General features: G+C 61.9%; 41 protein-coding genes. 37 read left to right on the top strand and 4 right to left on the bottom strand.

The window, feature by feature from the left end:
• From H7B90_RS14470 to holA, 7 genes are all read left to right on the top strand, one after another.
• Positions 1–347, top strand: a 347-nt coding sequence (locus tag H7B90_RS14470) for a ComEA family DNA-binding protein (protein ID WP_185136599.1), incomplete at its 5' end; no start/stop codon positions are given.
• An 81-nt stretch (positions 348–428) separates the two neighbouring features.
• Positions 429–1,721 carry a homocysteine synthase gene (locus H7B90_RS14465; RefSeq protein WP_185136598.1) on the top strand — a complete coding sequence of 431 codons (1,293 nt, stop codon included), beginning with the start codon at positions 429–431 and terminating at the stop codon, positions 1,719–1,721.
• 71 nt (positions 1,722–1,792) lie between these two features.
• Positions 1,793–2,317, top strand: coding sequence for a deoxycytidylate deaminase (locus H7B90_RS14460; protein ID WP_185136597.1), 525 nt, complete (start codon positions 1,793–1,795; stop codon positions 2,315–2,317).
• A gap of 511 nt (positions 2,318–2,828) precedes the next feature.
• Positions 2,829–5,507 (top strand): ComEC/Rec2 family competence protein, encoded by a 2,679-nt coding sequence (locus H7B90_RS14455; RefSeq protein WP_185136596.1) that lies wholly within the window; start codon positions 2,829–2,831, stop codon positions 5,505–5,507.
• A gap of 397 nt (positions 5,508–5,904) precedes the next feature.
• The gene (locus H7B90_RS14450) at positions 5,905–6,453 is read left to right on the top strand and encodes an RNA polymerase sigma factor (protein WP_185136595.1); all 549 of its coding nucleotides are present in this window, start codon (positions 5,905–5,907) and stop codon (positions 6,451–6,453) included.
• Complete coding sequence (locus tag H7B90_RS33410; RefSeq protein ID WP_185136594.1) at positions 6,450–7,727, top strand: zf-HC2 domain-containing protein; 1,278 nt, start codon at positions 6,450–6,452, stop codon at positions 7,725–7,727. Before H7B90_RS14450 ends, H7B90_RS33410 begins: the two co-directional genes overlap by 4 nt.
• Before the next feature lie 293 nt (positions 7,728–8,020).
• Positions 8,021–9,052, top strand: coding sequence for a DNA polymerase III subunit delta (holA, locus tag H7B90_RS14440; RefSeq protein ID WP_185136593.1), 1,032 nt, complete (start codon positions 8,021–8,023; stop codon positions 9,050–9,052).
• Between the two features lie 112 nt (positions 9,053–9,164).
• Here holA and rpsT read toward each other — a convergent pair whose 3' ends face one another.
• Positions 9,165–9,437 (bottom strand): 30S ribosomal protein S20, encoded by a 273-nt coding sequence (gene rpsT / locus H7B90_RS14435; protein ID WP_185136592.1) that lies wholly within the window; start codon positions 9,435–9,437, stop codon positions 9,165–9,167.
• A gap of 170 nt (positions 9,438–9,607) precedes the next feature.
• On the opposite strand from rpsT, the gene gpr reads away from it, so the two are divergent.
• From gpr to hemW, 18 genes are all read left to right on the top strand, one after another.
• Positions 9,608–10,615 (top strand): GPR endopeptidase, encoded by a 1,008-nt coding sequence (gene gpr, locus H7B90_RS14430; RefSeq protein WP_185136591.1) that lies wholly within the window; start codon positions 9,608–9,610, stop codon positions 10,613–10,615.
• Positions 10,616–10,738: 123 nt separating this feature from the next.
• Entirely contained in the window at positions 10,739–12,601 is a 1,863-nt protein-coding gene (locus H7B90_RS14425; protein WP_185136590.1) for a sensor histidine kinase, read from the top strand.
• Positions 12,602–12,613: 12 nt separating this feature from the next.
• The gene (locus H7B90_RS14420) at positions 12,614–14,131 is read left to right on the top strand and encodes a response regulator (protein WP_185136589.1); all 1,518 of its coding nucleotides are present in this window, start codon (positions 12,614–12,616) and stop codon (positions 14,129–14,131) included.
• A 134-nt stretch (positions 14,132–14,265) separates the two neighbouring features.
• Positions 14,266–15,144 carry a carbohydrate ABC transporter permease gene (locus H7B90_RS14415; RefSeq protein ID WP_185136588.1) on the top strand — a complete coding sequence of 293 codons (879 nt, stop codon included), beginning with the start codon at positions 14,266–14,268 and terminating at the stop codon, positions 15,142–15,144.
• 1 nt (position 15,145) lies between these two features.
• Entirely contained in the window at positions 15,146–15,973 is an 828-nt protein-coding gene (locus H7B90_RS14410; protein ID WP_185136587.1) for a carbohydrate ABC transporter permease, read from the top strand.
• A 126-nt stretch (positions 15,974–16,099) separates the two neighbouring features.
• Positions 16,100–17,158 carry a LacI family DNA-binding transcriptional regulator gene (locus H7B90_RS14405; protein WP_185136586.1) on the top strand — a complete coding sequence of 353 codons (1,059 nt, stop codon included), beginning with the start codon at positions 16,100–16,102 and terminating at the stop codon, positions 17,156–17,158.
• 896 nt (positions 17,159–18,054) lie between these two features.
• The gene (locus tag H7B90_RS14400) at positions 18,055–18,975 is read left to right on the top strand and encodes a glycoside hydrolase family 113 (RefSeq protein ID WP_185136601.1); all 921 of its coding nucleotides are present in this window, start codon (positions 18,055–18,057) and stop codon (positions 18,973–18,975) included.
• A gap of 31 nt (positions 18,976–19,006) precedes the next feature.
• Positions 19,007–20,224, top strand: coding sequence for an AGE family epimerase/isomerase (locus H7B90_RS14395; protein WP_185136585.1), 1,218 nt, complete (start codon positions 19,007–19,009; stop codon positions 20,222–20,224).
• Position 20,225: 1 nt separating this feature from the next.
• A complete protein-coding gene (locus tag H7B90_RS14390; RefSeq protein WP_185136584.1) occupies positions 20,226–21,431 on the top strand; it encodes a glycoside hydrolase family 130 protein in 1,206 nt (401 codons plus the stop codon).
• 265 nt (positions 21,432–21,696) lie between these two features.
• Positions 21,697–23,016, top strand: coding sequence for an ABC transporter substrate-binding protein (locus tag H7B90_RS14385; protein ID WP_185136583.1), 1,320 nt, complete (start codon positions 21,697–21,699; stop codon positions 23,014–23,016).
• A gap of 199 nt (positions 23,017–23,215) precedes the next feature.
• Positions 23,216–24,502, top strand: coding sequence for a stage II sporulation protein P (locus H7B90_RS14380; protein ID WP_185136582.1), 1,287 nt, complete (start codon positions 23,216–23,218; stop codon positions 24,500–24,502).
• 12 nt (positions 24,503–24,514) lie between these two features.
• Entirely contained in the window at positions 24,515–24,892 is a 378-nt protein-coding gene (locus tag H7B90_RS14375) for a hypothetical protein (RefSeq protein ID WP_185136581.1), read from the top strand.
• Positions 24,893–25,029: 137 nt separating this feature from the next.
• Positions 25,030–26,046 (top strand): HD-GYP domain-containing protein, encoded by a 1,017-nt coding sequence (locus H7B90_RS14370; RefSeq protein WP_185136580.1) that lies wholly within the window; start codon positions 25,030–25,032, stop codon positions 26,044–26,046.
• A 39-nt stretch (positions 26,047–26,085) separates the two neighbouring features.
• Complete coding sequence (locus H7B90_RS14365) at positions 26,086–26,784, top strand: Crp/Fnr family transcriptional regulator (RefSeq protein WP_185136579.1); 699 nt, start codon at positions 26,086–26,088, stop codon at positions 26,782–26,784.
• Between the two features lie 471 nt (positions 26,785–27,255).
• Complete coding sequence (locus tag H7B90_RS14360; RefSeq protein WP_185136578.1) at positions 27,256–29,253, top strand: endonuclease MutS2; 1,998 nt, start codon at positions 27,256–27,258, stop codon at positions 29,251–29,253.
• 437 nt (positions 29,254–29,690) lie between these two features.
• Positions 29,691–32,768, top strand: coding sequence for a fibronectin type III domain-containing protein (locus H7B90_RS14355; RefSeq protein WP_185136577.1), 3,078 nt, complete (start codon positions 29,691–29,693; stop codon positions 32,766–32,768).
• A 173-nt stretch (positions 32,769–32,941) separates the two neighbouring features.
• Positions 32,942–34,756: a translation elongation factor 4 gene (lepA, locus tag H7B90_RS14350; protein ID WP_185136576.1), complete on the top strand. Its 1,815-nt coding sequence runs from the start codon at positions 32,942–32,944 to the stop codon at positions 34,754–34,756.
• A 298-nt stretch (positions 34,757–35,054) separates the two neighbouring features.
• Positions 35,055–36,272, top strand: a complete 1,218-nt coding sequence (gene hemW, locus H7B90_RS14345) for a radical SAM family heme chaperone HemW (RefSeq protein WP_185136575.1) — start codon at positions 35,055–35,057, stop codon at positions 36,270–36,272.
• A gap of 85 nt (positions 36,273–36,357) precedes the next feature.
• Here hemW and H7B90_RS14340 read toward each other — a convergent pair whose 3' ends face one another.
• The 3 genes from H7B90_RS14340 to H7B90_RS14330 all read right to left on the bottom strand — a co-directional run bounded on the left by H7B90_RS14340 (position 36,358) and on the right by H7B90_RS14330 (position 38,868).
• Positions 36,358–37,572, bottom strand: coding sequence for an MFS transporter (locus H7B90_RS14340; RefSeq protein ID WP_185136574.1), 1,215 nt, complete (start codon positions 37,570–37,572; stop codon positions 36,358–36,360).
• Positions 37,573–37,597: 25 nt separating this feature from the next.
• Positions 37,598–38,383 carry a TrmB family transcriptional regulator gene (locus tag H7B90_RS14335; RefSeq protein WP_185136573.1) on the bottom strand — a complete coding sequence of 262 codons (786 nt, stop codon included), beginning with the start codon at positions 38,381–38,383 and terminating at the stop codon, positions 37,598–37,600.
• A gap of 206 nt (positions 38,384–38,589) precedes the next feature.
• Complete coding sequence (locus tag H7B90_RS14330) at positions 38,590–38,868, bottom strand: hypothetical protein (protein WP_185136602.1); 279 nt, start codon at positions 38,866–38,868, stop codon at positions 38,590–38,592.
• Between the two features lie 63 nt (positions 38,869–38,931).
• Here H7B90_RS14330 and H7B90_RS14325 point away from each other — a divergent pair, with 63 nt between their 5' ends.
• The 12 genes from H7B90_RS14325 (at position 38,932) to deoC (ending at position 50,638) form a co-directional block, all read left to right on the top strand.
• A complete protein-coding gene (locus tag H7B90_RS14325) occupies positions 38,932–39,399 on the top strand; it encodes an N-acetyltransferase (RefSeq protein WP_185136572.1) in 468 nt (155 codons plus the stop codon).
• A 149-nt stretch (positions 39,400–39,548) separates the two neighbouring features.
• Positions 39,549–40,574: a heat-inducible transcriptional repressor HrcA gene (hrcA, locus tag H7B90_RS14320; protein ID WP_185136571.1), complete on the top strand. Its 1,026-nt coding sequence runs from the start codon at positions 39,549–39,551 to the stop codon at positions 40,572–40,574.
• 84 nt (positions 40,575–40,658) lie between these two features.
• Positions 40,659–41,225 carry a nucleotide exchange factor GrpE gene (gene grpE, locus H7B90_RS14315; protein WP_185136600.1) on the top strand — a complete coding sequence of 189 codons (567 nt, stop codon included), beginning with the start codon at positions 40,659–40,661 and terminating at the stop codon, positions 41,223–41,225.
• Positions 41,226–41,277: 52 nt separating this feature from the next.
• On the top strand, positions 41,278–43,122 hold the full coding sequence (gene dnaK, locus H7B90_RS14310; protein ID WP_185136570.1) for a molecular chaperone DnaK: 1,845 nt from the start codon (positions 41,278–41,280) through the stop codon (positions 43,120–43,122).
• A gap of 275 nt (positions 43,123–43,397) precedes the next feature.
• Positions 43,398–44,519 (top strand): molecular chaperone DnaJ, encoded by a 1,122-nt coding sequence (dnaJ, locus tag H7B90_RS14305; RefSeq protein WP_246578749.1) that lies wholly within the window; start codon positions 43,398–43,400, stop codon positions 44,517–44,519.
• Between the two features lie 162 nt (positions 44,520–44,681).
• Positions 44,682–44,846, top strand: a complete 165-nt coding sequence (locus H7B90_RS14300; protein ID WP_185136568.1) for a YfhD family protein — start codon at positions 44,682–44,684, stop codon at positions 44,844–44,846.
• 5 nt (positions 44,847–44,851) lie between these two features.
• A complete protein-coding gene (locus H7B90_RS14295) occupies positions 44,852–45,184 on the top strand; it encodes a hypothetical protein (RefSeq protein WP_185136567.1) in 333 nt (110 codons plus the stop codon).
• A gap of 192 nt (positions 45,185–45,376) precedes the next feature.
• Complete coding sequence (gene prmA, locus H7B90_RS14290; RefSeq protein ID WP_185136566.1) at positions 45,377–46,366, top strand: 50S ribosomal protein L11 methyltransferase; 990 nt, start codon at positions 45,377–45,379, stop codon at positions 46,364–46,366.
• Positions 46,363–47,076 carry a site-2 protease family protein gene (locus H7B90_RS14285; protein ID WP_185136565.1) on the top strand — a complete coding sequence of 238 codons (714 nt, stop codon included), beginning with the start codon at positions 46,363–46,365 and terminating at the stop codon, positions 47,074–47,076. The genes prmA and H7B90_RS14285 overlap by 4 nt, the downstream gene beginning before the upstream one ends.
• Before the next feature lie 69 nt (positions 47,077–47,145).
• On the top strand, positions 47,146–47,913 hold the full coding sequence (locus H7B90_RS14280) for an RsmE family RNA methyltransferase (protein ID WP_185136564.1): 768 nt from the start codon (positions 47,146–47,148) through the stop codon (positions 47,911–47,913).
• Between the two features lie 6 nt (positions 47,914–47,919).
• Positions 47,920–49,305, top strand: coding sequence for a tRNA (N(6)-L-threonylcarbamoyladenosine(37)-C(2))-methylthiotransferase MtaB (gene mtaB, locus H7B90_RS14275; RefSeq protein WP_185136563.1), 1,386 nt, complete (start codon positions 47,920–47,922; stop codon positions 49,303–49,305).
• Between the two features lie 187 nt (positions 49,306–49,492).
• Positions 49,493–50,638, top strand: coding sequence for a deoxyribose-phosphate aldolase (gene deoC / locus H7B90_RS33405; protein ID WP_185136562.1), 1,146 nt, complete (start codon positions 49,493–49,495; stop codon positions 50,636–50,638).
• The last annotated feature ends 125 nt before the right edge of the window (positions 50,639–50,763 follow it).

Raw genomic sequence — 50,763 nt, 5'->3', positions numbered from 1 at the left:
CGCCGACCTCGTCCGGCGCAGCAGCGGGGACGATCTCGCCGCCAGGGGCTGCCGGCCCGGTCGGCGCGGGCGCTCCAGCCGGCGCGGCGGCGAATGCGCCCTCGGGCGCCGCGTCTCCTTCCGGAGCGGCATCCGGCTCGGCGGAAGCCGGCTCGGGGCTGCTTAACCTGAACTCCGCCACCGAGGAGCAGCTGGACGCGCTGAAGGGGATCGGTCCCTCCAAGGCGAAGGCGATCGTCGAGTACCGGTCCGCCCACGGGGCGTTCCGCAGCGTCGACGATCTGCTGAAGGTGAAGGGAATCGGCGAGAAGCTGCTGGCCGGCATCCGCGATCGGGTCACGGTATAGGCCTGTCTTCCTTCTTCCGGGGAAATATGCGACAATAAGGAAGAATTGACCTATTGCATACATTTTAGGAGGAATAGACCGATGACGAAGGAACGCGCGCTCTCCTTGGAGACGCTGGCCGTTCATGCCGGGCAGCAGATCGATCCCGCCACGCTGTCCCGCGCGGTGCCGATTTATCAGACGAGCTCTTACGGCTTCCGCGACACCGAGCATGCGGCGAACTTGTTCGCCCTGAAGGAATTCGGGAATATCTACACCCGGATCATGAACCCGACGTCGGACGTGTTCGAGCAGCGGATCGCCGCCCTCGAAGGAGGCGCCGCCGCGCTCGCCGTCGCTTCCGGACAAGCCGCCATCACCTATTCGATTCTAAATATCGCGGGCGCGGGGGACGAGATCGTCTCCGCTTCGAGCCTGTACGGCGGCACGTATAACCTGTTCGCGATTACGCTGCCGAAGCTCGGCATCAACGTCAAGTTCGTCGATCCGTCGAACCCGGACAACTTCCGGGCCGCGATCACGCCGAACACCAAGGCGCTCTACGCCGAGACGATCGGCAATCCGAAGGGCGACGTCCTCGACATCTCGGCCGTGGCCGCGATCGCGCACGAGCACGGCATTCCGCTCATTATCGACAACACGTTCGCGACGCCTTACCTGTGCCGCCCGATCGACTTCGACGCGGACATCGTCGTCCACTCGGCGACGAAGTTCATCGGCGGGCACGGCACGTCGATCGGCGGCGTCGTCGTCGACGGCGGCAAGTTCGACTGGAAGGCGAGCGGGAAGTTCCCCGGCCTGACGCAGCCCGATCCGAGCTATCACGGCGTCGTCTATACCGATGCGGTCGGCCCGGTCGCCTATATTATCAAGATGCGGGTGCAGCTGCTGCGAGACATGGGCGCCGCGCTCTCCCCGTTCAACTCCTTCCTGTTCCTGCAAGGGCTGGAGACGCTGCATCTGCGCATGGAGAGACACAGCTCCAACGCGCTCGCGGTCGCGAACTTCCTGAAGGAGCATCCGGCCGTCGAATGGGTCAACTATCCGGGGCTCCCGGAGCACCCTTCCTACGAACAGGCTCGCAAGTACCTGGCCAAGGGGCAGGGGGCGATCCTGACGTTCGGCATCAAGGGCGGCGTCGAAGCCGGCAAGAAGGTCATCAACGCGGTCGCGTTGTTCTCTCACCTGGCGAACGTCGGCGACTCGAAGTCGCTTATCATTCACCCGGCCAGCACGACGCACCAGCAGCTGTCCGAGCAAGAGCAGGAGGCGGCGGGCGTCCAGCCGGGCATGATCCGGCTGTCGATCGGCACCGAAGGCATCGAAGACATTCTATACGATCTGGAGCAGGCGCTGGCGGCCAGCCAAGCTTAACGAGATCCGGAAGATCCGCGGTTTGGGCGCGGACGGGCCGCGAACAAGCATGACGGAGGGAACGAGAACGAATGGCACAAGCCCTGCGCAAGGACTGGGACACTTACTTCATGGATATCGCGTTTATGGTATCGACGCGGTCGCGCTGCCCGCGGCGTCATGTCGGCGCCGTTCTGGTGCAAGGCAAGAAGCTGCTGGGCACGGCCTACAACGGGGCGCCGATGGGCGTGCCGGATTGCTCGGAGGCGGGCTGCATGATCGTGGAGGAATACGAACCCGCCGCCGGAGACGGCGCGGGCGGGATGGTGAAGAAGCAGCGCTGCATCCGGACGATCCACGCCGAGCAGAACCTGCTGCTGTTCACCGACCGCATCGACCGCGAAGGCTCGACCGTGTACGTGACCGACCAGCCTTGCTGGACGTGCGCGAACATGCTCGCGAACAGCGGCATCCAGGAGATCGTCTATCATCGCGCTTATCCGAAGGATTACGAGAAGGTCGAGGCGCTCATGAAGCAGAGAGGCCTGCTGTTCCGCCGCATCGAAGGCTACCAGCCTCCGGCGGATACGGAAGTTCAGGACGGCTCGGCCCGATAATCGTTCGAAGAGGAAGAACCTCATCGCTGCGGCGAAGAGGTTCTTTTTTTGTCGAGGAGAGCTTCTAAATTCGCGCTTGGCTCCGGTTTCCGTTCGGGGTGGCCGCTAACGAATCGAGGAGACGCTATTCCGCTCAAAATCAGAGATTGTTCGTTTTTAACGAATCGTATAAACGCTATTTCGTGCGGGAAGCTCGTTTTTCCCCCGGGCGGCCCTAAATAAGATCGCTGGGGTTCATTAGAGTTTCAAAAATTCGCTTTTGAGTCTAAATAGCGTCTCCTGAATTCGTTGGAGAACGGGGCTTGCGAACCGGAACCGTGCGATTCGAATTGAAACCGTGAACTAGACTTCGAGTCTCCCTATTCCGAGAAGCCGGTTAGCTAAGGGGTCTTATGTCGTTCTTTGTTGCAAGGCGGGAGAGGGCGGAAGGCCAAACGGGCGGAAGACGGCTTGCCCCTGCCGATCTGCGCGACGGTATCGATAGTCCGGGATAGAAAAGGAGGAGAACGGAGTGGCGCGAAGACCGTTGGTAGCGATTGCGGCTTGCTGGGCGGCGGGAACGTCGATATGGAGTCTATGGAGCGGCCGCGAGGCTCTGCTGGCGTTCGCCGGAACGCTGCTGCTGCTCGCCGCTTGCGCGCTCCGATCCCGGGCGGACGCGGCGACGGCGGCCGCCTGCGCCTGCGCGCTGCTGCTCGCGGGAGGCGAGCGGCTGTGGGCCGACGCGCGCAACGTATCGCATCTGACGTCGCTCGTCGCGGATCCGGACGGCCGGCGCTTCTGGGCCGTCGGCCGCGTCGCTTCGCCCGTATCGGTAGACGGCGATATCGCGGCCTTCAAGCTCCGCGTCTCGGAAGCGGGGGTGCCGGATGCGGAAGAGGAAGGAAGCGCCCGGGAGGGGCGGAAGCTTAAAGAGCAACTCTGGATCCGCGTCAAGCTGACCGCCGAGCCGCAGCAGACCGTGGCGTCTTCCTGGCGGCGCGGGGACGAGGTGCGGATCGAAGGGGAGCTGCAGAAGCCCGCGACGGCGGGCAACTTCGGCGGCTTCGACTACGGGAAGTACTTGAAGAGCCGGCGCATCCATTGGGTGCTTAGCGTGAAGGGAGCCCAGGGGGTCGAGCCGCTCGATTCCCCGATTCCTTGGAGCGCCAGGCTTCTGCGCTGGACGGACGAAGCGCGGGACGGCATCGGCGGTCTGATGGACACGCTGTACGACGGGACGGACGCCGGCTACATGAAGGGGCTCGTCGCCGGCATTCAGGACGATCTCGACCCCGCGCAATTCGACTCCTTCTCGCGGCTCGGCCTCACTCACGTGATCGCGGTATCGGGCATGCACTTCGGCGTCTTCGCGTTCATCCTGCTGAAGCTGTTCGCGCTCCTGCGGCTGACGAGAGAGAGGGCCTTGGAGCTTACGATCGCGGCCATGCCCGTCTATATGCTGCTCACCGGCGCCTCCCCTTCGGCCATCCGGGCTTGCATCATGGGGATGATCGCCCTCTACATGGCGAGGCGGGACAAGCTGAAGGACGGCCTCCATCTGCTGTCCGCGTCCTTGATCGCGATGCTCGCCTGGGATCCGCTGCTGATCGAGAACGTCAGCTTCCAGCTCAGCTTCGTCGTGACGGCGGGCTTGCTTCTGTTCGCGCCGATCGCGACGCGCCTGATGCCGGTTCGCCCGCCTGCGCTGCGGGCCGCGCTGGCAGTGGCGGTCACCGCCCAGGCCGCGTCGTTCCCGCTGTCGGTCTACTACTTCCACCAATTTCACCTGCTCTCGCTTCCGGCCAATCTCGTTCTCGTCCCGTTCATCAGCTTCGTCGTTATGCCACTCGGCATGGCTTCGGCGGCGCTCGGCGCCGTCTGGCATCCTCTCGGCTCGTTCGCGGCCGAGGCGGCCTCCTGGTGCAACCGGCTCGTCGATTGGACCGTGAACCGTCTCGGCGAGGCCGGCGGCATGCAGACGTATTGGCCGCAGCCTTCGGTCCGGTGGGTCCTCCTGGCGTACGCGCTCCTTCTGGCGACGGCCGAAGGCCTCAAGCGAAGACACCGGGCCCGGGAGGAGAGGGAACGCTGGGCGGAGCGGCGGGCAGCGGCCGCGATTCCCTCCTTCGATGCCCGACGGCGGGCGGCGCGCGTCGCCGCGTACGCCGGGACGGGGCTGGCTGGCGAGGCCACGGCGCCGCTGCTTCCGGCCGAGCCGGAGAAGGACGCCCCTCCGGAACGCGGGAGGCGGATTCGGCTTCTTTTTCCCCTTGTCGCGGTCTTCGCCTGGAGCTTCTGGCTCGTCTGGGGCATTCGACCGGCGGCGTTCGACCGGGACGCGAAGGTCATGTTCCTCGACGTCGGCCAAGGGGACAGCATTCTCATTCGGACGGGCGAAGGGCGGTACGGGTTGGTGGACGCGGGAGGAACGGTCCGGTTCGGGCCGTCGGAACCGTGGAGGGAACGGAGGGATCCGTACGAGGTGGGCAAGAAGACGATCGTTCCTCTTCTCAAACAGCGGGGCGTGCGCTCGCTCGACGTGTTCGTGCTGACTCATCTGGATCAGGATCATATCGGGGGCGCCGAGGCCGTGCTGAACGCGATTCCCGTCAGACGGCTCGTCTTCAACGGCTCGGTCAAGCCGGACGGCAGCGCGGATCGGCTGTTCCGGTTAGCCGAAGAGAGGGACATTCCGATCTATTCCGCGAGCGAAGGAATGGAATGGAAGTGGGACGCCTCGAGCTCTCTGACCGTGCTCGCTCCCGAAGCCGGCCCTTCGGGCGGGTCTTCGATCCCGGCCGTAGACGAGCAGAACGACCGCAGCGTCGTGCTTCTCCTGAGCCTGTACGGGAGAACGTTCCTGCTCCCCGGCGATCTGGAGGCTCCCGGCGAGAGAAGAGTGCTGGCCTCGCCCGCGTATGCGACGGCGCCCGTCGACGTCCTCAAGGCCGGCCACCACGGCAGCAAGACGTCTTCGACCGAGGAGTGGCTTCGGGCTTGGAATCCCCGGGAGGCCGTCATCTCGGCCGGCCGGAGCAATCTGTACGGACACCCGCACCCGGCCGTGCTCGAGAGGCTGGAGACGCTGGGAATCGCGTTCTTCCGGACGGACATCCACGGAGAGATCCAGTACCGGATAGCCCCGGACGGGAAGCTGGAGAGGCGGACGATGAAGAACGCCGTTCCGGCGGAGCATGACGATACATAACGAAGATACTGGACGGCGAATAGAAGCCGCTCTCCTATGGCATTCAACCTGACGGCGTCGCGGATCGTCTATTTCGGATAGCCGCAGAGAGAAACATTTCGACCGGTCTTGCGTATGAAGGCATGGCATGAATCGGAGCCGGCCGCACGCTTCTCCGGCGACCGGGACGCATCCGCGGCCGGTGGAGATCGCCGGATCGGGTACCAGCGCATTCCTGCCCGCGTTCCGCCGAAAAGCGAGGACAAACGGAACGTTTTTTGCTAGACTGGGGTTGGCCTAGTAGAATGGTTCGATAGAAGCGACGATGGGTAAAAATACCGTTTGCTCAGAGGGACGTCGTTGCAACCTTTTGGCGAACGATTGCGTCAATGGGGATGCAGAGGAGGAGGAGTCTTCTGTGGTGGAGCCGGATTTGATCAAGGCTGCGCAAGCTGGCGATCGCGACGCCCTTGTCGCGCTGCTCCGCGAGATTGAACACCAGGTTTACCGGACCGCGTATTATCTGCTGAACAACGAGCAGGATGCGATGGACGCTTCCCAAGAAGCGCTTATCCGCATCTATACGAAGATCCATACTTATGAAGAGAAAGCGCAGTTCCGCACGTGGGTTCAACGAATCGTGACGAACATCTGCATCGACAAGTTCCGCCGGAGCCGGCCTTCCGTCTCGATCGACGAGCACGAGCTCGTCTTCCGGGCCGGAGACGACGTGGAGGGCGAGGTCATGGCCGTCTACGCGTCCGAGGAGATCCGCGAAGCGATCGACAAGCTTCCCGAGCATCACCGGACGGTCGTCGTGCTCCGCTATCTGCAGGACTTCTCGTACAACGAGATCGCCGAATCCTTGAACTTGCCGCTTAATACGGTGAAGTCCTATTTGTTCAGAGCCCGGCAACAACTGCAAGCCCTGCTTCGAGATTATCAGAAAGGTGGTGTCCGGGGATGAATTGCCAAGAGGTGATGGAACTCATGCAGCGCTCGCTTGACGGCGATCTGGATTCGCACGAGACGTCGCGCATGATGGAACATATCCGGACCTGCCCGGAATGCGCCGCCATGTACGAACGCCTTACCCGCCTGTCCAACAACCTGGCCCAGCTGCCGCGCGTCGTGCCCCGCTTCAGCATCGTGGATTCGATTCTTCCGCGGCTGGAGGAACTTCCGATCGGACCGGCAGCGGATGACGCCGCCCGCGAAGAAGCGGAGAGCGGCGTTCCGGCGGCGACGCCGTCCCGATCCTCGCGTCCGAACCGGAAGACGTACCGCCGTCTGGCCGGAGCGATCGCCGCCGGCGTCGTGGCCGGCCTGATCATCATCTCCAATCCCTTCTCGTGGATGTCCGGCTCGAGCAACGACAACGACGCCGCGTCCATGTCGGAAGCGGGCCTCCTGTCCAAGGCCGGCGAGCCGGCCTCGGCCCCGGCGGAAGAGAAGATGAGCGCCAACTCGTCCTCCAGCGCCGCCGGCGGAGACGAGAGCGCGATGAACGACCAAGCGGCCCCGTCGTCCAATCGGGCGATCGAGCCCGAGACTCCGGCGGCGAATACCGAATCCGCGGACGATAAGCAGCTGGATGTCAGGTTCATGGAGTCTCTGCGCACGGACGAGACCGTCTCCGGCGACAAGGCGAAGACGGAGTCCGCGGATGCCGGCCGGCAAGCCGCCGCCAATTCGCAGCCGCCTTCGGACGCCCCGCAGATGACGCTCCAGATCGCTCCGTCGCCCCCGGCTTCGGCAGACGGCGGCAGCGAAGCCGATATGTCGGTATCGGGCGCCCAGGCCGTGTCCAAGTCCGGGACGACGTTCCCGGCGGCGATCGCCCCCGCGTTCGTCTGGGCGTCGCCCGACGGGAAGTACAAGGCGACCGTCGAGGAAGAACGGATGAAGGTATACGAGACGTCGGAGAACAAGCTCGTGTTCCAATCGGACGTCCGCTCCGGCCATAAGATCGGGAGCGTCCGTTGGGACGAAGATTCCGCCAATCTTCATTATTCCTGGACGGACGCGGACGGGAAGACCGTCTCCTACCGCTGGGAGGCGGCGACCGGCCGGGAGAACGCCGAGGCGGTGGCCGAAGCGGTCACGAGAAGCGGCGTCGCGGACGATTCCGGGAACGCCGAAGGTACCGCCGGCGCTGGCGCCGGTGCCGGTTCCGCTACGGACGGCGGCGCCGGGTCCGGGTCCGGCGGCGGAACGCAGAGCGGCGCAACCGGACAGTAGAGGCTCCTTGGAACGTTTTCGGGGAGACTCGCGTATAGTGTAGGGATGAAGCTGGATTCGTCCCCCTCGAGGGGACCATAAGGACGAAGGTCGCGGTCGTTCGCGCACGGTTCCATGGGCCGGGCCGGCGGACGTTGACATAGATGTCCAAGGACAAAGGGATCACGACCCGTCGCCGGGCGTGATCCCTTTGTTCGCCGCGAGAAGGACAAACGCTTCTTTTTTTGTTAGACTGGATGGAGATCGAAGGACTTGATCGTTCCGCGGCATGGAACGGGAAGCGGAGGCTTGGCATGGAATACCGGATGGCTCTGAAGGAGCTTCGCGACGGGAAAATCAAACCTTATTACATATGCTTCGGAACCGAGACGTATCTGATGAACGACTTCATCGAGAGGCTCGCGGGCTCGCTCGTCGAGCCGGAGCACCGGGACATGGCGATCATTCGCTTCAGCACGTCCGAGAACGGAACGGACGAGATTCTGGAAGAGGCGCAGACGCTGCCGTTCCTCGTCCCGAGCAAGCTCATTCTCGTCCGCGACAGCGTCGTGTTCGCGGCGGGGAGGGATTCGGCCAAGGTCGAGCATCGCCCGGAGCGGCTGCTGGAGTATATGAGCGCGCCGATGGACAGCACGGTGCTTGTGTTCGTCGTGCCGCACGAGAAGCTGGACGAGCGGAAGAAGCTCGTGAAGTACGCGAAGGACAAGGACGCGGTCGTCTCGTTCGCGCCTCTGCCGGCCGAGGAGCTCATGCAATGGGTCGCCCGCCGGGCGGAGAGCCGGAACCGGCGGATCGAGCCGCCGGCCGTCGAAGAGCTGCTGCGGCGCGTCGGAAGCGACATGGGCGCCCTGGCGGCCGAGATCGACAAGCTGATCCTGTACGCGGGAGAAGCGGGGACGATCGCGGCGGACGCGGTCGTCCAGCTCGTGCCGGCCAGCACCGAGCAGAGCGTCTTCAAGCTCACCGAGGAGATCGCAGCGCTTCGCACCGACCGAGCCTTGGCGCTCTATTACGACCTGTTGAAGCAGCGGGAGGAGCCGATCAAGCTGACGGCGCTGCTCGTCCGCCAATTCCGCAACATGCTGTTCGTGAAGGAGTTGGGCAAGCAGGGCTACACTCCCCAGCAGATGGCCGGGCAGCTGGGCCTTCACCCGTACGCGGCGAAGATCATGGCGGAGCAGGCCCGGAGCTTCAGCGTCGAGAGGCTGACCGCCGTGCTGGACCGGTTGGCGGAGCTGGATTACGGAATGAAGACGGGACGCGTGGAGAAGACGCTCGGCTTGGAGATGTTCCTGCTGAAGACGGGCTCGGAGGGCGGACAATAAAGCGGAAGGGCAATCCGATAAGGGGGCGTCGCCCCCGGACGGGTCCCGATAAAAATACAAGGAGCCTCGCGCATGCGAGGCTCTTCCATATAACGCTATCGCGGTTCAAGCCTTAAGCTTGAGCGGACAAAGCGTTCAGCTTCTTGGCCAGACGGGATTTCTTGCGGGCAGCCGCATTTTTGTGAATGAGACCCTTGGTTACCGCTTTATCCAGCTTCTTCTGGGCGAGTTGAAGCGCTTCTCTCGCAGCGTTCACGTCCGTTCCGACGACGGCTTGGTCGGCTTGCTTGACGGCCGTGCGAAGAGCGGACTTCTGCGAAGCGTTGCGCAGACGACGCTTCTCGTTCGTCTTCGTCCGTTTGATGGCGGATTTGATGTTCGGCATTGATTTCACCTCCTGCAAAACAACGAGTATTTCTCCAAACAACTTGTAACATTCTATCATGCAGGGGGGCAAAACGCAAGCCATTAAAAGCGGCGGGAACCGGGCGGGAAGCGGTTGCGCAAGCCGGTCGCCCGCGGCCGATTCAACGTACGAAAGGGGAGCGCGACAAAGTGACGGATCAAGAGCTCGACTTAAGCCCATACGCCGTCCGAACCGATCTGGCGGTGGAAGCCCGGGAGATGGCCGGCCCTCCCGACACGCCGATCCCCGGGGTGTGGCAGGAGGCCAGCAAGAACGGCGGCATTACGGTCACCCGGATGCACATCCAGTCGCAGGAAGGCGCGAGGGCGATCGGCAAAATGCCGGGACACTACGTGACGCTGGAAGTGCCCGAGCTGAGGCGGGGGGACACGGATCTGCAGGACCGCGTGGCGACGACGTTCGCGAAGGAGTTCGAGGCGTTCCTCTCCCGCATCGGGGTCGGCCCGAAGGCCAGCATCTTCGTCGTCGGGCTCGGCAACTGGAACGTGACACCGGACGCTCTCGGCCCTCTCGTCGTCGAGAATATCATGGTCACCCGGCAATATTTCGAGCTGATGCCCGACCAGGTCGGACCGGGTTACCGGTCCGTTAGCGCGGTCGCTCCGGGCGTGCTCGGGACGACGGGGATCGAATCGAGCGACATTGTGCAAGGAATCGTGGAGACGGCGAAGCCCGACCTCGTCATCGCGGTGGACGCCTTGGCGGCCCGGTCCCTCGAGCGGGTGAACACGACGATCCAGATCGCGGACACGGGCATCCATCCCGGCTCGGGGATCGGCAACAAGCGCAAGGGGCTGACGAAGGACATTCTCGGCGTCCCGTGCATCGCGATCGGCGTGCCGACCGTCCTGTACGCCTCCACCATCGTGAACAATACGATGGACATGGTGTTCGAGCATATGAAGCAGCATACGCCGAATACCGACCCGCTCTTCGGGGTGTTCGGCTCGATGAAGGAGAACGAGCGGCTGCAGCTGGTCAAGGAAGTGCTCGAGCCGCTCGGCCACGACCTGCTCGTAACGCCGAAGGAGATCGACAAGTTCATCGAAGACATCGCCAACGTCATCGCGAGCGGGCTGAACGCCGCGCTGCACGAAGCGGTGGACACCGACAATGTGGCCGCCTATACGCATTGAACGGCCGCTCCCTCCCGGTTCCGCGGAGGGAGCATTCCGTTGGCCTCTTGAATATCATTTGTTAGGATAAATCGATACGAGTATAATAATAAGAACAAAACGCAAGTGGGAATGAATCCAACCATGAAGCCGACGTACCGATGGCCGAAGTCGTTCCGGCCGACCAACCGGATGGAAGGCAAGCTCCTGATCGTGTTCCTGTTCCTGATCATCCTGCCGATCGGCATCTTGAGCTACGTATCGGCGTTGCGCTATTCGAACACGATCGAGAACAACACGGTCAATTACGCGTCCCAGCTGTCGGACAAGATGATGGACAAGCTGGACGATTATTTGGAGGACATGAAGAAGATCTCGATTTTCTCTTCCTATATCGGGGGAATCAAGGACGGCCTCAAGATCTCGAATCGATTTTACCAAGCCCAGCCGAACCGGGCGAACGAGACGCCGAGCACGATCCTGCCGTCGGAGCAGCAGACGCGCATCGACGTCCAGAAGAAGATCGGCAACAGCCTTTATTTTCTCAATAATATCAAAAGCGGAACCAACTCGGTCTATCTGTTCGACCGTTACGGTCACGTCTATTACGCCGCCCAGAATCTGGGCGTCCGTTCCGACCTCGAGCAATCGTACCCGAAGTGGAAAGAGCTGGCGTATGAGGCCAACGGTTCCCCGGTGCTGGTCACCGCGCAGGAGCAATCCCAACCCGCCGTCGGCAAAAGATACGTGTTCACGGTCGTCCGGTCGATCATCGACCCGATCAATTACGAGGCGCTCGGCATGATCGCCGTCGACGCGAACGTCGGGGTCATCGAGAACATCGTCCAGGACCTGGACAAGACGACCCTCGGCACGACCGTCGTCACCGACGGGGCGGGACAGGTTATCTATAACAGCGGGGAGAAGTCGAATGCCCCGGAATACCCTCTCGAGGACTGGATGCGCGAGAGCGGGGACGGCAAGGGCAGCTTCCACGCGACGCTGAACGGGGAGCACATCTTGACCATCTACAAGCAGTCCGCCCGGACGGGCTGGAAGGTGTTGATCACGATCCCGGAGAAGCATCTGATGGCCGACGCGAACCGGACGCGGAACTTCACGATCGCCGCCGCCGTCACGATTATGAGCTTCGCCCTTCTGATCTCGCTCTTCCTCGTGTTCGCCCTGACCCGGCCGCTTCGTTCCCTCGTGCGCACGATGAAGGAAGTTCGGCGAGGCAATCTCGACGTCGTCTTCCCGGTCGTGCGGCGGGACGAGATCGGCCTCGTCGGAAGCGAGTTCAACCGGATGATCTCGCAGGTGAAGACGCTGATCCACGATATCTACGCGATCGAACAACGCAAGAAGGAAGCCGAGGTTCAATCGCTGCAGCATCAGATCAATCCGCACTTCATCTACAATACGTTGGAATCCATCCGCATGACGGCCGTGCTGAACGACGACGCCGAAGTCGGCGACATGACCCAATTGCTGGGCAAGCTGCTCCGGTACAGCATCCATGCGGAGACGGAGACGGTTCCGATCGAGCAGGAGTGGGAGCATCTGAGGATGTACGTCCTGCTCCTCAACTATCGCTTCGGCGACCGGTTCGTCTTGGAGCTGCCGCCGGAGGAGGAGACGCGGGGCATCCACGTCATGAAGCTGCTGTTCCAGCCGATCGTGGAGAACGCCGTCTATCACGGGTTCGACGAGGGCAAGCCGAGAATGACGGTGCGGATCCGATGCCGGGCCGAAGGGAACGACCTTCTGTTCGACGTGTCGGACGACGGCACGGGAATGGACCAAGAGAAGCTGAAGCGGCTCCGGGAGTCGCTGATGGAACCCGTCCCCCGTTGGGACGGAAGGGGAATCGGCCTGCGCAACGTCAACGAGCGGCTGAAGCTCGTCCATGGGGAAGCGTACGGCCTCTCCATCGACAGCGAGCCGGGCGAGGGCACGACGGTGACTGCCCGGCTTCCGCGCGCGAAGAACGACGCTTCATTATAGGAGGGGAAGGACATGATCCACATAGCGGTCGTGGACGACGAAGAGAGAATCCGCCTCGGGTTGGCCAAGCTGATCGAGAAGACCGGCGAAGAGTATAAGGTGGTCGGCTGCTTCGCCGGCGGTTCGGAGCTGCTCGAGAGCCTGAACGAGATCCAGGCGGATCTCGTCATCACCGACATCAAGATGCCGCAGATGAACGGGCTTCAGCTGATCGAGAAGGTTCAGCAGCGAAGGCCGAAGATCAAATTCGCCATCGTCAGCGGCTTCAACGACTTCGACTTCGCCCGCCAGGCGATCCGCCAGGGGGTCGAGGACTATCTGCTCAAGCCCGTCGACCAGGGCGAGCTGGCGACGCTGCTCCAGCGGATCAAGAACAACATAGAGCTGGAACGCTACCGCAAGGAAGTCGCCACCGAGGAGCACATACGGCTGCTGCTGCGGAACGACATCGATCACCTTCCGGAGCATATGAAGCAGGGGGCGAGCCGCGACCTGGCCCAGACAAGCCTGCTTAAGGACCATCTGGCGGTGCTGCTCGTCCGGACCGAGCCCGAGCTCCCTTCGGAGCGGCTGGAGCAGCTCGTGGGCTATTGGAATCGCGAGCGCCGGCTGATCGCCTGGGAGCCTCGCCATACGGCGGTCGTCGCCGCCATTCGGGAAGGCGACCACGCGGATACGGTCCGCGAGCTGGGGCACACGCTCCTCCAGCAGCTTCCCCATTCCGCGGCCGCCCGGATCGGCGTCAGCGGCATCCATCAAGGGCCGCTGAAGCTGAGGGAAGCTTACCTTCAGGCGGAGGCCGGCATGCAGTACGCCTGGTACGACGCCGGAGCGAAGGCGATGGCCGACGAATCGGTGCTGGCGAAGAAGCCGGACGAGCCCTACAACCCGCTTCGGCTGCTGGAGAAGGAGTTCCGTCCCGCGCTGCAGGTTCTCGACTTCCAGAAGGCCGAAGCCGCCGTGCGGGATTGGCTGGACGAGGCGGGCGAGCGCCGGCCGCCTTGGCGGGCGTTGGCGGAAGGGGCTGCTTATTTGTTCGGTCTCATCCGCGACGAGTGGATCGAGCGCCAATCGCAGCCGGCCGAATATCCCGACGATTCGGCCCCGCCGTCTCCCGCCGCCTACCCCGACTGGACGGCCTTCAAGGCTGCGGTGCTGGCCCTCGCGGACGGCAGGCTCGACAACCTGAAGAACGCCAAGCAGGAGAACCGGGTCGTCGAGACCGTCAAAGCGTTCATTCAGAAAAACTACGTGGAGGAATTGGAGCTTCAGAGGCTGGCCGACACCGTGTATTTGACCCCGAGCTATTTGAGCAAACTGTTCAAGACGACGACGGGGGAGACGATCACCGACTACATCATCTCCGTCCGGATCGAGCGCGCCAAGGAGCTGCTGCTGAAGAACCCGTCGTTCAAGACGTACGAGGTCGGCGAGCAGGTCGGCTACCCGGACCCCGCCTACTTCAACAAGGTGTTCAAGAAGGTGACGGGATTCACTCCCAAAGAATATCGCGAACGAGTTAGGTTGTAGTTATCTAAATTGAAGACAAGGAAAACAAACATAGAACCTTAAAAAGAATAACGGGATCGCTTATAATAGCTGTAAGCGATTTCCTGTCATTTGCAGAATGCAGGTTAAACCGAAATTCGGAAGCAGGGGTGTCTATGTTCAATTTGAGCTACAAAACGCAGCGGTACCTGATCTTGTTCGGTTTCCTCACGATTCCGATTTTGTTCTCCCTTACGTTCTCGTACTACCCGGCCTTATCCCTTATCTATTACAGCCTGACGGACTGGACGGGGCTGGGCTGGGACATGAACTGGGTCGGCTTCGCCAACTATAAAGAAATCTTCACCCGGCCGGAGATCTTCGGGGCCTTCAAGAACAACGCTTACTACTTCGTGGGCGGCCTCGTTCAGACGGCGCTCGCGCTGTTCTTCGCCGTGATCCTGACGAGCAAGCTGCGCGGCCGCAACGCGTTCCGCGCGATGCTGTTCCTGCCGTACGTCCTGCACAGCGTCGCGACCGTTATCATGTTCAAGAACGTCTACCACGGGGAATACGGTTCCTTGAACATCTTCCTTGAAGCGATCGGCCTCGGCTCCTGGCAGCAATCGTGGCTGGGCAATCCGAACCTCGTCAACTTCTCGCTCGCGTTCATCTCGCTGTGGAAATTTTTCGGCTTGAGCATGATTATTTTCATCGGGGCGCTTCAATCGATCCCGGCCGACTTGTACGAAGCCGCCAAGATCGACGGAGCTTCGTCCTGGCAATCGTTCCGCTTCATCACCGTGCCGAGCATCCGCTCCGTCATCGAGCTGATGATGATCCTGACGCTCACCGGCGCGCTCGAAGCGTTCGACATTCCGTACATCATGATGCTCGGAGCCAACGGAACGTCCACGTTCGTCTCGACGACCGTCGATATGGCCTTCAAGTTCCAGAAGGCGGGTCTCGCTTCCGCCATGGCCGTCGTCCTGCTCCTGATCGTCATCGCCTTCATCATCGTACAACGCAAACTGCTGTTCAGGGGGGATAAGTAAGATGGAACGAACGAATAAAGCGCTAACGGCCGCGAAGTACGTATTCCTTCTCGCCGCCGTGTTCGTCGTCTTCTTCCCCATCTATTCGGTGGTCGTCGGCGCGTTCAAGACGCAGGTCGAATACTATCAATCCGGGATGAGCTTGCCGCACGACTGGCTAAACTTCGATAACTTCAAGAAGGTTTACGAGGTCGGCAAGCTCGGGCTCGGCTTCAAGAACATCCTGATCATTCTCGCCATCTCGCTCGCGGGCAACGTCCTGTTCGGAACGATGGTCGCGTACGCCCTCGGCCGCTTCGACTTCAAGCTGAAGAAGCCGATCATGGGCATGTACCTGGTCGCCCAGGTCATCCCGATGATCACGACGCAGGTCGCCACGTTCAGCGTCATCAAGTACCTGGGCGCCTACAACCACATGACCGCCCCGATTCTGCTGTACGTCGGCGCGGACGTGCTCCAGATCGTCATCTACCTGCAATTCGTCAACAACATCCCGAAGGATCTGGACGAGAGCGCGATGATCGAAGGGGCGTCGCTGTTTAAGATTTACCGCTCGATCATCTTCCCGCTGCTCACGCCGGCGACCGCGACGCTCGTCATCATGAAGACGATCAGCATCTACAACGACTTCTACACTCCGTATCTGTACATGCCGAGCAAGGATCTGCGAGTCGTGTCGACGGCGATCTATTCCTTCGTCGGACCGAACGCCGCCCAGCTGAACGTCATCTCCGCGGGCATTCTGCTTATCTTTATCCCGACCGTCGTCCTGTTCCTGTTCCTGCAGCGCTACATCTTCGCGGGAGTCACGAACGGCGCCGTCAAGTAACCGAAGGCAAGGCTCGGATAGGCTAAAAAACGGACCGGCTATTTCCCTAACGTATCGAGTGTGTTATGATAACAGGTAACTTTGTTATCGGCATCATTCTATACGCGAAGGAAGGGCCGGTCTTTTATGTCCAAGAAAGTAACGATGCAGCAAATCGCCGACCACGTCGGGGTGTCCAAGTTCGCCGTGTCCAAGGCGCTGGCCGGCAAGTCCGGCGTCAGCGCCGAGACCCGGGAGAAGATCATCGGAGCCGCGACCCAGCTCGGCTACTTCGTGCAGAAGAAGACGAAGACGACCGGTTCTAAGGCGAGTTCGGGCCCGAGCGAGAAGTCGCAGGGGGACACGATCATCGTCTTGATCCCGAACGTGCGGTATCAGAACCGCCATTCCTTCTATTGGGGACGCATTATCGACGGCATCACGAACGGGCTCGAGGAGCACCGGATCGGCATCATGATCGTCACCGAGCATATCACCGACAACTTCGCCAAGCTCATCAATCCGGACGGGGTTCTCGGCTTGATCGGAGTCGGCTTGATCTCCAACCAGCTGCTGCTCGAGATCCGCAACCTGGGCATCCCGTTCGTCATGGTCGATCACGAGGATCCGCTCATCCCGTCGGACTCGCTGTTCATGAACAATTACGAGTGCGTGCGGCGCGTGACCAACTACCTCATCGGCAACGGTCACCGGAAGCTTCAGTTCGTCGGCAACATCCGCTACTCGAGAAGCTTCACGGACCGGTGGCTCGGCTACCGCTCGATTCTGGAGGAGCAGGACATTCCGCTCGGGCAGGACCCGCGCCTGCTGTCGTTCGAGGGGGAGAACCGCTCGGAGATGACCGAGGCGCTGGACGTCATCCTTCACGATCTTCAGCGCGAGCAGGGGCTTCCGACCGCGTTCGTCTGCGCGAACGATTCGATCGCGATCTGCGTCATGACCGTGCTCATGAAGATGGGGATCGATATTCCCGGGCAAGTGTCGGTCACCGGCTTCGACAACATCGAGGACGCCGCGATGTCCAAGCCGACGCTCAGCACGGTGCACGTCAACAAGGAAGCGCTGGGCCAGCGGGCGGTGGAGACGCTGCTGTGGCGGATCGCCCACGCCGACGGCCCGAAGGAACGGATTCTGCTGTCCGGGGACTTCGTCGTCCGCGAATCGACGGGTCCGGCTCGAGAGTAAGCGCGTTAAGCGTCTCCCGCATTCGCGTATTTGCGAGGTTCGCCATATATTCGCAGCGATTGATATTAACGATCGGTCCGTCTTATGACGGCCGATTTTTTTTTCTACCATTAACTGATTTACATACAGGATTCGTGATCCCTGATTGGGTTCCTATCTTGGCATAGGTTCCGCCGCAGGGAGGCAGGCAGGCGGATAAACTTGTGTGATTTTTCGAATAGCATCATCGAAATCATCCATGCAGATGAGCTTTTGTACGAGTTTTCATCCACCATTCGAGCAAGGTGCCCTATCGAAGAAGAATTTGTATGATTTTTCATCCAACCTTCAAGTAAGGTGTCATTTTCGAGAGGGATTTGTATGATTTTTCGTACACATTCAAGCCAAAGCGCCTTCTCGGGGCAGACGGGTCCAAATCAAAGTCGAATAGGACAGTTCCGTTAGCGAAAGGGCCATCCGTATTTCTCGAGATTTTTGAGGATGGCGGAGTTATTGAATAAATGGCTTCGCTTCGATTCGATTCGTTAGACTCACTTTCAACGAAATAGCGTTTGTTGGATTGGTTAGCCCCGTCCGTTCCTAACGTTCCGGCCTCCGTTCCGGTCCGATTTATATGTTGAAAAGGCAGCGGCGCGCGCAGACGCGAGGGTTAGGCGCCCATACAAAATGCCCGCTTATCTTTTCGCGTCTTGTACTCCTTTATTATTTGTGGCACTCTATCGGAATGTTTGCCCTCTATTATTGACTTCTTAGCCTTGAATGTTAAAATGCAAATGAGCATTCGTTATTATTAATCGGAAACAAAATAATAACAACATCGCAATTCAAGTTTACAAAATGGCAGAGGACCAAGAAGGAGTGAGCACGTGAACAGCTGGAACGAGAAAGTGTGCGGCATGACCTGGGGCTGGACCGGCGTGCGCGGCACCTGGAGCGGCGAAGCCGCCGACTTCTCCATGGAGGAGATGGCCAAGCTGGGCGTCAACTGGGTCGCGATCGCGCTGGCCGCCCTGCAGGAGCATCCGCAATCGACGACCATTCGCTTCCGCGAGCAACCGACCGTCACCGACGACGAAGTCCGCTGGGCGATCCGCAAGGCGAAGTCGCTCGGGCTCAAGGTGTGCCTGAAGCCGGTCGTCAACTGCGCGAACGGCACTTGGCGCGCCCACATCGGCTTCTTCGACCACGAAGTGCCGGGAGAGCCGAGCTGGCGGGAATGGTTCGCTTCCTACGGCGAATTCATCAAGCACTACGCCGCGATCGCGCAGGAAGAAGGCTGCGAGATGTTCTGCGTCGGCTGCGAGATGGTTCAGACGGACAAGCGCGAAGCCGAATGGCGCCGCTTGATCGCCGAAGTGCGCCCGATCTATTCCGGACTCGTCACCTACAACTGCGATAAATACCAGGAAGGCTACGTCGGCTGGTGGGACGCCGTCGACATCATCTCGTCCAGCGGCTACTACCCGATCGGCGAGTGGGAAGGCGAGCTCGACCGGATCGAAGGCGTGGTCCGGAAGTGGAACAAGCCGTTCTTCTTCATGGAAGCCGGCTGCCCGAGCCGAGAAGGCTCTCCCCGCCGCCCGAACGACTGGTCGCTGCCGGGCGGGCCGTCGGAAGAAGCCCAGAAGGCGTATTACGAGGATATGTTCGCGGCTTGCTCGCGCCGGGAATGGATGCGGGGCTTCATGCTCTGGGATTGGCCGGCGAAGCTCTACGACGCGTCGGAGGCGGCTTCCAACGACGATTACTGCATGTACGCCAAGCAAGCGGCCGAGACGGTCCGCTCCCACTACAAGCAGCATCTGCTGATTCCCTAACTTCATAGAGAAGAGAAAGGAGCGGAGCTTCATGAGCCTTCCATACGAACAATGGCGCGAAGAGCTGACCGCCGAGCTCAAGGACAACATCCTGGGCTACTGGATCAAGAACACCGTCGACGAGAAGCGCTTCGGCTTCGTCGGGGAGATCTCGCACGACGGCGAAGTTCGCTACGATGCGGACAAAGGGCTGGTGCTTCACGCCCGCATTCTGTGGACGTTCGCTTCCGCTTACCGCCTGTACAAGGACGAAGCGTATTTGAAGATGGCGAGACGCGCTTACGAGGCGCTGAACGAGAAGTTCCGGGACCCGGTCAACGGCGGCCTGTACTGGATGATCGACGTCTCCGGACAACCGGCCCAGGACAAGAAGCAGGTGTACGGCCAGGCGTTCGTCATCTACGCCCTCTCCGAGCTCGTCCGCGCCACCGGCGACGCCGAAGCGCTGGCGTGGGCGGGCGACCTCTACCGCTTGCTCGAGAAGCACGCGTACGACCCGGTTCATCTCGGCTACGTCGAAGCGCTAGCGCGCGATTGGACGGAGACCCCGGATCTGTCGCTGAGCGGCAAGGACCTGAACGAACGCAAATCGATGAACACGCATCTTCACGTTCTCGAGGCGTACACGAACCTGTACCGGGTCTGGAAGCCGGAAGGGCTGCGGGCGAAGCTGAAGGAACTGATCGAGGTCCATCTGGACAAAATCATCGATTCCTCCACGAACCACTTCCTTCTGTTCTTCGACGACGAGTGGAACTCGAAGTCCGACCACGTCTCGTACGGCCACGACATCGAGGGCAGCTGGCTGCTCTGGGAAGCGGCCGAGGTGCTTGGCGACGAGGATCTCCTCCCGAAGGTCAAAGAAGCGGCCCTGCGCATGGCGGAGGCGACGCTCGCCCAAGGCGTCGATGCCGACGGCGGCCTGTTCAACGAATTCGACGGCCATCATCTGGACGATTCGAAGGACTGGTGGCCGCAGGCGGAAGCGATGGTCGGCTTCCTGAACGCGTACCAGCTGTCCGGGGATTCCCGGTACCTCGAGGCCGCCCAAGGAAGCTGGAGCTTCATCTCGAAGTACGTCAGCGACCGCGAAGGCGGCGAATGGCATTGGCAAGTGACCCGCGCAGGCGAACCGGTCCGCTCCGCGAACCAGCCGAAGGTAGGCGCCTGGAAGTGCCCGTACCATAATAGCCGAGCCATCTTCGAAGCGCTGGAGAGATTGAATCTAATAGAGAAGAGGGAAGCATAATATGAGCGCATGGTTGGAACAATTGAAGCAGCTCGCCGACGCCCAGGAGCGATTGATTAACCGTCCGAACCCGCCCGTCAAGCCGGGCAACGGAATCTACTTCCGCCACGAGCATCCGGTCGTGACGAACGAGCACGCTCCTCTGTACTGGCGGTACGACCTGAACCCGGAGACGAACCCGCTCCTGCTCGAGAGGATCGGCGTCAACGCGGCGTTCAACCCCGGCGCGATCGAGCTGGACGGCAAGTTTTACCTGATGGTCCGCGTCGAAGGCGCCGACCGCAAGTCGTTCTTCGCCGTCGCGGAGAGCGACTCGCCGACGGAAGGCTTCCGCTTCTGGGATTACCCGGTGCTTCTGCCGGAGACCGAAGACCCGGACATCAACGTGTACGACATGCGCCTCGTGAAGCACGAGGACGGCTACATCTACGGCCTGTTCTGCTCGGAACGCAAGGATCCTTCCGCGCCGATGGGCGACACGTCGAGCGCCGTCGCCCAAGGCGGCATCGTCCGCACGAAGGACCTGAAGACGTGGGAGCGCCTGCCGGATCTGAAGACCCCGTCCCCGCAGCAGCGCAACGTCGTTCTCCATCCGGAATTCGTGAACGGCAAGTACGCGTTCTATACCCGTCCGCAGGACGGCTTCATCGATACCGGAGCGGGCGGCGGCATCGGCTGGGGCTTGTCGGAGAGCATGAATCCGGCCGTCATCGAAGAGGAGACGATCGTCGACGAGAAGGTGTACCACACGATCAAGGAAGTCAAGAACGGCCAAGGCCCCGCGCCGATCAAGACGGACAAGGGCTGGCTGCACATCGCGCACGGCGTCCGCAACACCGCGGCCGGGTTGCGCTACGTCGTGTACGCCTTCATGACCGACCTGAACGAGCCTAACAAAGTGATCTATTCGCCGGGCGGCCACCTGATCGCTCCGGAAGGAATCGAACGCGTGGGCGACGTCTCGAACGTCATCTTCTGCAACGGCGTCATCGCCCGCGACAACGGCGAAGTGTACATTTACTACGCGTCTTCGGATACCCGCTGCCACGTCGCCTCCACGACGATCGACCGGCTGGTCGATTACGTGACCGGCACGCCTTCGGATCCGCTTCGTTCCCGGGCTTGCGTGGAGCAGCGCTCCGAGCTGATCGCCCGCAACCTGGAGCTGATGCAGCGTCCCGAATACGCCTTCCTGAAGCGCGGCTAACCTTCGGCGGCCCAGCCGCTAACAACCGCATAACCTAACCATCGCAACCCCTCGGACGCGTCTTTTTTAGGACCTGTTCGAGGGGTTGTAAACTAAAAATATTTATTTGTTATCATAAAGCACGACAATAAAAACAAAACGATTACCTGTTCTCCGAAAATAAAAAGTTTATAATGGGGAACTGTAAGCCATGTAAGCGATGTCACCGATCCAACGAATCGGCCAGGCAAAGCTCGAAAAAACCATTTATGGGGGTATTACCGACATGAAAAAAAGCGCTTTGACCATCGTCTCCCTCCTTCTTCTGTCGTCCGCGCTGGCGGCCTGCGGAAGCAAAAACAACGATAACGGGGCGTCTCCTTCCGCTTCGGGCTCCGCTTCCCCGACGGCTTCGGCTTCCGGCTCCGCCGAAAGCCCCTCGGAACTGGGCGGCAAGATCAAAGTCCTGACGACCCGGACCGACATGGTCAACGACGGCACGATGGACCGTTACGCGGCCAAGTTCAAAGAGAAATATCCGAAGGCCGAGATCGAGTTCGAAGGGCTGACCAACTACGCCAGCGACATCAAGGTTCGCCTGACGACGGGCGAAGCGGGCGACGTCAACCTGATCGACTCCGGCATCCCGACCAGCGAGCTGTCCAAGTACTACGAGCCGCTCCCGGATTCGATGTTCGACGACGTGTATTTCCCGGACTATATGGCTTACGAAGGCAAGCGCTACGGCATCACGACGGGCGTTAACACGCAAGGGATCGTCTACAACAAGCAGGCGTTCAAGCAAGCGGGCATCGACAAGATCCCGACGACGCTGGACGAGCTGTACGCGGCCGCCCAGAAGCTGAAGGACGCCGGCATCATTCCGCTGTACATGAACTACGGCGCTCAATGGCCGGTCACCAACTGGGGCGAGAACTCCTACGGCTACGTAGCGGGCAACGCCAAGTGGACCGACACGCTGCTGACCTCCGACGCTCCGTTCACCGTCGACGGGCCTTGGGGCAAGCTGATCCAGATCGCCCGCACGTTCGTCGAGAAGGGATGGGTCGAGAAGGACCTGGCCACCAACAACTGGGAGATGTCCAAGGGCGAAGTCGCTTCGGGCAAAGCCGGCATGTACTTCCTCGGCAACTGGGTCATCCCGCAGCTCGTCACCGCAGGCGCCAAGTCCGAAGACATCGGATTCTTCCCGCTTCCGTACGACAACAGCGGCAAGTATAACGCTCCGCTCGGCGGCGACTACTACATGGGCGTCAGCAAGACCAGCCAGAACAAAGAGCTGGCGACGGCGTTCGTCGACTTCTTCGTCAAGGAGTCCGGTTACCAAGCCGATTCCGGCATGATGCCGATCCTGAAGTCCGAGAAGCCGGAGAGCCCGCAGCTGGCGGAGTTCAACTCCTTCAACCCGACTTACATCGAGAGCGAAGCGGTCGATCCGAAGTATAACGAGATCATGAACAAGGCCGAGCTCGCGATCGGCGTCGGTTCCATCGACCAGGAGCTGATCACGTCGAAGGACCTGCAGAAGGCGTTCGACGAGATGAACAAGAAGTGGGCGGAAGCGAAGAAGGCGCTCGGCTACTAATATTCGATACCGTTGGCAAGACCAAGGCCTCCCGGCGCGCCGGGAGGCTTTTTCGCTTGTCCGCGAGCGCTCTTCCTCTCTATCAACCTCTAAATCGAACGGGCCGGTTCTATCATTCCCGATCCTCTCATACATATGACTATCAACGAAAAAAAGAGAGACACTTCCCCGGCGGCAGGGTTTCTATGGGAGGAAGAACATGAAGCGGATCGTCGTCCTGCGCGCGGGCAAGCGCAGCCGTATAGGCATCAAGCGCCTGCTCGCGACCGGCAAAGCCTATCTGGCACTGAGCCTGTGCTCGATGCTCGTCTTTCTGCTGCTCGGTCTGGGCGGCATGCTCCAGAACTCGCTCGCGTCGTCGCCCGTTCAATCGATGAGAGGGTTCGCGGCCTCGGTATCCGGCACTTTTTTCGCTTCCCTATTAGGTATGGAATTGCCTCATATGGAGAAGCAAGTAGAGAAGTCGCCGTTCTCGGCCGAGCGCATGGCGGCGTTCCTCGTCCGCTTCCTGACCGACCTGAACCCGGACGATCCGAAGAGCCTGCTGGAGCTCGGCATGCCGAGCGTCGGCAGGGACAGCGCCGTGCTGCTTCGTCCCGGATCCGGCGGCGATGCCGAGGCTCCGGAGGACCGGGGGCCCGAATCCGTCGACGAGGGTTCGGACGGGGAGGAGGAGCCCGGCGCGGAGCCGTCCCCGCAAGCTTCCGACGGTGCGGGCGAAGAAGCCGATCCCGGAGACGATCCCGCCTCCGAACCGCCGCCGTCTTCTTCCGAGCCGCCGGCGGAGGAGACGCCTCCGCCGCCGGCGGACGGACGCGACGTCGTGTTCATCTATCATTCGCACAACCGCGAATCGTGGTTCCCGGAGCTGAAGGCCGGCACGAAGGATCCGAATTCGGACAAGGTGAACGTGACGCTCGTCGGCAAGAGAATGGCGGAGCAGCTGGAGCGTCTCGGCGTGGGGGCGGTTCACTCCGACAAGGATTACGCGAAGACGGTCAAGGGCTACAATTGGAATTATTCGTACAAGTATTCGCTGCAGACGATCAAGGAAGCGATGAAGAGCCACAAGGACCTGAAGTTCTTCTTCGACATCCACCGGGATTCCCAGCACCGGAAGAAGACGACGGCGACGATTGACGGCGTCTCCTACGCCCAGGTGTACTTCATCATCGGACACCGCAATCCGGACTGGGAGAAGAACGAGGCGTTCGCCAATTCGATCCATCAGGTGCTGGAGAAGGAATATCCCGGGCTGTCCCGGGGCATCTGGGGCAAGACGGCGGCGACCGGCAACGGGGAGTACAACCAGTCGGTGGCGGACGACAGCGTGCTGATCGAGATCGGCGGGGTGGACAACACGCTGGCGGAATGCTACCGGACGGCGGACGCGCTGGCCAAGGCGGTCGCCGGGATTATCCGGGAAGGGCAAGGGGCCGTCAAGGCGAACGGCGCCGCGGAAGGCGCCAAGAGCGAAGCGAAGTAAGGAGGTGCGGACATGGGCAAGGATCTGTTCCGATTGATTCTGGTCGGGGGAGCGATCGTATTCGCCATTCTCTTCGGCATGGAGCTGGCGTCCAGCGGGATCGGCGACGTGTACGGCCCGATGGAGACGCCGGCCGGCGCGGGGACGCATCCGGAAGCGGGGACGCGGCCGGATGCCGCGACGGCCGAGGCTCCTTCGGCCGAAGAGGGAAGATTCGGCAGCGAGCCGCCGGGCATCTCGGTCGGGGAGACGGAAGACGACCCGATTCCCCGGCTCGACCACACGCCGGTCATCGACCGGCTCGCGGGCAAGACGGCGGAAATTTTGCAAAATGCGTCTAAAGGCGGTATCCATTTCATCGTCAACCTGTTTAGTAAGACGACCGAATGACAGAGAGCATCGGGAAAAGTGCCGAAAGACCCGGGAAATCGCTTTTTTTGTAACATTGGTTACAGAAACGATACCTTGCTTATGGTAATATTTTCTCAGACAAAATAGGGCCATGATCAAGGATTGGAGTGGAATCCATGCGATTAGTTTCCGTTGACGAGCTCGAAGAGGGTGACTTGCTCGGCCGTGGGTTGTATGATGAAGGCGGAAGGTTGATGCTGCGCCAAGGCGTTCCGTTGACCAGCCGGTTGATCGAAGGAATCAAGAAGCGGGGACATCAATACCTGTTCGTCCAACTGAACGAGAAGCGCGCCGCCGCGAGCGGCTTCGACCTTATAAGCAATTTGCGCTTGCTGACGAAGGATCTTCTGGGGCGGGTGTTCCGGTCGGTGCGGCAGAACGGGAGCCTGCCTCTCGAGCCGCTGATGGACTGGGCCGACCACGTCTCTTATTCTATCGCGGAAGAGAAGGAGATCACGATCCGGCTGAGCGACCTGGAGCGCGATCCCGGACGGGATGAAGACCATTCCGAGCTGATCGCGCACAGCCTGAACGTCTGCTTCCTGTCCATGCTGACGGCCAAGGCGCTCGGCTACAAAGAGAAGCAGATCCACGAAGTGGCGCTGGGCAGCCTTCTTCACGACATCGGCCTCGTGCTTCCCCATGACGGAACCTTCTTCTTCCAGCATCCGCTCATCGGCCACGATCTGCTGCGCAAGCTGCCGGACTTCCCGTCCGAATCGCTGAAGATGGTCGTTCAGCATCACGAGCAGGTGGACGGGACGGGCTTCCCGTACGCGCTCCGCGGCCCGCAGGTGTCCGAAGCGGCCCAGATCGTCGGCCTCTGCAGCGAGTTCGACTACTTCATGAACGGCGGCCTGAAGTTCCGGCTTCCGGGCGAAGGCATCGACTTCGTCATGTCGAAGACCGATACCGCCTTCGGTTACGGAGTCGTTCGGGCCTTCCTGAAGGCGTTCCAGCCCTATCCCGTCGGGACGAAGGTCCGGCTGACGGGCGGGCTGCTCGGTACCGTCGTCGAGCTGAATCGAGGCCATTCGTGCCGCCCGGTCGTCCAGCTGCAGCCGTCCGGGACAAGCTTCGACCTGATGAAGCATACGACTTTTATGATCGAAGAGGTAATCCATGCCGATTGATTCAACTCCGGAAGGAGAGCGAGGGGCTGACCCGATCCTATGACCATCACCGCGGCGAAGCTTCGCTCTGCTTTTCCTTTTTTTCAAGAGATGGACCCGTCTCTGGTGGAGGCCGTTCTTCCTCATATCTCGGAGAAGAACTACCGGAAGGGCAGCCTGATCTTCCTCGAGGGCAACAAGGGGGAGGAAGTGTTCTTCATCGCCTCCGGCGCCGTCAGCCTCTTCACGCTGAACCGGACGAAGAAGGTCGTCCTCAGCGTGCTTCGCGAAGGGGACTACTTCGGGGAGATGGCCTTGATCAACCCCGAGCCGGGCCGGTCCGCGACTGCGGAGACGCTGGCGCCGACCAAGCTGTATTCCCTTCGGAAAAGCGCCTTTCTGCTGCTGTTCGACCGGGACCGCGGCTTCCTCCGGCACTTGCTCCTCAACACGATGGAGCGTCTGAACAACGCCAACCAGCAAATTTACGACATGACCTTCCTCAGCGTCCGGGCACGCATCATCAAGCGGCTTCTCAGCCTGCAGGCGCAGCAGCCGGGCTCGGCCTCGGGCCGGGAATCGCAGCTGCCCCTGCGCATTACCCACCAGCAGCTCGCCGATATGGTCGGCGCGGTTCGCGAGACCGTGTCCAAGATCATTCAGGAGCTGCAGGACGAGGGGCTTATCCGGATCGAGCGGCGGATGATCCGCCTGGCGGAGCCCGCCCGGCTCGAGAAGAAGCTCCAGGAAGAATCGTAGCAGGTCGGAAGCGGGCGGGCGATCGGAGGGCGGACGCTTGCCCGATGACGCCTTCGCCCGTTCGGGTTGACGGAACCGGCCGGGATGGCATACAATGGTATCGATTATGATTAAAGGGGCAACTTTTTATGTTGGTCTTGGTTCTGAACTGATCAATTGGATAAGTCGTTAGGTACGCAAGCGGAGAAGGCCGAATTCGTTCGGTTTGTTTCCTTATGCGTCCGAACGGCGACTAATTGCCAGTGAAGAACCGGTCAAGTTCGCCCATGCCGAGAGGCATCCGTTCAGGGGACGAAGCCGCGCTATTCAGGCGCGGCTTTTTTGCGTCCATTTCCTCCCTTAGGGGGGAGTGGGTTTCTTGCGCCCTTCGGACGGTTGCCCGACAGCCGCGCGCTTCGCCGATTTTGGCGATGCCGCGGCTTTTTACGTTTATACCGCAAATCCAGAAGTTAAACGGAGGAGATCCAACCCATGAGAGAACCATCGCTGGCCAAGCTGGAATACCGTCGCGCGATCGACACGCTGCTCTCTTACGCGACCACTTACCCGGGCAAGAAGCTGGCCGAACGGCTGCGGCCGATGACCGATCGGAGCGTCATCGAGGCGCGTCTGCGCGAGACGGAGGAGGCGAGGCGGCTTATCGCCCGAGGCTCCCAGCCTCCGCTTCCGTCGCTGGAAGGAATGGAGGAGACGATGCAGCTGCTGGGCACGGGGTACATTCTGTCCGAGCAGCAGCTCGGACACGTCGCCCGCTTCGTCCGCAGCTGCGAGCAACTGCGGAAGTTCATGGACGGCAAGGCGTACGAAGCCGCGTCGGTGGCGGGGTATTCGGCGTCGATGTACGATCTGACCGATCTCTTGAGAGAGATCGAGAACAGCGTCGACCGGGGGATGATTCTGGACGGAGCGAGCCCGGAGCTCGGCAAGATCCGCAAGCGGATCCGCGCCGCCGAGGAGAAGCTGCACAAGCGGCTGGAGGGGCTCATGGCGAAGCACGCGGACTGCCTGCAGGAGAGGCTCGTCAGCCAGAGGAACGGCCGGTACGTGCTGCCGGTCAAGAAGGAGCTGCGCAAGCGGATCCCCGGGGCGGTGCTGGACGAATCCGCGAGCGGACAGACGGTGTTCGTCGAGCCGGCGGAAGCGGTCGGCCTGCAGATGGAGCTGTCCGCGCTGCGCGCCGAGGAGAACCGCGAGGAGCTGCAGATTCTCGCCCGCCTGACCGAGGAGGCGGAGAACCGCTCGCAGGAGCTGTCCGTCAACATCGAGACGGTCGGCCATTACGACCTGCTGTTCGCCAAGGCGAAGTGGGCGCTCGCGATCGACGGCCGCCCCGTCGAGCTGAACGAAGAGGGCGTCATCGAGCTTCGCGGCGCCCGGCATCCGTTCCTCGCCGGGAAGGCGGTGCCGCTTAACGTCACGGTGGGAGACGGATACCGGACGCTGCTGATTACCGGGCCGAACACGGGCGGCAAGACGGCGACGATCAAGACGGTCGGCTTATTGACCTTGATGGCCCAGTCCGGCTTGCTCGTGCCGGCGGAGGAAGGGAGCAAGCTGTCGGTATTCCGGGCGGTGGAAGCCGACATCGGGGACGATCAGAGCCTCGACCGGTCGCTGAGCACGTTCTCCTCCCATCTGAAGAATGTCATCGACATCTTGGCGGAGGCCGACCGGAGAACGCTCGTGCTGCTCGACGAGCTGGCGACGGGGACGGATCCGGGCGAAGGGATCGGCCTGTCCATCGCCGTGCTGGAGGAGCTGCACCGTCGGGGAGCGGTCGTGCTGGCGACGACCCACTTCAACGAGATCAAGGAGTACGCGAGAGTGACGCCGGGCTATCGCAACGCCCGGATGGCGTTCGACGAGGAGACGCTCCGTCCGCTGTACCGGCTGGACATGGGCGAGGCCGGCAACAGCTACGCCTTCGTCATCGCCCGCAAGCTGGGCATCGCCGAGGGGATCGTCGAGAGGGCCCGGGCTATCGCGGAGGGGCTGCGGAGCGGTCGGCCGTCGGCCCCGATCGCGGCGGCGCCCGCGGAGGGCGGGGAGACGAAAGCCGGCGACGGCGGGCCAAGGAAGGTTGCCAAACCGGAACGAGCTGCGCCGGCGCCCGCTCCCGCTCCCGCCGCGAATTCCGCCGCCGCCCCCGGCTCCTTCTCCGAAGACGCCGCATCCGAGACGGAGCCGGAGTTGAGCGTCGGCGACGCCGTCTGGATTCCGAGTCTGGGGACGAGAGGCGTCGTCTATCGGCTCCCCGACGAGCGAGGCAATCTGACCGTGCAGATCCGCGGCGAGAAAATCAAAATCAACCGCAAGCGAGTCACTCTGGCGATCGAGGCGAAGCGGCTGTATCCGGCCGACTACGACCTAGACATCGTGTTCGAGTCGGTGGAGAACCGCAAGAAGCGCAAGCTGATGGGCAAGCGGCACGTGGAGGGGCTGAAGATCGAGAAGCCTCCGGAGGATTAACGAGATAAGGTAAGTTGTCGCCGACGGGGGAGGCTCTCTCTTGTCGGCTATTCTTCTTGCGAACGGTTCTAGAAAATATTAGATATCGGAATGGGGTGTCTACTATAATGTAGAATAGAGTCGAAACGCATCAGGAGGTCCCCATGAGAAAAAACGCCGCCATCGTTATGCTATTCACGCTTGTTATGCTTCTTATTCCGGCCGTGCCGCCGGTTGACGCCGCCGCTCCGGTCCTTACAATGACCGGCGGTACGGTCACTACGGCAAAGGACAAGCCCGGCGTTATTATCGACAGCAACGTTAAAATAACGGATTCGGACAACGCGACGCAATCCAGCGCGATAATCTACTTCGGGAGCGGCTATCAATCCGGGGATATACTTACATTTAGCAATACGGATTCGACGGTTTTCGGCAACATTGTTGGAAGCTATAATGTGGCAACGGGCGTTTTGACGCTTACTTCTTCGGGAGCCACGGCATCGAATGAGCAGTGGTCGCATGCTTTGAGCGCGGTGAAGTTCTCCTCGTCTTCGACGGTCGTAGGACCTCGTTCGCTCCTCTTTAGCGTTTACGACGGCTCCAATGGCAGCGCAGAGGCCGCCGTTACCGTAATCGTCGGGACATTGCCCGGCGCGCCGACGGATGTGACGGCGGTAGCTGGAGACGGTGAAGCGACGGTCAGCTTCACGCCTCCGGCGAGCGACGGCGGGAGCGCGATCACGGGTTATACGGTAACGTCGAGCCCGGGAGGATTTACGGCGTCGGGAACGTCCAGCCCGATTAAAGTAACGGGATTGACGAACGGAACGTCATATACGTTCGCGGTCACTGCGACGAACGGCATCGGCACAGGCGCTGCGTCTGCGCCGTCGAACAGCGTAACGCCGAAGGCTCCGGCGACGGTGCCCGGAGCGCCGACGGATGTGACGGCGGCGGCGGGAGACGGTGAAGCGACGATTAGCTTCACGCCTCCGGCGAACGACGGCGGGAGCGCGATCACGGGCTATACGGTGACGTCGAGCCCGGACGGGTTGACTGCGACGGGAACGTCTACTTCGATTAAAGTAACGAGATTGACGAACGGAACGCCTTATACGTTCACAGTGACCGCTACGAACGGCGTCGGTACGGGTCCGGCGTCCGCGGTGTCGAACAGCGTAACGCCGAAGGCACCGGCGACGGTGCCCGGCGCGCCGACGGATGTGACGGCGGCGGCGGGAGACGGTGAAGCGACCATTAGCTTCACGCCTCCGGCGAGCGACGGCGGGAGCGCGATCACGGGTTATACGGTAACGTCGAGCCCGGGAGGGTTCACTGGGACGGGAACGTCCACTTCGATTAAAGTAACGGGATTGACGAACGGAACGCCTTATACGTTCACAGTGACCGCTACGAACGGCGTCGGTACGGGTCCGGCATCCGCGGTGTCGAACAGCGTAACGCCGAAGGCACCGGCGACGGTGCCCGGAGCGCCGACGGATGTGATGGCGGTAGCTGGAGACGGTGAAGCGATGATTAGCTTCACGCCTCCGGCGAGCGACGGCGGGAGCGCGATCACGGGCTATACGGTGACGTCGAGCCCGGACGGGTTGACTGCGACGGGAACGTCCACTTCGATTAAAGTAACGGGATTGACGAATGGAACGCCTTATACGTTCACAGTGACCGCTACGAACGGCGTCGGCACAGGCGCCGCGTCTGCGCCGTCGAACAGCGTAACGCCGATGGCACCGGCGACGGTGCCCGGCGCGCCGACGGATGTGACGGCGGCGGCGGGAGACGGTGAAGCGACCATTAGCTTCACGCCTCCGGCGAGCGACGGCGGGAGAACGATTACCGGGTATACGGTGACGTCGAGCCCGGGAGGGTTCACTGGGACGGGAACGTCCAGCCCGATTAAGGTGACGGGTCTGACGAACGGGACGTCGTATACGTTCACGGTCACCGCCACGAACGGCGTCGGCACAGGCGCCGCGTCTGCGCCGTCGAATAGCGTGACGCCAAAGGCACCGGCGACGGTGCCCGGAGCGCCGACGGGCGTAAGAGCAGCGGCGGGCAACGGAAAAGCGACGATCAGCTTCACGCCGCCGGCGAGCGACGGCGGGAGCGAGATTACCGGCTATACGGTAACGTCGAGCCCGGGAGGGATTACCGCCGTCGGAACGACCAGCCCGATTACGGTAACGGGTCTGAAGAACGGTACGACCTATACCTTTACGGTCGCCGCGACGAACGGCGTCGGCACCGGACCGGCTTCGGCGGCTTCGAACGGCGTCAGGCCGACCGCGCCGCACGATCCCGATCGGACGCCGCCCAAGCCGATGATCGATCTGGGCGGAGTTCCGTTCGACCCGGATTCGATCGACACGACGAAGCCGTCCGTCACGCTGGAAGTGACGCCGTCGAACGGCACGGCGAACGTCAGCATACCGGCGACGGTTTTGAGCGGACTTGCCGGGGAGAATGCTTCCTTTTTCCTAGAGATCAAAGCTCCTTACGGCAGCTACCGGGTGCCTGTCCAGCTTGCTTCGCTCATCCCCGGGCTGACGGAGCTGCTTAAGACGAACGGCCTGAGCGCGGAAGACGTCAGCTTCAAGATCACCCTGGCCGACAAGTCGGGCGACGAATCGATCCAGGCGGCGCTCGCGAGCGGCTTGCCCAACGGCCGCGTGCTTGGAGCACCCGTCGACTTCGACATCCGAATCGTCCGCTTGCAGAACGGTCAAGCCTTGGCCAACGCGAATACCTTCGCCGAATCGATCGAGAGATTGATTCCGATGCCGAGCGGCGTGACCGCCATGCCGGAGCATTGGGGCGCGTTCCGCTATAACGATAAGACCGGCGAGTTCGAATTCGTCCCCGCCCGTTCCGTGCGCATCGATGGGGGATGGTACGCGGCAATCCGCTCCCGCACGAACAGCGTCTACGTCGCGGCGGACAACGCGATCCGATTCGCGGATGTGCCGGCTGGCCATTGGGCGCGAACGGCGGTAGAGCTGGCCGCGGCCAGAGGGCTGGTCGAAGGCGCAGGGAACGGAAAATTCGCGCCGAGCCGAATGGTGTCGAGAGCGGAATTCGCCGCGATGCTGGTGCGGGCGCTCGGACGGAGCGCGCCAAGCGGAAGCGCGGACCCGGAAGCGCCGTTCGCCGACGTGCAGCCGGGCTCCTGGTATTCTTCCGCGGTGGCAAGGGCGAAGTCGCTCGGTCTCTTGGAGTTTGCCGGCGAAGGAGCCTTCTACCCCGATCGACCGCTGACGCGCGGGGAGATGGCGAGGATGCTGGCCGCCGCGGTCGCGCTGGAGAAGCCGCTGACGGCAACGGCCGCATCCGGCGCGTACAAGGATCTGGGCGGAGTCGACTCGGATACGTTCGCGGACATTGGCCTGATGACGCGGCTCGGCATCATGACGGGAACGGGCCCGGACGTCTTCGCTCCGCAAGGGCAGACGACGCGAGCGCAGGCGGCCGTCGCGGTCGTCCGATTGCTGCAAGCGATCGATCTGATCGACTGATTCCAGCGCCGCACAAGGCCGACTCCCAAGCGACTATGCTTCGGGAGTCGGTTTTTCTTTTCCCCTTGTCCGCCCATATATACGGAAGTGATCGTTGTCGATTGATGCTCCGGCTATCCGTTGCTATAATAGATTGGATAGCCACAGGATGCGAGGAGTCGGTGGAGGTACCAATGGCAGACAATCAACGCAAACAGAGCCATATTCGGAATTTTTGCATTATCGCGCATATCGACCACGGCAAATCGACGCTGGCCGACCGCATATTGGAATATACGGGGACGCTGACGTCCCGCGAGATGCAGGATCAGATTCTCGATTCGATGGACTTGGAGCGCGAGCGGGGCATCACGATCAAGCTGCAGGCGGTCCGTCTCCAATACAAGGCGGACGACGGCGAAGTGTACACGCTGCATTTGATCGACACCCCCGGGCACGTCGACTTCACGTACGAGGTGTCCCGCAGCTTGGCGGCCTGCGAAGGCGCGCTGCTCATCGTGGACGCCGCCCAAGGGATCGAGGCGCAGACGCTGGCCAACGTCTATCTGGCGCTGGACAACAACCTGGAGATTCTGCCGGTCATCAACAAGATCGACCTGCCGAGCGCCGAGCCGGAGCGCGTGAAGCAGGAGGTCGAGGACGTCATCGGCCTCGACGCGAGCGAAGCCGTCCTGGCGTCGGCCAAGAACGGCGTCGGCATCAAGGAGATTCTGGAGCAGGTCGTCCAGAAGGTTCCGGCTCCGAAGGGCGATATCAACGCGCCGCTTAAGGCATTGATTTTCGACTCGCATTACGATGCTTACAAAGGCGTCGTCTGCTATATCCGGGTCATCGACGGGACGATTCGCGCGGGTACGCCGATCAAGTTCATGGCCACAGGGGCCACGTTCGACGTCGTCGAGGTCGGCACGTTCAAGCCGCGGGCGACCGTCGTCGACGAGCTCGGGCCGGGCGACGTCGGCTTCGTGACGGCGTCCATCAAGAACGTGAAGGACACGCGCGTGGGCGATACGGTCACGAACGCGAAGAACCCGACGCCGGAGCCGCTGCCTGGCTACAAGCGGATCAATCCGATGGTGTTCTGCGGCCTGTATCCGATCGATTCGTCGGACTACAACGATCTTCGCGACGCGCTCGAGAAGCTCGAGCTGAACGACGCCTCTCTGCGCTTCGAGCCGGAGACGTCGCAGGCGCTCGGCTTCGGCTTCCGCTGCGGCTTCCTCGGGATGCTGCACATGGAGATCATTCAGGAGCGCATCGAACGGGAATTCAACATTCCGCTTATCACGACGGCGCCGAGCGTTATCTATAAGGTGACGCTGACGAGCGGCGAGCAGATCGACATCTCGAACCCTTCCGAATATCCGGAAGCGGGCAAGCTCGACTTCGTCGAGGAACCGTTCGTGAAGGCGTCCATCATCGTTCCGAAGGATTACGTCGGAGCCATCATGGAGCTGTGCCAAGGCAAACGCGGCGAGTTCATCGACATGCAGTATCTGGATACGAACCGCGTCACGCTGAAGTACGACATCCCGCTGGCCGAGATCGTGTACGACTTCTTCGACCAGCTCAAGTCGAGCACGAAGGGCTACGCCTCGTTCGATTACGAGCTGTCCGGGTACCGCCAATCCAACCTGGTCAAAATGGACATTCTGCTCAACGGGGAACAGGTCGACGCCTTGTCGTTCATCGTTCACCGGGACCGCGCGTACCAGCGCGGCCGCGTCATCTGCGAGAAGCTGAAGGATCTGATCCCGCGCCAGATGTTCGAGGTGCCGATCCAGGCCGCCATCGGGCAGAAGATCATCTCCCGCGAGACGATCAAGGCGATGCGCAAGAACGTCCTCGCCAAGTGCTACGGCGGCGACATCTCGCGGAAGCGGAAGCTGCTCGAGAAGCAGAAGGAAGGCAAGAAGCGGATGAAGCAGGTCGGCAGCGTCGAGGTGCCGCAGGAAGCGTTCATGGCGGTGCTGAAGATCGACGAGTAGTTATCGGGCCGACGGTCGGGCCGGCAGTCCGGCCGTTCGGAGGTTCGCGCTAACGGAAGTAACTTGCCGGGCCGGTCAAGCGCTCAAGCGCCCGCCGGCCGGCGGACTCATAGACCTGTCGCGACAATGAACCGGGAGACCGGTTCATTGTTCTTCCGGCCGATAGCGCCGGAAGCTGGCGGAATTGGGGAAAGAGAGCAATCAGCATACGCATACGCGCATGGGCGGGCGGCTGGCGCATCTTAGGCGAACCGCTTCATTAATAATAGCAAGGCCATTCGGAAAGGAGGAGGCGCCGATGTCCCCAGGCTCCGCGGCCAAGCCCGCGAACGGGACTCCGGCCGTGCCGCTGCACGGCTGGACGCCTCGGGCTCTATACATTCACATTCCCTTCTGCACGAACAAATGCTTCTACTGCGACTTCAACTCCTACGTGGTCGAAGGCCAGCCGGTGGACGCGTACTTGGACGCGCTGGAGAGGGAGATGGAGCGGACGGTCCGGGATCTTCCGCCCGAGACGATCCGCAAGGTGTTCGTCGGCGGCGGCACGCCGACCGTGCTGACCCCGCCGCAGATGAAGCGGTTCCTCGATTCCGTCGCCCGCCACTTCCCGGTGGCGCCGGACGCGGAGTTCACGATGGAGGCGAACCCGGGCACGACCGACCCGGCCAAGCTCGAGGCGATGCTGGCGGGAGGCGTGAACCGGATCAGCTTCGGCGCCCAATCGTTCGACAACGGGCTGCTCGCCGCGATCGGCCGCATCCACGAGGCGGACGACGTCGTCCGGAGCATCGCCAACGCCCGCGCGGCGGGGTTCCGCAATCTGTCGATCGACCTCATGTTCGGCCTGCCGAGGCAGACGCTGAAGCAGCTGGAGGACAGCGTCGAGAAGGCGCTGGAGCTGGATCTTCCCCATTACTCGCTCTACAGCCTGAAGGTGGAGGAGAACACGCTGTTCCACCGTCTGTACGAGCGGGGAGAGCTCCCTCTCCCGGAAGAGGAAGTCGAGGTCGCCATGTTCCAGCACCTCCGAACCCGCTTGTCGGAAGCGGGATACCGGCAATACGAGATCAGCAACTTCGCGAAGCCCGGCTTCGAGAGCCGCCACAACTCGACGTATTGGCGCAACGAACCGTATTACGGCCTCGGAGCGGGAGCCCACGGCTACGCGCGCGGCGAGCGCCATATGAACGTGAAGGGCGTGCAGGCTTATATCGAAGCGTCGGGAGCGGGCCTTCCCCGCAAGGAGACGAACCCCGTGTCCGCGCGGGAAGCGATGGAGGACTTCATGATGGTCGGACTCCGGCTGCTCGAAGGGGTGCGAACCGCGGATTTCCGGCGCCAGTTCGGAGGCGCGTCTCCCGAGGACGTCTTCGGCCCGGTGCTGGCGAAGCTTCTGGAACAAGGGCTGCTCGAGAGGTTCGGAAGCGGCGCCGACGAGACCGGCGGCGCCGGGTACCGGCTCGCCGAGAAGGGCATTCCGCTCGGCAACGAAGTGTTCGGCGCTTTCCTATAAGGATAGCCCCCCAAAAAAAGAACCGGCCCTTCTCCGCTCCGTTGCGGGAAGGGCCGATTCGTTTGGCGGCTGTCGGGATGCGGCCTTAAGCGCCGCGCAGCAAGCGGTCCTTCGGAAGCAGAACGGCCGCGATGCCGATCAGCGGCAGGAAGGCGCACAGCTTCATGATGAAGGCGATGCTGGTCGCGTCGGCGATCGTGCCGAGCAGGGCCGAGCCGAGTCCGCCGAGGCCGAACGCCAGGCCGAAGAACAGGCCGGACACGAGCCCGACCTTGCCGGGGAGCAGCTCCTGCGCGTAGACGACGATGATCGAGAAGGCCGACGACAGGACGAAGCCGGCGCACACGCACAGAACGCCCGACCAGAACAGGTTCGCGTAAGGCAGCAGCAGCGAGAACGGGGCCGTGCCGATGATCGAGAGCCAGATGACGTTGCGCCGCCCGAACCGGTCGGCCATCGGACCTCCGATGAACGTGCCCGCGGCCGATGCGGCGAGGAACGCGAACAGGTACCATTGGGCCCCGCCCGTGGATACCCCGTAGTCGTCGATCAGATAGAACGAATAGAAGCTCGTGATGCTGGAGATGTAGACGTGCTTCGAGAAGACGAGCAGGACGAGGATCGAGATCGCGAACGCGATGCGGCCTCCCGACAGGCCCGGAGCTCCGGCGCCGTCCCGCCGCTTAGGGGAGGCGACGCGCGGCTGCGCGCTCCGGGCGGCGTACCATCTGGCGACGAACGTCTGGATCAAGATGCTGAGCAAGGCCGCGATGACGAACCAAATGACGCCGCGCTGCCCGAGCTTCACGAAGATCAGCGCCGTCATGATCGGCCCGAGCGACGAGCCGATGTTGCCGCCGACCTGGAAGATCGACTGGGCGAGCCCTCGGCTGCTGCCGGCCGCCAAGTAGGCGACGCGGGACGATTCGGGATGGAAGACGGCCGAACCGATGCCGATCGAGATGACGGAGAGCAGGATCGTGACGAAGTTCGGAGCCAGCGCCAGCGAGAAAACGCCGATCAAGGTGAAGCAAACCCCGATAGGAAGAATATAAGGGCGAGGCTTCGCGTCGGAGAACCAGCCGACGAGCGGTTGAAGAACGGACGCGGTCATGTTCATGACGAACGCGATCAGGCCGATCTGGCTGAAGCTGAGATGCTGGGATTCCCGAAGGATGGGAAAAAGCGCCGACACGGTCGACTGCATCGTGTCGTTCAGAAGGTGAACGACGCTGATGGCGAACAGAATGGGAAATACGGTGGCGGCGGCCGGAACCGCGACGGAGGCGGCTTTGGACATAAGATTCGAACTCCTCTCTAGCGGATCAGACGGGCTGGCTTCCGGCGATCCGGAAGCGGCCGGTGATTTTCTCGTAATGCTCGCCGTACGCCGCGGCCAGCTGCGGACCGAAGTCCTTCTCCGCTTCCATCATGATCAGGTCGTGATAGAAGGCGCTGAGCAGCATATAGGCGATCGACGGATGATCGGTCTCGAGCGCGGTGAGCTTGAGCGATTCGCCGAACGCCCCGAGAATGGCGCGGCTTCCGTCGCATAGAATGGAGAAGCTGCGGCTGGCGACGTCCGGCCATTCCATTCTTTTGTGAACGAAGACGTTCTTCAGCCGGGTGCCCGCAGGCCCCAGCGTGACGACGAGCACGGAGACGCCCCGACTCTCCGCTTCGGCCAGCGCTTCTTCGAAGAAGGGAAGGTCCTCCGCCCAGATATCGACGACGACGGAGGCTTGCGCGCTTGCGATCAGCCTTCCGGCCGCCATCCGCAGCTTGTCTTCGCCTTGCCAATTGTAGAAGGCGGGGGCGGCCTTCGGCGGCTTCAGCTCGCTGACGAGAACGTCCGCGGTCCGGTCGAATTCGCTTCGCAGGTAGCGAACGACCTGTTCGATCGGGACCGCGGCGTACAGGACGGGGTCCCCCTCGATCGTCCGGCACATGCCCTTGTCCGCCAGGGAGCGGAGCGCGGCGTAGACATTGGTGCGGGAGACGGATACCCGCTTGGCGACCTCGTAGCCGCTCATGTTGGACTCTTCGTGAAGCTCCAGGTAGCAGCGGGCTTCCAGCTCGGACAATCCGAGCTTTTTCAAGCGTTCGATCAAAAGGCATCACCTCGGCACTGTTAGTCGTATTGTTTCATACGACTACGAAGTAGTATGGAAAAATACTACTCCTTTGCGCCTCGGCTGTCAATCCTTGGACGGCAACTCTCTGGGCGGCATCTTCGGAAGTCGAGTTCTCGGTTTCGATCCGAATCACCGGGTCCGGTTCGTAGGCCCCGTTCTGTAACGAACTCCGGAATCGCTATTTAGCGCCAAAAACCTATTTTGAAAATGTAACGAATCCCAGCGATCTTATTTCGGGCCGCCTGGGGGAAAAAACGGGCTTCCGGCACGAAATAGCGTTTATACGATTCGTTAGCCGCCTTGACGACGTAGACGAGCTGATCGAGCTCCGGCATTTTTCTAGGTTCACGCTTCTCTCCTTCATCATAATGGTAAGAACGCCAATGCGCCGGACGAAATTCTCGATCGGCGCTATAAAAGAAGGTTGTCGGCGGGGGCAAAAATCTCTCTTGAGGTTTCATTCTCTCTGTTGTATATTTATTCACATCGACCGATTATCGGACTGAAGGAAGAAGGGGATTCGCGTGAACACGACGATCACTTGCCGCAAGGCGCTGCCAACGGACGTAGAAGCTCTCTACGAGCTTATTCAAGCCTACGCCCTCCAAGGAATCATGCTTCCGCGATCCCGCGAAGCGCTGCTTCGCCATATCGATTCCTTCGTCGTCGCCGAAGAAGCCGGAAGGCTCATCGGCTGCGGGTCCCTCTTCCGTCTCGGAGCCGATCTCGTGGAGATCCGCTCTCTCGGCATGGCCGACGGGTACAAAGGCAAGGGGCTCGGCACGATGATCGTGAACGCCCTGATCGAAGAAGCGCGGGCGCTGCAAGTGCCGAAGATCATGGCGCTTACGTACGCCGTCGATTTTTTCGTCAAGAACGGGTTCAGCGTCGTCGAGAAAGAGATTTTCCCGGAGAAGGTCTGGACCGATTGCGTCCATTGCAGCAAGCAGCACGCATGCGACGAGATCGCCGTCGTCAAGCTGCTGAGCTGAACCGCTTCGGCCAGCGCGGCCTATAGTCGAACAAGAGGCCAAATCGAGCCGTTCGTTCTTGACAACGACCGGAACGGTTTGGTATTTTTGTAGTAGCGATTAGCACTCGCATTAATTGAGTGCTAACGAAGAAGAAGGAGGGACCCGGAATGCTGAGCGAACGCCAGAGAATGATCCTGTCCGCCATCGTCGACGACTACATTCGTTCTGCCGAGCCGGTCGGCTCGCGCAGCATATCGAAGCGGGGGGACGTGTCCTTCAGTCCGGCTACGATCCGCAACGAGATGGCCGACCTGGAGGAGCTGGGTCTGCTGGAGCAGCCGCACACGTCCGCCGGGCGAATCCCTTCTATTAAAGGCTATCGGTATTATGTGGATCACCTGATCCGCCTCGGCGGCATCGGGGAGCAGGACATGATGAAGATCCGCGCCTTCTTCGCCGAGAAGATGAACCTGTGGGAGGAAGTAGTCGGTCATGCCGCGACGATCCTGTCGCAATTGACGAACTACACGTCGATCGTTCTCGGGCCGGAGATGTTCAATACCACTCTGAAGCATTTCCAATTGGTTCCGATCAACGAATCGTCCGCCGTCGCGATTATCGTGACGAATACCGGGCACGTCGAGCATCGGACCGTCTCCATTCCGGAAGGGATCGGGATGGACGATATCCAGAAGATCGTCAACCTGCTTAACGACAAGCTGTCCGGAGTTCCCTTCATCAAGGTGAAGTCGGTTCTCCACAGCGAGATCGGCGAGGAGCTGGGACGCTTCGTCGACCGTTGCGAGCAGATTCTCGATATGCTCGAGAAGACGCTGGCCGACGACGCGGAACCGAAGGTGTTCCTGAGCGGCGCCACGAACATCATGACCCAGCCGGAATTCAAGGACGTCGACAAGGTGAAGAGCATCCTCGACATGCTCGAAGAGACGCCGAAGCTGATGCAGCTGTTCCAGGCGGTGCCCGAAGGCATCCAGGTTCGGATCGGCACGGAGAACCCGGTGGAAGCGATCAATCAATGCAGCTTGATCACCGCCACTTATTCTTACGAGGGCCAATCGCTAGGCACGATCGGCATTCTCGGACCGACGAGAATGGATTACGGCAAAGTCATCAGCTTGTTGGATTATCTGTCGAAGGACATGGCGCTGTTTATGGCCCGATGGTACAAATGAGAAGGGTATAGCCCCCGAACCCGGGTGGCACGGTAAGGAGGTGAACCCTGCGTGAGCAGTCAAGAGACGAAGGAGCAGGAACGAATGGAAGAAGAGCAACGCGAAGCTTCGGCCGCGGCGGCGGAGCAGGCGGCGAACGAAGCCGAGACGTCAGACGCGGCAGCGGAAGAACTAGCGCAAGAAGAGCAAGCGCCAGGGGCGGACCCTCGAATCGCCGAGCTGGAGAAGCAGCTCGAGGAAGCGAACAACCGTTATTTGCGCGCGCAAGCGGACTTCGACAATTTCCGGCGGCGCACGCTTAAGGAGAAGGAAGAGCTCGCCCAATACGCGTCGCTTAAGCTGATCGGCCAATTGCTGCCGGTCGTCGACAATTTCGGCCGGGCGCTTCAGACCGGAGGGGAACAGGGCGACCTGCAATCGTACTCCAAGGGCATCGAGATGATTCATCGCCAGCTGTGGCAAGTGCTCGAGGCCGAAGGGCTGAAGCAGATGGAGCCGGTCGGCCAGCCGTTCGACCCGGAGGTGCACCAGGCCATCATGCAAGTAGAATCCGACGAGCACGAGGAAGGCATCGTCGTGGAAGTGGTGCAGCCGGGCTACTGGCTCAAGGAGAAGGTCATTCGCCCCGCGATGGTCAAAGTCAGCGGATAACGGCGCGATATACTTACCAGCGTTTTAACGAAGCGAGGAGGAACTATACAAGATGAGCAAAGTCATTGGCATCGACTTGGGAACGACCAACTCTTGCGTGGCGGTCATGGAGGGCGGCGAAGCCGTCGTCATCCCGAACCCGGAAGGCAACCGCACGACCCCTTCGGTCGTCGGCTTCAAGAAGGACGGGGAACGCACGATCGGCGAGACGGCGAAGCGCCAGGCGATCACGAACCCGGACCGCACGATTATCTCGATCAAGCGCCACATGGGCACAAATCATAAAGAGACGATCGACGGCAAGGAATATACCCCTCAAGAGATCTCCGCGATGATTCTTCAGAAGCTGAAGGCGGACGCGGAAGCGTACCTGGGCCAGCCGGTCACCCAGGCGGTTATCACCGTTCCGGCATACTTTAACGACAGCCAGCGTCAAGCGACCAAGGACGCCGGAAGCATCGCCGGCCTCGAAGTGCTGCGGATCGTCAACGAGCCGACGGCGGCCGCGCTGGCCTACGGCCTCGAGAAGCAAGAAGACCAGACGATTCTCGTCTTCGACCTTGGCGGCGGCACGTTCGACGTCTCGATCCTCGAGCTCGGCAGCGGCTTCTTCGAAGTCAAGGCGACGAGCGGCGACAACCACCTCGGCGGCGACGACTTCGACCAAGCGATCATGGAATGGCTGTCGAACGAGTTCAAGAAGGAGCACGGCGTCGACCTGCTGAAGGACAAGGCGGCCGTCCAGCGTCTGAAGGACGCGGCCGAGAAGGCGAAGAAGGAGCTGTCCGGCGTCGTCACGACGACGATCTCCCTTCCGTTCATCACGATGGTCGACGGAGTGCCGCAGCACTTGGAGCTGACGCTGTCCCGCGCCAAGTTCGACGAACTGACGGCGCCGCTCGTCGAGCGCACGATGGCTCCGACGCGCCAAGCGCTGGCCGACGCCGGCCTGAGCGCTTCCCAGATCGACAAGGTCGTTCTCGTCGGCGGCTCCACCCGGATTCCGGCCGTTCAAGAAGCGATCAAGCGCCTCATCGGCAAGGAGCCGCACAAAGGCGTTAACCCCGACGAGGTCGTCGCCCTCGGCGCGGCCGTCCAAGCGGGCGTCCTGACCGGCGAAGTCAAAGACGTCGTCCTGCTCGACGTCACTCCGCTGTCCCTCGGCATCGAGACGGCCGGCGGCGTCATGACGAAGATGATCGACCGGAACACGACGATTCCGACGAGCAAATCGCAAGTGTTCTCCACGTTCGCGGACAACCAGACGCAGGTCGAGATCCACGTTCTGCAAGGCGAGCGCGCGATGGCGCGCGACAATAAGACGCTCGGCCGCTTCATCCTGAGCGACATCCCGCCGGCTCCCCGCGGCATCCCGCAGATCGAAGTCACGTTCGATATCGACGCCAACGGCATCGTGAACGTGTCCGCTCTCGACAAGGGCACCGGCAAGAGCCAGAAGATCACGATCACCTCTTCGAGCGGCCTGAGCAAGGAAGAGATCGAACGGATGCAGAAGGAAGCCGAGCTGCACGCCGAAGAAGACGCGAAGCGCCGCGAGCTGATCGAAGCGAAGAACGCGGCCGACCAGCTCGTCTACACGGTCGAGAAGACGATCAAGGATCTCGGCGACAAGGTCGACGCGGGCGAAGTCGCGAAGGCCGAGGAAGCCAAGGAGAAGGTCAAGAAGGCTCTCGAAGGCGAGAACCTCGACGAGATCAAGTCGGCGACCGAGGAGCTGACCCAGATCGTGCAGCAGCTGTCCGTCAAGCTCTACGAGCAAGCGGCCCAGGCTCAAGGCGCTCCGGGCGCCGAAGGAGCGGCCGACGCCGGCTCCGCGCCGAAGAAGGACAACGTCGTCGACGCCGACTACGAAGTCGTGGACGAAGACAAGAAATAATCGGGTAGTTTGACGAACCGAAAGTCAAAGCATTTCCCTTTGCCGGTCTTCTGTAGAGATTTGCCTTCGTTGAACCCTTGGTAGGCTCGTATCTTCCGTAAGAGTTTACGTCCGCCTTTGCTGTACCCGTTGTTACCATCATGTTCAATCAGGACAACGGGTACAGCGACAGCGGCTGGAGGAAGATACGACCTTGAATGGGTGAGTTTCCGAAGGCGAAGCTCTACAATTCCGGCAACCGGAACGGCTTTGACTTTCCTCATGGAGGTGGAGAAGTGGCCGACAAAAGAGATTTTTACGAGGTGCTTGGCCTAAGCCGGAACGCCTCCGCGGACGAGATCAAGAAGGCTTATCGCAACCTGGCGCGCAAATACCATCCCGACGTGAACAAGGAGCCGGACGCCGAGCAGAAGTTCAAGGAAGTCAAGGAAGCGTACGACGTCCTGAGCGACGATCAGAAGCGCGCCCGCTACGACCAATACGGGCACGAGGATCCGATGGCCGGCTTCGGCGGCGGGGGAGCGGCGGACTTCGGAGGCGGCTTCGGGGATATCTTCGACATGTTCTTCGGAGGAGGAGGCGGCCGCCGCGACCCGAACGCTCCGCAGCGCGGCAACGACCTGCAATACACGATGACGATCGAGTTCAAGGAAGCGGTGTTCGGCAAAGAGACGGACATTACGATTCCCCGGACGGAGACTTGCGATACGTGTCACGGCAACGGCGCGAAGCCGGGCTCCAAGATCGACACGTGCTCGGTCTGCCGCGGCACGGGCCAGCAGGAAGTGGCCCAGAACACGCCGTTCGGCCGCATCGTCAACCGCCGGGCCTGCTCGGCTTGCGGCGGCCGGGGCAAGATCATCCGCGAGCGCTGCACGACGTGCGGCGGGAACGGCCAGGTGAAGCGCAACCGGAAGATTCACGTGAAGATTCCGGCCGGCGTCGACGACGGCTCCCAGCTGCGCGTCAGCGGGGAAGGCGAAGCGGGCCTGCGCGGGGGGCCTCCGGGCGACCTGTACCTCGTCCTGCGCGTGAAGTCGCATGATTTCTTCGAGCGGGAAGGGGACGACATCTACTGCGAGGTGCCGCTGACGTTCGCCCAGGCCGCGCTCGGCGACGAGATCGAGATCCCGACCTTGACCGAGAAGGTGAAGCTCAAGATTCCGGGAGGCACGCAGACCGGGACCTACTTCCGCCTGAAGGGCAAAGGGGTGCCGAAGCTCCGGGGCTACGGCCAAGGCGACCAGCACGTCAAAGTGACCGTCGTGACGCCGACCCAGCTGACGGACGAACAGAAGGAGCTGCTCCGCGAGTTCGCGTCCAAGAGCGGCGAGACGACGAACGAGCAGCACCAGACGTTGTTCGAACGGATGAAAAAAGCCATTCTCGGCGATTGATTCATAGCTTCGAGACGAGCGAACCGGCCGTCCTTCGGAAGAGATTCCGCGGGAAGGCCGGTTTTGGCGTTCGCCTGCATAATTCGCCGTTCCCGGACGCATACTTATCGCCATGACCGCCAATCCGCATCGCGGATGGCCTTAAGGGAGGTAGCTTACAGGATGAGTCGCGGGAACGACGGCAAGGCCGGCGCTCGGGCCGACTTGCCGACAGTCAAGGCGGAAGACGTGGAATTCTCGGCGGAGCTGGCCGATGAAGAGGATCGCGAAGCCCAGCGCCGGGCGGCGGAAGCCGATCGGCGCGCGGCCGAATACGAGGGAGAGTGACTTCCGTGGACATGCAGCCCCTGCAGGCTAGCTTCGAACAACAGGAGCAAGCGGAGGAAGCCATTCGCAAGCTGGCCGCGCTGCGCGGAGACCGGTTCCGCATGGAGCGGGCCATCCACGGCCCCGACTTCGGCTCCGCCGTCGCGTCCGCTCCCGAGGCGACGACGATGAACCGGCTGGCCGACGAGCTGCTGACCGGCGGAGCCCGCGTCGAAGCCGCGGACGAGCTCGGCGCCCTGCCGCCCTCCGCTCCGTTCAGCCTGTCCGCCCGCATCCCGGCGGAGGCGCTTGAGCAAGCGCGGAAGGTCATCGAGCAGGCCGGCGGCAGGATCGAGTAGATCTTGCGCCCCTTCGGCGCGAGAGCGGCGGGGGGACGCCTTCGGGCTCCCGGAGAGAGACAATCGAATCGCCGGCGGGCGGGAAGCCATAGGGCTTCCCGTTTTTTTTGCGTGGATGGAAAAAGAACGTGTATAATGAAGTTCAAATCGGCGCGCGAAGCGCCTGGGGGAACATATCGGGGAGGAAATCCATTGCGTTGGTACGAAGTCACCGTCGTCGCGACGGAGCAATCGCAAGAAATGGTCGCTCATTACATGCACGAGCTTGGAGCCGGGGGCGTCTCGATCGAGGAGTCTTGGTCGCCCGACAAGCCCAGGGACACGTCCCTCGGCCAGTGGTACGACAAGCCGCTGAACGATATTCCGGCGGGACTCGCGCATATCAAGGGATACTTCCCGGAAGACGCGGACACGGACGCTACGGTCAAGGAGCTGACGGAGCTTCTGCGCGGGCTGCCGGAATTCGGCTACGACGCGGGGGATTTCACCGTTAGCGTGGCCGAGGTGAACGAGGAAGATTGGGCGGACGCTTGGAAAAAGTATTTCAAACCGATCGCCGTCTCCGAGAGATTGACGATCAAGCCGACCTGGGAGGAATACGAGCCGCGCGAGGACGAGCTCATCATCGAGCTGGATCCGGGCATGGCGTTCGGGACGGGCACGCACCCGACCACCGCGCTCTGCCTGCGCACGCTCGAAGGGGCCATTCGCGGCGGAGAGACGGTCATCGACGTCGGCACCGGCTCCGGCATTCTCGCGATCGGAGCGATCAAGCTCGGGGCCGAGAAGGTGCTCGCCCTCGATCTGGATCCCGTCGCCGTCTCCAGCGCCACGGAGAACATCAAGCTGAACGGCCTGGAGAACGTCGTCGAAGTGAGGCTGAGCGACTTGCTCGGCGTGCTCCGCGAAGAGCCCGGCGCGGACGGCTCCGCGAGCGGCGTTCGGCCGCCGGTCGACCTGGTCGTCGCCAACATCCTGGCGGAGATCATCCTGCTGTTCATCTCCGACGTCATGGACGTGCTGAAGCCGGGCGGCATCTACATCGCCAGCGGCATCTACAAGAACAAGGAAGAGGACGTGGCGGCGGGCCTTCTGGCCGCGGGCTTCGAGATTATCGACCGCGTCCGCCAGGACGACTGGATCGCGTTCGTGGCCGGCAAGCCGAAGGGAGCGGGCGAATGAACTTCCTCGCGTATCCCCTGAGCGAGCTGCCGTTCGTCATCCTGACGATGCTGGTCGCCTTCACGGTTCACGAATTCGCGCACGCGTGGACGGCCTTGAAATTCGGGGATACGACCGCCTACGAGCAAGGGCGCGTCACGCTGAACCCGATGGCGCATCTCGACTTGTTCGGGATGCTCTTCCTGCTCGTGGCGGGCTTCGGCTGGGCGAAGCCCGTACCCGTCCGCCGCAGCCGCTTCAAGAACCCGAGGCTGATGAATATTCTCGTGACGGCGGCCGGGCCCGTCAGCAACCTGCTGCTCGCCTTCGCGGGTCTTCTCGTCGTATACGCGCTGGTCGCCCTGGGAGTGCTGGACCGGCCTTCGGACGGCGCGCTGGCCACGATCACGACTTTTCTGAACTATTGGGTCCACATCAACATCGTCCTGTTCTTATTCAATCTTATTCCGCTTCCGCCGCTGGACGGCTACCGGATCGTGGAGGAGTTCGCTCCCCTGCGCTGGCGCGTCCGGATGGCCCAGAACGAACAATGGGGCATCTTTATCTTCTTGCTGCTCGTCTTCATCCCGCCCCTCAGCGCGGCCACGATCGGCCCTCTGTTCTCGCTCAGCTACCCGATCGCGGAAGGCATGCACGGACTCGTGTCGTCGCTGTTCGGCTCGCATCCGGAGTCCCCGGTGCTGCCGAGCCTGTTCGGCTGGAAATTTTAACGGGTGCTGGCGGGACGCGAGCAAACGAGGTAAGATGAAGGGTGGAACACCGTCGGGAGGCTTCTCGGAATGCAACGATATTTTGTTCCTCCCGCGCAGATCGGCGATTCGTCCGTGACGCTGCTGGGAGACGACGCCCGCCATCTGGCGACGGTCATGCGGGCGAAGCCGGGCGACGAATTCGTCGTCTGCGACGGTTCGGGAGACGAGCTGCTGGCGAAGGCAGAGACGATCGAGCCGGGCCGGATCGAGGCTGCCATCCTGAGCCGGGAGCCGTCGCGCGCCGAGATGGCGTGGAAGATTACGGTCGCGCAGAGCTTGCCGAAGGGAGACAAGCTCGAGACGGTCATTCAGAAGGGGACGGAAGCGGGAGCGTTCGCGTTCCAGCCGTTCCTGTCGCAGCGAACGATCGTCCAGTACGACGAGCGCAAGGAAGCGAAGCGGATCGAACGCTGGCGCAAGATCGCCAAGGAAGCCGCCGAGCAGGCCCATCGCGGCCTCGTGCCGGAGATTCGGCCCGTTCTGTCCTGGAAGCAGCTCGTCGGCACGTTCGAAGGCTTCGATCTGGTATTGCTATGCTATGAAGAAGAAGGACGGCGCGGGAGCGGACTGAGGCCCGCGTTGAACGCATTTAAGGACGGATTCGCCGGAGGCCGGGAGCCCCGGGTGCTGCTCGTCGTCGGTCCCGAAGGCGGCTTCGCCCCGCAGGAGGCCGAGCAGGCCGAAGCGTCGGGAGCCGTACCCGTCGGGCTGGGACGCCGAATTCTGCGTACCGAGACGGCGGCGCTGGTGGCGCTGTCCTGCCTCGCCTACGAATCCGGAGAGCTGGGAGGTTAACACGACATGCCGTCCGTGGCATTTTATACGCTTGGCTGCAAGGTCAACTTCTACGATACCGAAGCGATGTGGCAGCTGTTCAAGAACGAAGGCTACGAACAAGTGGACTTCGAGACGACGACGGCCGACGTGTACGTCATCAACACATGCACCGTGACGAACACCGGGGATAAGAAAAGCCGGCAAATCATCCGCCGCGCCGTGCGCCGCAACCCGGACGCGGTCATCGCGGTGACGGGTTGCTACGCGCAGACGTCGCCCGCGGAGATCATGGCGATTCCGGGAGTCGACCTCGTCGTCGGCACGCAGGACCGCGACAAGCTGATGGGCTTCATCGCCGACATCCAGCGCGACCGCAAGCCGGTCAACGCGGTGCGCAACATCATGAAGACGCGCGAATTCGAGGAGCTGGACGTTCCCGCGTTCGCGGACCGGACCCGCGCGTTCCTGAAGATCCAGGAAGGGTGCAACAACTTCTGCACGTTCTGCATTATCCCGTGGTCGCGAGGGCTGTCGCGCAGCCGAGCTCCCGAGAGCGTGCTGAAGCAGGCTCGCCAACTGGTGGAAGCCGGCTACAAGGAGATCGTCCTGACGGGCATCCATACGGGCGGGTACGGCGACGATCTCGAGAACTACCGGCTGGCCGACCTGCTGTCGGATCTGGACCAGATCGACGGGCTGGAGCGGATCCGGATCAGCTCGATCGAAGCGAGCCAGATCGACGACAAGATGATCGCGGTGCTCAACAGCTCCAAGAAAATGTGCCGCCATCTCCACATTCCGCTCCAGGCGGGCGACGACGCCATCCTGAAGCGGATGCGCCGAAAGTACACGACGGAGGAGTTCGCGGAGAAGATCGCGCGCATCAAGGAAGCGATGCCGAGCGTCGCGATCACGACCGACGTCATCGTCGGCTTCCCGGGCGAGACCGAGGAGCAGTTCGAGAACGGCTACAGGTTCATGGAGCGGATCGGATTCGCCGAGATGCACGTGTTCCCGTATTCGAAGCGGACCGGCACTCCGGCGTCGCGAATGGACGACCAGGTCGACGAGGAAGTGAAGAACGAACGCGTGCATAAGCTGATCGACCTGTCGGAGAAGATGCAGGCCGAATACAGCAAGGGCTGGGTCGGCGCGGAGCTCGACGTCATTCCCGAGCGCGCGGTTCGCGGCGAGGACGGCATCGTCCGGCTGGCCGGCTATTCGGACAACTACCTGCTCATCGAATTCGAGGGCGAGGAGAACATGTACCGCAAGCATTGCCGAGTGCGGCTCACCGAGAGCGGCGTGAACGAGAACCGAGGCGAGCTGATCGAGATGCTCGAGCCGGTCGAACCGGCGGCGCCGGTTGCTTCGGTCGCCGAGGCCGCTCAGGTCGCTCTGAGGGCGTAAAGCGCGAGGCTGGGAGGGTGCGAGTTCCGGTATGATCCGCAACGGCATCCGATAACGACAAGAACGCATTTCATCCTTGCCGCAAGCAGGACAAACGAGGCGAAAGATTTCATGCCGGCGGAAGGCGACGAGGTCGCGGCCGGCGTGGAATCTTTTGCTGTACATAGCTCGGAAGAGGGGATTCCGGATGAAGGAGATATCGGCGGGCGGGGTCGTTTTCCGCCGGCGGGACGGCAAGCTGGAGATTCAGCTGATCCGGGACCGGTTCGGGAAGATGACGCTGGCCAAAGGCAGGATGGAGCCCGGCGAGACGATCGAGAGAACCGCGCTCCGGGAGATCGAAGAGGAGACGGGGATTGCGGGAGCGATCGTGGCGCCTCTGTCCGTCATCCGCTACGAGTACGAATCGGCGGAGCAGGTAACCGTGCAGAAGGAAGTGCACTATTATCTGGTGGAGGCGGGTTCGGGAACGCTCCAGGCGCAAGCAAGCGAGATTGCCGGCGTCGACTGGTACGCTCCCGAGGAGAGCTGGCGTCTGCAGCAGGTTGAAGGGTACGACACGAACGACGAGGTGCTGCGGCAGGCGCTTCGGCAGCTGGGCGTCGAGCCCAGCCTTGCCGCTTCGGGGAAGGCGGGGAGGTTCCCGGTCTGGGCGCCGGGGCAGTCGATCGCTCCGTTTATCGATCATACGCTGCTCCGGGCGGAAGCCCGCTCAGCCGATTTCGCCAAGCTGTGCGAGGAGGCGCTCGCGCACCGCTTCTACAGCGTGTGCGTGAACGGACGCTGGGTGCGGCAATGCCGGGAGCAGCTCAGCGGCACGGATGTCAAGGTGTGCGCGGTCGTCGGCTTCCCGCTCGGAGCGGGCGCGACCCGGGCGAAGGCGTTCGAAGCGGCGGCGGCCGTAGAGGACGGGGCGGCGGAGATCGACATGGTGCTGCCGGTCGGCAAGCTGCTGGACGGGGATTACGCCGCCGTGGAACGCGACGTCTTCGCCGTCGTGCAGGCCGTGCAAGCCGGAGCGCTGGTGAAGGTGATTCTCGAGACGGGGGCGCTGACCGAGGCTCTCGTGAAGGAGGCGTGCCGCATCGCCGAAGCCGCCGGGGCCGACTACGTCAAGACGTCCACGGGCTTCGGACCGGGGGGCGCGACGGAGGAGCATATCCGGCTCATGCGGGCGAGCGTCTCGCCGAGAATCGGCGTCAAAGCTTCCGGCGGCGTGCGGGACGAGCAAACCGCGGTCCGCCTGCTTCTCGCCGGGGCGAACCGGATCGGCACGAGCTCCGGCGTCGCGATCGTCGGCGGCGGAGGCGCCGGCGGGGCGGGCGGCTACTGACCGCAGGCGGCTCCAACCCGACGATGTCGGGTTGGAGGGGAGACGCGGGGTAGCCGAGAGCGCCGTAACCCGACGATATCGGGTTGGAGAGAGGCCTCGTTACATCGTAAGTCGAAAAAATCGAC

It is taken from the genome of Cohnella xylanilytica (genome assembly GCF_014212175.1).
In the GTDB taxonomy this organism is placed as follows: Bacteria; Bacillota; Bacilli; order Paenibacillales; family Paenibacillaceae; genus Cohnella; species Cohnella xylanilytica.
This window is presented reverse-complemented; position numbering and strand designations above follow the sequence as displayed.

Bases quoted from the DNA above. Each gene is read 5' to 3' on its own strand.
- H7B90_RS14280 (WP_185136564.1), top strand. From the start codon at position 47,146: ATGCAACGATATTTTGTTCCTCCCGCGCAGATCGGCGATTCGTCCGTG.
- H7B90_RS14425 (WP_185136590.1), top strand. From the start codon at position 10,739: ATGAAGCCGACGTACCGATGGCCGAAGTCGTTCCGGCCGACCAACCGG.
- H7B90_RS33410 (WP_185136594.1), top strand. From the start codon at position 6,450: ATGAATTGCCAAGAGGTGATGGAACTCATGCAGCGCTCGCTTGACGGC.
- lepA (WP_185136576.1), top strand. From the start codon at position 32,942: ATGGCAGACAATCAACGCAAACAGAGCCATATTCGGAATTTTTGCATT.
- dnaK (WP_185136570.1), top strand. From the start codon at position 41,278: ATGAGCAAAGTCATTGGCATCGACTTGGGAACGACCAACTCTTGCGTG.
- H7B90_RS14395 (WP_185136585.1), top strand. From the start codon at position 19,007: ATGAGCCTTCCATACGAACAATGGCGCGAAGAGCTGACCGCCGAGCTC.
- H7B90_RS14365 (WP_185136579.1), top strand. From the start codon at position 26,086: ATGACCATCACCGCGGCGAAGCTTCGCTCTGCTTTTCCTTTTTTTCAA.
- H7B90_RS14420 (WP_185136589.1), top strand. From the start codon at position 12,614: ATGATCCACATAGCGGTCGTGGACGACGAAGAGAGAATCCGCCTCGGG.
- H7B90_RS14360 (WP_185136578.1), top strand. From the start codon at position 27,256: ATGAGAGAACCATCGCTGGCCAAGCTGGAATACCGTCGCGCGATCGAC.
- H7B90_RS14465 (WP_185136598.1), top strand. From the start codon at position 429: ATGACGAAGGAACGCGCGCTCTCCTTGGAGACGCTGGCCGTTCATGCC.
- hemW (WP_185136575.1), top strand. From the start codon at position 35,055: ATGTCCCCAGGCTCCGCGGCCAAGCCCGCGAACGGGACTCCGGCCGTG.
- deoC (WP_185136562.1), top strand. From the start codon at position 49,493: ATGAAGGAGATATCGGCGGGCGGGGTCGTTTTCCGCCGGCGGGACGGC.
- H7B90_RS14405 (WP_185136586.1), top strand. From the start codon at position 16,100: ATGTCCAAGAAAGTAACGATGCAGCAAATCGCCGACCACGTCGGGGTG.
- H7B90_RS14330 (WP_185136602.1), bottom strand. From the start codon at position 38,868: ATGAAACCTCAAGAGAGATTTTTGCCCCCGCCGACAACCTTCTTTTAT.
- hrcA (WP_185136571.1), top strand. From the start codon at position 39,549: ATGCTGAGCGAACGCCAGAGAATGATCCTGTCCGCCATCGTCGACGAC.
- H7B90_RS14385 (WP_185136583.1), top strand. From the start codon at position 21,697: ATGAAAAAAAGCGCTTTGACCATCGTCTCCCTCCTTCTTCTGTCGTCC.
- holA (WP_185136593.1), top strand. From the start codon at position 8,021: ATGGAATACCGGATGGCTCTGAAGGAGCTTCGCGACGGGAAAATCAAA.
- grpE (WP_185136600.1), top strand. From the start codon at position 40,659: ATGGAAGAAGAGCAACGCGAAGCTTCGGCCGCGGCGGCGGAGCAGGCG.
- mtaB (WP_185136563.1), top strand. From the start codon at position 47,920: ATGCCGTCCGTGGCATTTTATACGCTTGGCTGCAAGGTCAACTTCTAC.
- H7B90_RS14415 (WP_185136588.1), top strand. From the start codon at position 14,266: ATGTTCAATTTGAGCTACAAAACGCAGCGGTACCTGATCTTGTTCGGT.
- H7B90_RS14340 (WP_185136574.1), bottom strand. From the start codon at position 37,572: ATGTCCAAAGCCGCCTCCGTCGCGGTTCCGGCCGCCGCCACCGTATTT.
- H7B90_RS14460 (WP_185136597.1), top strand. From the start codon at position 1,793: ATGGCACAAGCCCTGCGCAAGGACTGGGACACTTACTTCATGGATATC.
- H7B90_RS14410 (WP_185136587.1), top strand. From the start codon at position 15,146: ATGGAACGAACGAATAAAGCGCTAACGGCCGCGAAGTACGTATTCCTT.
- H7B90_RS14300 (WP_185136568.1), top strand. From the start codon at position 44,682: ATGAGTCGCGGGAACGACGGCAAGGCCGGCGCTCGGGCCGACTTGCCG.
- H7B90_RS14375 (WP_185136581.1), top strand. From the start codon at position 24,515: ATGGGCAAGGATCTGTTCCGATTGATTCTGGTCGGGGGAGCGATCGTA.
- H7B90_RS14400 (WP_185136601.1), top strand. From the start codon at position 18,055: ATGACCTGGGGCTGGACCGGCGTGCGCGGCACCTGGAGCGGCGAAGCC.
- H7B90_RS14380 (WP_185136582.1), top strand. From the start codon at position 23,216: ATGAAGCGGATCGTCGTCCTGCGCGCGGGCAAGCGCAGCCGTATAGGC.
- H7B90_RS14370 (WP_185136580.1), top strand. From the start codon at position 25,030: ATGCGATTAGTTTCCGTTGACGAGCTCGAAGAGGGTGACTTGCTCGGC.
- H7B90_RS14285 (WP_185136565.1), top strand. From the start codon at position 46,363: ATGAACTTCCTCGCGTATCCCCTGAGCGAGCTGCCGTTCGTCATCCTG.
- H7B90_RS14390 (WP_185136584.1), top strand. From the start codon at position 20,226: ATGAGCGCATGGTTGGAACAATTGAAGCAGCTCGCCGACGCCCAGGAG.
- rpsT (WP_185136592.1), bottom strand. From the start codon at position 9,437: ATGCCGAACATCAAATCCGCCATCAAACGGACGAAGACGAACGAGAAG.